Consider the following 56,511-nt stretch of genomic DNA (forward strand, 5'->3'; position numbering starts at 1 on the left):
TGTCGAGGAGTTTGCCCTGGTATTCGGAGAGCAGGTCGAGCGAGAGGGGGCGCTTGCGGGTCATCTCCAGCTTCATCAGCTTGAAATTGAGTTCGCGCACCTTCTTCATCCGCTCCTCGCTCTCCTCCATCTCCAGGATCAGCCGCCGCAGCGAGGCCACCTCGTTGGTCAACTCCACCTCCGGAGGCACGCATCCGGCGTTTTTGAGGACCTTGTAGGCCATGCGCAACTCTTCAGGGACGGCCGAGAGGTCCTCCTGCACCAGCGGCTTTCCGCGCCCGGCGAGGTTGTCGAACTCTCCGCGCTCGATTGCTTCCTGGATCCTTCTCTCTGCTATGATCGCGAAAATTTCCATTCGGCGATTGTGGCAGAACCACCCGCAGATAGTCAACTTTCCTGTCGCCCGGCAAGAGCGTCAGGCGCACGATCACTCGGCCTTGTGCTAAACTCCTTGCCTTGTGTCCACCCCGGGAGCCGGCTTCACAATTCTCATATTAAAACCGGGCCGGCTCGCTTACAATTAAGCAGGTAATTTCACTTCGTTCCCCGGCGTGTTACAACCTGCGGCTCACCGCCGCAGCGCAGTCGTCTTTGAGGATACGATGCAGCATCGGCACCTGAAGGTCAGGCTGGTGAAAAGCGAATGGCTGCGCTACCTGCTGATCGGGACGGGGGTGCTCTCGCTTGCCGCCGGGGGGGTGGGCCTGTTCCTCCCCCTGGTTCCGACGATCCCCTTCCTGCTGGTCGCCGTGATCTGCTTCTCCCGCAGTTCCGAGCGTTTCCATACCTGGCTGGTTGAACACAGGCACTTCGGACCGATGTTGAAGGAGTACCTTGCCCACGGCTCGATCCCGCTCCGCGTCAAGTGCCTGGTGATCGGTGCCATCTGGGTTTCCTTCCCGGTGACCGCTTTCGTCTTTGTGGCAGCGGCGTGGCTGCGGATCCTGCTCCTCTTCATAGCGGCTTGCATCACCGTCTATCTCCTTATGCTGCCGACCGCGCCTCGTCGGGCAAAGGACCCCGAGTCGGGGGAGGGCGAGCCGTGAACTGGGCAGGTTATCGCGTTTTCAGTCGATCCTGAACTGCCGCACCCTTGCCTGGAGCTGTTCCGCGTTCTGGCTCAATAACGCAGCCGCGTCCGCAGAGTCGTGGGCGGCCCGGTTTGTCTGCTGCACCACGAAAGTGATCTGCTGCATGTTCCCGGAGATCTCGTGGGTGGTCGCGGTCTGCTGTTCGGCTGCGGTGGCCACCTGGTTGATCTGCATGGTCACCTCTGCGATGCACTCCATTATCTCGCGTAGCGCCTGCTGCGATTTCCCCGCCTCGACGGTTCCCTTCTCCACCTCGTCCACACCGGCCTCCATGGCATCGACGGCGCTTCGGGTCTCCTGCTGGATCAGCCTGATCATGCCGTCGATCTCCTTGGTCGCCCTCGTGGTACGCTCGGCGAGAGCCCGCACCTCGTCGGCCACCACGGCGAAGCCGCGCCCCTGCTCGCCGGCCCGGGCGGCCTCTATGGCGGCGTTCAGCGCCAGCAGGTTGGTCTGGTCGGCTATGTCCTCGATGGTCCCGAGGATGGCGCCGATCTGTTCGGAGCGTGTCCCCAGCCCACCCACGGTCTGTGCCGACTCCCGGACCCGTGCGGCGATCGAGTGCATGGCGCCGATGGCACCGTCGACGACAGCGGCACCGGCCGACGCGGTGGAGTTGGCATGGCGGGCCAGGTCGGCGGCGCCGGCGCAGTTGAGGGCGATGTCGGACGAGGTGGCAGCCATCTCTTCGCCGGCGGTGGCCACGGATCCCACTTGGCCTGAGACCTGGTCCGCGCCGGCCGCCATCTGCAGTGCCGTTTCGCTGAAACGACCCGACGCCTGGGAGACCTCCTCGGCCGAGTTCCTCACCTGCGCCACCACGTCCTTCAGGTGTTCCGCCATCCTGTTCATGTCCGAAGCCAGCAGCCCCAGTTCGTCGCTCCCCTCGTGTTCGATACGGGTCTTCAGCTCACCCTGAGCGATCAGGTTCACGCCGCGCGCCAGTTGTCCGATGGTCCGCTGTACCGACCTCACCAGTACCAGCATCACCCCTCCTCCCACCACGAAAACGAGCAGTGCAATCAGCAGGCAGTTCACCAGCAGGCCGCGCAGCACACCGTCGATATGACTCATGGAGATGTCGGCGCCGATCACGTAAAGCGTGCCGTCAGCAGAGCGCACCGGCAAAAAGATGGAGCGGAAGGTCCCCCACTTGTCGGAATACTGGTCGTAGTGCAGCTTGTGATCCTGAAATGCGTCCTTGAGCCCCTGGCTGGCGTCCTCGTAAGGATCGAAGAGCTTGCTCTGTTTCCCTGTCTCCTTTTCCTCTTTGGTGTAGCTGGAAGAAGAGAAGACGATCTTTCCGTCCTTTTGCACCATGGTGTAGATGTAGTTGAACCCCGATGCCTTGGCCCAGGCGGTGAGACGGTCGCTAAGGGCATCGAATTCGGCCCGGTTCGGGGGGGCAGTCGCCGCTTTGGCGTGGTAGGGATCAGCGGCAAGACGCACCCCCTCGGCGCAGGTGCGCAGCTCGCGGTCTACGTCGCCCAGGATCTCTTTCTTCTCGCTGTAATAGGTGTGGAGTGTGAAGGCCGCGGTGGTGAAGAGGTTGAGGACCAGCATGGCCCCGAAGAACCTGGTGGACAGTTTTGCCGTTGTGAAGCCTTTCATCGTCTGCTCCTATGTTGCCGGGTATGCTGCGTCTGCACCTTATCGGTGCTGGAACGGCAATCTTTAGAAGCGCGACAGCGGGGAAGGGCAGGAAACGGTGAGACGAGAGGGGGAGCGGGGGGGGGGCGGAATGGGGACCGTTTCCGGTCCCCATCGGACTTATTTCTTGTGCTTCATCGCAACCTTGATCTTCTTGATGTCCTTGCGCATCAAGTCCACGTCGCGCTCGACGTTGAGTACCTTGAGGCGCAGGTCGGTGATCTGCATGGCGAGCTTCTCGTTGCTGGGCACTTCTTTGGCGGCTTCAGCCGCCGGTGCGGGGCTCGCGGGGAGGGGGACCGGCTCGGTCGAGGCAACCATGACCGGTGCGGCCGAGGAGAGCGCCCATCCGCCCACGTAACCTGCGAGCTTGCCGTCATCAGAGGCGACCTTGACCCACCCGCCGGAGCAGCTCTGCGCCGTCACCTTGGCGTCCTTCTTGAGGACTGCTATCACCTTCGCCTTCTTGCTGGCGGTCTTGCGAAGACGGATCTCCGGGGCGGTCACCGTACAGTTGGTGCTCTCGGCTAATGCCGGAACCGCGAATGCTGCTACAGCCGCTGTTGCGAGGATGATGTTGCGGATCATTTTGCTCATGGTGTCTCCTTTTTATGAGTAATGCGACCAAGTGGTCGAGGTTGAGGCGTTAGAGAGAGGCGACGCGAGGCAGTCCCTCATAGTCTTTCAGACTCGGCGTAAAAAATAATACCGGTCAAATTAAAAATAATCAATAATTTTTTGATTCAATTTTTGGCGAGCGTTCTGACTGGCAGGAACCTGTCGTTGTGCGCGGTCATGCCCCGCGCCTCCTTGAGCCTGATCACATGGACTGTTTGCATGACCCTGTTGTACTGAGACAGGGTCACCCGTTCTCCTGACAGTTCGTCGAGCGCCATGTCTGCGATCTCGGGGTACCGTTCCATCGCGGCATGAAGCTGTGAGTACTGGTAGATGGAGATTTCACAACCGCCCTGTTGACTTGCCTTGCGGATACCGGGGTTCAATGCGAAAAGAGCTGTTATGGCGAGAAACAGCAGCACTACGAAGGGTGTCTTTTCCATGAATGACTGACTGCCCGTGGCATCGGGCTTCCTTATAGTTTTCGGTCAACAGTTTTTGTTATCGGCATCGGGTATTTTTACTGAAGAGAAAAATCACCCCAAAAGGAAGAGGCAGCACCTCTCGGTGCTGCCTCTATGCCTTTTCTATGCCGAGGGAAGTCGGCAGCTGCCTGTCATGTCACGTACGATCAGAACCTCTCGAAATCGGAATCGTCCTGATGCATCTCCAATGTCAGTCCGCCCGCAGCGGCCTTCTGCTTCAGGGGCGGCTGAGAGAGGGGAACCGACTGGGTCAGGGTTTTCTTGCGTGCCTGCTTGCCCTTCGGCTGGATGACCTCCTGGACCGGGCGCGCGGGTGGGAGTCGCCTGGCGCCGCGCTCAGTGTCCTCCACCTTGAAATAGGAGATGGAATCCTGCAGCTGCTCTGCCTGGCTGGAGAGCTCCTCGGCGGTGGAGGACATCTCCTCGGCGGCCGAGGCGTTTTGCTGGATGACCTGGTCCAGTTGCTGGATCGCCTTGTTGATCTGCTCGGCGCCGGTGTCCTGCTCGCGGCAGGCCGCCGAGATTTCCATGACCAGTTCCGCCGTCTTCTGGATGTCGGGAACCATCCGGGTCAGCATCTCGCCGGCTCGCTCGGCGATCTCGACGCTGCTGGAGGAGAGCTGCGAGATCTCGGCAGCCGCCTTCTGGCTCCGTTCGGCCAGTTTCCTCACTTCGCTCGCCACCACTGCGAATCCCTTGCCGTGCTCGCCGGCGCGTGCCGCCTCGATGGCGGCATTGAGGGCCAGCAGGTTGGTCTGGCGCGCGATCTCCTCGATGATGGAGATCTTGCCGGCGATTTCCTTCATGGCACCTACGGTGTGCATGACCGCCTCGCCCCCCTCCTTGGCATCCTTGGCGGATTTTGCCGCTATCTTCTCGGTCTGCAGCGCGTTGTCGGCGTTCTGCCTGATGTTGGAGGTCATCTCCTCCATTGAGGAGGAGACCTCTTCCGCGGAGGCGGCCTGTTCGCTCGCACCCTGGGACATCTGTTCCGAGCTCGAGGAGAGTTCCTGGCTCCCCGAGGCCACGTTGTCGGCAGCGCCCTTCACGTCGGTCACCACCTCGTTCAACTTCTCCATCATGGCCCTCAGGGCGATCAATAACTCGTCTTCGGGAGAACGTTCCTGCAGCTTCAGGGTCAGATCCCCTGCTGCGATCTGCTTGGCGACCTCGGCGATGTTGCGGTTGGCCTTGGCCGTGCTGTTGACCGCCTCGGCGATAGTGTCGAAGGTGTGCTTCACCTCGGCAGTGTCGCTGTCGGCCGCCTCCGTCCGCAGCGCAATCGTTACGTCCCCCAGGGCGAGCCTCCCAAGCCCTTCCACCAGTTTCCTGGTCTCGCGGTCCTGGTAGTCCGCGATCTTCTTCGCCTGGCGGGCCGCCGTCTTCACGGAGGTAAGGTCGGTGACCACCTCGAAGGCGCCGATCACCTTGCCATCCTTGTCCTTGATGGGGACGCCGGTGTAGCTGATGTCAAGGTCGAGCCCGGCCGAAGGATGGGCGTCGGTCTCCCGGGTCGCTTCCAGTCCGGTGCCGATGGCCTGGGCGCAGGCGCAGTTGGCGGTCTTGCAGTCGCTGGTCTTGAAGTGGTCGTAACACTTGGATCCGATCACCTGGGCCTGGCTTTTGCCCCCCACCTTCGCCCCCAGCTGGTTCATGTACAGCACGTTGTAATCGTTGTCGATGATCATCGCAGGGGCGGGCATGTTGTCCATGAACCCCACCATGGTGGCCAGGGTGTCGTTGACCCCCTGGACTATGTTGCGGTAGGCACCCTGATGCTTGCGAGTGTCGGCGCGCGCGGTGAGCCTTCCCTCCGTTGCAGCCTGGGCCAGGCTGGCGGCGTCGGCATCCAGGGTCTTGATCACCTCGACGCAGCCGTTCACCGCGGCGGCGAGGGAATCGAAGATCTCCTTGGCCGCACCGGTGTCGGCGTCCCCCTCGGCCGTGCTGATGGAGAAGTCCACTTCCCCCTTGGCCAACTTGTCCAGGCCGTGCACCAGCTTCCTGGTTTCCTGCTCCTGATAGTCGCCGATCTTCCTGGCCAGGCGGGCGGCCTGCTTGACCGCGGTCTGGTCGGTCACCACCTCGAAGGCGCCGATGACCTTTCCCGACTCGTCACGTATGGGGAGCCCGGTGTAGGCGATGTCCAGATCAAGTCCAACAGCCGGGTGCGCATCGGTCTCGGAGCTTGCGCTCGCACCGGTTTGCATCGCCCTGCCGCAGGCGCAGTTGGTGCTCCCGCAGTCGCTGGTCTTGAAGTGGTCGAAGCACTTGGTGCCGACCACCTGTGCCTGGGTCTTGCCGCCCACCTTGGCACCGATCTCGTTCATGTACAAGACGCTGAAGTCGCGGTCGATGATCATGGCCGGTGCCGGCATGGTGTCCAAAAGCCCCACCAGGCGTGCCATGGTGGCGTTCACCCCTTCGATGATCCTGCGGTATTCTCCCTGGTGCCGGCTGGCGTCGGCGCGCTCGGTGAGTCTCCCCTCCATGGCGGCCCTTGCCAGCATGTTGGCGTCGGCGGCCATGGCCTGTACCGCGGCGATGGTGACGTTGAGGTTCACGGCCAGTACGTCCTTCTCCGACTTTGGCTGCAACTGGACCGACAGGTCTCCCGTCGCCACTTTCTGGGCAGCCCGGGCGGCTTCGGCGATGTTGTCGACCATCTTGCCGAAGGCTTCAGCCAGGTTGCCGGCCTCGTCCTGCGAGTCGCTCTCGATGACCACATCCACGTTCCCCAGCGCCAACTCGTCGGCCACCTTGATCAGCTTGTTGATGTTCCTGCTGATCCGGGACGCGACCATGTAGCCAAGAAGAAGAACGGCCACCGCAATCGCCAGCGTGAGGGCGGCTATCTTCCAGCGCATCTCTGATATCACCTGGCGCAGGTCGTCCATGTAGAGACCGGTACTGACGACCCACCCCCAAGGCTTGTACAGTTTGACGTAGGAAAGCTTTTCGACGGGGACTGTCGAGCCGGGCTTGGGCCAGCGGTACTGCACGATGCCTCCCCCGTTGTTCCTGGCAACGTTAGCCATCTCGGAAAAGAGCAGCTTCCCGGTCGGGTCCTTGGCGGCACTCTGGTCCTTGCCGTCCAGCTCGGGTTTGATAGGGTGCATGAGCATGACCGCGTTCAGGTCGATGATCCAGAAGTATTCGTTGCCCGCGTAGCGCATTTGCTTGATCCGCTCCCTGGCGCGCTTCTTCGCCTCGTCCAGGGAAAATTCCCCCTTCTGGGCCCTCTGGTCGTATTCCGCGATCAACTCGACCGGCAGGTCGACCACCGCCTTAAGCGTATCCTCTCTTTCCTCGAGGATCTTCGTTTCCAGGGCGGGGAGCAGGTAGAAGAAGTTGACCGCCGCTATGATTACGACGGTGGCCAGTGAGATGCTCAGTACTTTTGCCGAGATGCTCCAGTCTTTGAACCTTTTGATGCTCATTCCATTCTCCCTTTACAGCCTGTTGCCTGTGGTTGGCGCGCTGCAGATTCAGATGAGGCCCACTGGTGAGCCACGAGGTTGTCAGGGAGATTTATCGGTAACCTGTGCGGGAAAATAAATGGGAAATTGGAGCGTGCATTCTGCGAAAAAGAAGGGGCGGCGCTGGCGCAGCAAGATCCCGGTGCGGGAAATGCGACCGGGGGGGAGAGGGGGAGCCGCGGCGGCTATGCCGCCGCGGAGTCCTGAAGCTGGTCTACCTGCCGGGAATGGTTATGCAGAGGCACTGCGCTTCGGCGAAGGTGGTATCGCCGCGGAAGATGCGGCCATGGACCATGATCTTCCTCCCTTCCACGGAGACGACCCGGCTTTCCACGGTCACCACCTTCTTGAGCGGCAGCATGTTGCGGAAACTCACGTTGAGGTTGCCGACCACGATCGGGTAACCGGCCGCCCATGCTGCGAGCCCCAGTGCCTCGTCCATGATGGCCGCCACGGCACCGCCGTGGGCGTGCCCCGGAGGTCCCTCCGCCTCGGGGCCGAGCCAGAAGCGGGCATGCAGATGCTTTTCCGCGTCGCGGTAGTAGCGGGCCCGGAAACGGTCGCCCCTGGAGTCGCCGGAGACGAATCGAAGCGAGTCTCCCACCAGGGCCGGTGCGTCGAACGGCACCCAGTCCGCTGCGCCGCTCAGGTCTATCTCGGTCTGCTCACAAGCTTTCAGTACGGTTGAATTGGGCACTCTGTTTCTCCTTGCTGGGTTTACGTGCACGTAAAGCAGGAGCTACCTTAGCAGACTTTTTTCCGGAAATAAAGAGCGGGGTTGATCCTGTATACAAAAAAACCGACCAGGGACAACACCGTTGTTGAATCGCCAGGTTGCCTTCCCGATACCGGTCATTTTGCAAACTGAAATCAGTTGACAGTTAGCTCCACAAAGCGTAAACAACTCACACCAACGTTACGTCCAGTGCCGGAGTTGCTATGAACGACGAAGTGACAACCGGAGGTCTCCAGGCCGAGGTAGCCAGGCTGCAGGCCGAAAACGCCGCTTTGCGCCGGATACTGAAGGAGCATCAGGAGGCCCTGGAGGAGCAGGACCAAGGCGGGCGCTGCTTCCGTTGCCTTTACAACGACACGCCCGTGATGCTGCATTCCATCGACCGCAACGGCCTGCTGCTCGGGGTGAGCAACTACTGGACGGAGGTGCTCGGTTATTCCCGCGAGGAGGTGCTCGGGCGCCGCTCCAGCGACTTCCTGACGCCGGAGTCGCGGCGCTACGCCATGGAGACGGTGTTGCCGGAGTTTTTCCGCACCGGCTTTTGCCGCAACATCGACTACCAGTTGGTCAAGAAAAACGGCGAGGTCATCGACGTCCTGTTGAGCGCCGCCGCCGAACGGGACGCAGAGGGGGACATCGTCCGGTCTTTGGCCGTCATGGTCGATGTCACCGAGTGGAAGGCGGCCGAGAAGGCGCTCAAGGAGAGCGAGGCCCGCTACCGGATGATCGTGGAGACCTCGCAGGAGTCCATCGTCGCCGCCGACCGCACCGGCCGCCTCGTCTACCTGAACCGGCAGTTCGCCGAGATGCTGGGATGCGAGGTGCCCGAGCTGCTGGGGCACCCCTTCCTTGAGTTCGTGGACGACGCGCTGCACGACGAGACCGCCGCCCGGCAGCGCAGCCGCGAGAACGGCGTCTCCGAGCACTACGAAACCATCCTGGTGCGCAAGGACGGCACCAGGGTCTGGGTCAGCGTGTCAGCCAAGCCCATCCGCGACGAAAGCGGCGCCTTCGCGGGCTCCTTCGCCATGATCTCCGACGTCACCCGCAGGAAGCTGGCCGCGGAGGAGATCGAGGTGCTCCATACCCATCTCTCCGCGCGGGCGCTCGAACTGGAGACCGCCAACGAGGAGCTCGAGGCTTTCAACTACACCGTCTCCCACGACTTGCGGCGACCCCTTACCGCCATCTACGGCTTCGCCCAGGTGATCCTCGAGCTTTACGGGCCGAACCTCGTGCCGCCGTGCCGTGATTACGTGCAGGAAATCATCAACGGCAGCATCAAGATGAACCACCTCATCGACACCCTGCTCAACTTCTCGCGCCGCTACAGCGTTCCCCTGAACCGCGAGCAGGTGGACGTGAGCGAACTGGCCGGGGAGATCCTTGCCGAGTTGAGGCTCTCCGACCCTCAGCGCCGCGCGGAGTGCGTGGTCCAGCCGGGGGTGCAGGCCGATGCCGACCCCCAACTGCTGCGGGTGGTGCTGGACAACCTCCTGGGCAACGCCTGGAAGTACTCGGCCAAGAAGGAGGAGACCCGGTTGGAGTTCGGCACGGTGCCGCACCAGGGGAAGGAGGCCTTCTTCGTGCGGGACAACGGCGCCGGGTTCGACATGGGCCGCGCCTCGGTCCTGTTCAAGCCGTTCCAGCGCCTGCACGACTCGGACGATTTCAAGGGGACCGGCATCGGCCTGGCGAGCGTGCAGCGCATCATCCAGCGCCACGGCGGCCATATCTGGGCCGAGGCCGAGCCCGGCAGAGGCGCCACTTTTTTCTTCACACTCGGCTAGCCGCCGGCAAACCCAGGGAGGAAGGATGCTGACCAGGCAGGAATCGCAACAGAGGATCTCGAGGCTGCAAGAGGCGCTGCGGGGAAAAGGTATCGACGGCGCCCTGTTCATCCACCCGATCGACGTCTACTATTTTTCCGGCACCCGGCAGAACTCGACCCTCTGGGTTCCCGCCGAGGGTGAGCCGCGCCTTTGGGTGCGCAAGAGCTTCGCCAGGGGGATACAGGAAAGCTGCATCGAAGACACCCGTCCCTTCCCCTCCAGCAAGGAGTTTCCGGCGCAGTTCGAGGAGGGGGTGCGCAGCGTCGGCTTCACCTTCGACGTGGCGCCGGTGCAGCAGTACAACTATTACCTGAAGCTCCTTCCCGGCCGCGACTTCGTCGACGTCTCCGCCATCAACCGGGAGATCAGGTCGGTGAAGTCGCCGTGGGAACTAGAGCAGATCCGCCACTGCGGCGGGCAGTTGGCCGGCGTGTTCCGCGAGGTGCCCGGGTTTTTGAAGCCCGGGATGCGGGAGGTTGACCTCGCGGCCGAGTTCGAGTACCGGCTGAGAAAGGCCGGGGGAGAGGGGTACGTGCGCATGCGCGCCTTCAACCAGGAGCTCTTCCAGGGGCTGGCAGTCTCCTCGGCCAGCGCCGGCGCCACCGGCTTCTTCGACGGTGCGGTCACCGGGCAGGGGATGTCCAGCGCCTCGCCGCACGGGGCCTCCGCCGCCCTCATCCCGGTCAACGCCCCGATCCTCATCGACTACACCGGCGTCTTCAACGGCTACATCATCGACATGACCAGGTTCTTCGTGATCGGCAAGCTCGCGCCCGAACTCGAGTATGCCTTCCGGACGGCGCTGGCCATCCAGGGGTACCTGGCGGAGCATCTCAAACCGGGGGCGATCTGCGAGGAGCTCTTCCTCAAGGCCGCCGAGATGGCCCAGGCGGCGGGGCTTGCCGAGCATTTCATGGGTGCTCCCGGCGAGAACGCGCGTTTCGTCGGCCACGGCGTGGGACTCGAGCTGGACGAGTTCCCCGTTCTGGCACAGGGGTTCAACGTGGCGCTGCAGGCAGGTCAGACCTTGGCCATCGAGCCCAAGTTCGTCTTCCCGGGCAAGGGAGTCATCGGCATAGAAAACACCTTCGCGGTAACCGACGAGGGGGGTGTCAGGCTGAGCGACCTCCCCGACGACCTCGTCTACCTCTAAGGACGGGGACACCCTTCCTCGCCGGGGGAGTGCCCCCAAATTCTCCACAGTGCCGCAGCGAGCGTTTCGCTTCGGTCCGAACAACCCATCGCGGAAAGGTAGTACCGATGCAACTGAACACCATGGAAGATTTCCAGCGGGACATCTCGTACCGCCTGCTGAAGCAACCCGACGGCACGGCGCTGCTCACCGCAACCATGAAGGACCGTTTCCACGACGTGCTCCTCGAGGTGCGGGTCGAGGTCGCCACCATGAAGATCATCTCGGCTGAGGCCGATTTCCGCATGTCGCCCACCCCCGACTGCCGCAACGTCTCCGCGAAGATGGCGGGGCTGAACGGCTTCGTCATCGGCCGCGGCCTGCAGCGCAAGGTTTCCGAGGTGCTCGGCGGCTCCGCCGGGTGCGGCAACATGCGCAACCTGCTCCTGGGCCTCCTCCCGCTGGCCCTGAACCTGGGCGCCGCCGCCGGGATCACCGACGAGGCGGAGATGCTGGACGCGATCCACGAGAAACTGGTCGGCTCCTGCGCCGGCTATGTAGCGCCGCCGCGCAAAAATTGGCAAGCGATGGGAGAGAGCATGAACATGCAATGGCACCACCTTCTCCTGGGCCCCGGCGATATCTCGGCCGGAAAGGCTACCGCGATCCAGGACGCCTTCACCGCGCTCTTCCGCTCGGCCGGCGGTCCCCGTACCATGGCCCTGTTCCGTAAAGACGCGCAGGACGGCGGGCTCGACCTCTACTTCACCCCCGAATCGACCCTGCACGCCTGGCGCCTCATCGAGGAGTGCAAAGCCACCCCCTGCGCGCCTCCCTCCCTGGCCGGGCTGGAACTCCTGGTCGGGCACAACGAGATCACCTACTACCTCACCACCTGAAAGGCGCTATACTGAGACGGTGATTTCACCGACTTACCAGGAGCGACCATGGACGGCGGCACGCTGGGCAAACTGCGCAACTGGGTCGGGCGCCTCTCGCCGGCGACCGTAGCCTGCATCTACATCCTGGCCAGCATCAGCTGGCTTTTGCTGGCCCACCTCATCTTCGGCCTGCTGCTCGCGGGCCATCCCCTACTCAAATACCTCGCCTCCGGCGGCCTCGAACTGCTGGGGGTCTTCACCATGGCGGCCATCATCTACCTCTTGACCGCGAAGATAGAGGCGCGGCACCGGGCGACCGAGCTCAGCATCAGGGAACAGGCGGTACGCGACGGGCTCACCGGTTTGTACAACCGCCAGGCGTTCGATGACTTCCTGGCGCAGTCCATCGTCTTCGCCAAGAGGCGGAGCGAAAGCGTGGCGCTCCTCTTCCTCGACCTGGACCGCTTCAAGCTGATCAACGACCGGCGCGGCCACTTCGTCGGCGACGCCCTGCTCGCCGAGACCGGGCGCCGCCTGACGCGCTGCGCCATGCGCGGGGAGGACATCGTGGCGCGGGTGGGAGGGGACGAGTTCGCCATGCTGCTGCACCATCCCGAGATGCCCGAGGGACCCGCGGTGATGGCCCGGCGCGTGCTGGACGCGCTCTCGGAGCCGGTGCAGGTGGAGGGGGAGACCCTGAGGACCAGCGCCAGCATCGGCATCGCCCTCTTTCCCTCCGACGCGGACGATCCCATGCAGCTTTTCAAGATGGCGGATTTGGCCCTCGGGCAGGCCAAGCAGCAGGGGCGTTCCACCTTCTGCCTGTACGGCGGCGAGTGGCGCGAGGAGCACGACCACAGGATCCAGCTCGAGCACGGTCTTCTGCGCGCCATCAACCGCGACGAGCTGTTCCTGGTCTACCAGCCCAAGCTCGATACCGCCACCATGCGCGTGGTCGGGGTCGAGGCGCTGGTGCGCTGGCGCCACCCTCACCTGGGGGAGCTGGGGCCGGGGAGTTTCGTGCCGCTGGCCGAGAAGGGGGGGCTCATCTGGCCCCTCACCGAGTGGGTGCTCAGGGAGGCGTGCCGGCAGGCGGCGCTCTGGTACCGCGACGAGGCGCTGGACCTGAACGTGGCGGTAAACATGTCCCCGACGGTCTTCGCGCACGAGGGACTGGAGCAGGCCATCGAGGCGGCGCTGCACGACAGCGGCCTCCCCCCGGACCGGCTCACCCTGGAGATCACCGAGCAGTCGCTGATGATCTACGAAAGCGAGGCGGTAGGGGTCCTGGAGCGGCTGCAGCGCATGGGCGTCAACGTCCAGATCGACGATTTCGGTACCGGCTACTCCTCGCTCTCCTCGCTCAAGCACTACCATTTCCAGGCACTGAAGATCGACAAGTCCTTCGTGAACGACGTGGTCACCTCCTCCGAGGACGCCGCCATCGCCACCACCATCATGTTCATGTCCAAGTGCCTGGACATGGAGGCGATCGCCGAAGGCGTCGAGAACGAGGCGCAGAAGGATTTCCTCACCTCGATCGACTGCCGTCTCATGCAGGGCTTCTACTTCGCCCGTCCCATGCTCCCCTCCGAGATGTCCCGCTTCATCTCCAGGCTCACGCCCGCCAAGCGCGAGCAGTAGAGCGTTTCCGGCCGCCTTGAAATGACCCGCCGCTCCGGTATAATGTGAAAGTTTTTTAACGATGATCATTAAAGGAGATTGCCATGGCAGACAGGCAGAAGACCATAGGCGTCCTGACCGGCGGCGGCGACGTGCCGGGGCTAAACCCCGCCCTGAAGACCCTGGTCGCGCGCGCCTCCGAAAGCGGGTACCGGGTGGTCGGCGTCCGGCGCGGCTGGGGAGGGCTTTTGGGCTACAACCGGGACGATCCGGAGAGCTGGGAGAAGGCCGTGATGCCGCTGGACCGCCACGCGGTACGCACCGTGGACCGCTCCGGGGGGACCTTCCTGCACACCAGCCGCACCAACCCGGGCAAGGTCGCAGCCGGCGACGTCCCCGTCTTCCTGCGCGGCGCCGACTGCGACCCAGCGGTCTCGGGGACTCACGACTTCACCCAGCACATCCTCGCCAACCTGGAGCACCTGGGCATCGACGTGCTGATACCGATCGGGGGAGACGACACCCTGAGCTACGCCGAACGCCTGAACCGCGAGGGGGTCCCCATCGTCGCCATCCCGAAGACCATGGACAACGACGTCTTCGGCACCGACTACTGCATCGGCTTCTCCACTGCGGTCACCAGGAGCGTCAACTTCATCCACAACCTGCGCACCAGCGCCGGGTCTCACGAGCGCATCGCGGTGGTGGAGCTCTTCGGCCGCAACTCCGGGGAGACCTCGCTCATCTCGGCCTACCTGGCCGGGGTGGACCGTGCGCTCATCTCCGAGGTCCCCTTCGACGTCGAGAAGCTCTCCCTGCTGCTGCAAGAAGACAAGAAGGGGAACCGCAGCAACTACGCCATGGTGACCGTATCGGAAGGGGCGTCCATGGTGGGGGGGCAGATCGTGGAGTACGGCCAGGAGGATGCCTACGGCCACAAGAAGCTTGGGGGGATCGGCGTGGTGGTGAGCGAGGCGGTGAAGCGGCTGACCGGCTCCCACATCATCTACCAGCAGCTCTCCTATCTCATGCGCAGCGGCGCACCCGACTCGCTGGACCTCATGGTCGCCTACAACTACGCCAACATGACCATGGACCTGATCAGCGAGGGGATGTCCGGGCGCATGGTGGCCATGCAGGGAGGGACCTACCGGCACATCCCGATCAGCACCATCATGCAGGGGGAGAAAAGGGTGGACGTGGCCGAGCTCTACGATTCCGTCGAATACCGTCCGAGGGTGCGGCACGTGCTGGGCAAGCCGATGTTCCTTTACTGAAGGCGGTGGCGCCATGATCGAGATCGACGGGAGCATGGGGGAGGGGGGAGGGCAGGTGCTGCGCAGCGCCTTGAGCCTCTCCTGCCTCACCGGGCAGGGGTTCCACATCTACAACATCAGGAAGAACCGGTCCAAGTCGGGGCTGATGCGGCAGCACCTGATGGCGGTGCAGGCCGCATCGCGCATCGCGGCGGCCAACGTGGTAGGGGACCGGCTCGGTTCGCCGGAGCTGAGCTTCCTTCCCGACAGCATCACCCCGGGAGAATACAGCTTCGATATCGGCACGGCCGGCTCGGCCACCCTGGTGCTCCAGACCGTGATCCCCCCCCTGCTTGCCGCCCGCAAGGCAAGCCGCGTCACGGTGACCGGCGGCACCCATGTCCCCTTCAGTCCTTCCTGGAACTACTTCGAGGAGATCTTCTGGCCCAGCATCGTCCGCCTGGGGGTGCGCGGCGAAACCGTCGCCCACTCCTTCGGCTTCTATCCCAAGGGGGGAGGGAGGATCGGCTGCCTCGTGGAGCCGGCCGAAGTCCTCGCCCCCTGCCTGGTCCGGGAAAGGGGAAGGCTCACACGGCTGCGCATCGTATCAGCCGTCGGCAACCTCCCCAGGCACATAGCCGAACGGCAGCTCCAGGCGGCCCTCGCCGGTCTCAAGGGGAGGTTGGAGCGCGGCTTGCCGATGGAGATGGAGACGCGGGAGGTGAGTATCCTCGGGCAGGGCACCTTCATATTCATCAAGGGGGAGTACGAGCATGCCGTGGCGGGTTTCACCGGCCTGGGGGAGAGGGGAAAGCCCGCCGAAGCGGTCGGCGCCGAGGCCGCGAGCGAGTTTCTTGAGCACCACGAAAGCGGCGAGCCGATCGACCCGCACCTCGCCGACCAGTTGGTGCTCTACCTCGTGCGCGGCACGGGAAGCTCGTTCTTTCGCACCTCGCGCGTCACCAGGCACCTGGCCACAAACCTGCTGGTGGCGGGGCGCTTCCTGAAGCTCTCCTGCCACCTGGAGGGAAGGGAAGGGGGGCCGGGGGGGGTGACGATCACCCCGCATCGTTGAAATAGAAAAGGCGGCCGCTAAGGCCGCCTTTCTTGTTGTCGGAAATCCCGAGCCGCTAGTACCTTTCGAAACCCGCCTGCAGCAGGCTCTCCTCGCTCCCGTCCAGGTTTATCTGGATGCCGGGGTAGCCCGCGGCCGGGCCACCGGCCCGGGTCAGCTTCTGGTGTCCGATCTTGTTGGCAGTGGGGGCCCCCTTCGCAGGCTGCCTCCGCTCGACGGCAGCCGCACCGACCTTGAAGAAGGCGATGGTCCCCTGCAGCTGCTCGGCCTGGGAGGCGAGCTCTTCGGCCGTGGACGCCATCTCCTCGGAAGCGCCGGCGTTTTGCTGGATCACCTGGTCCAGCTGCTGGATGGCGCGGTTGATCTGCTCCGCGCCGGTGTCCTGCTCCTTGCATGCCGCGGATATCTCCTGCACCAGCTCGGCCGTCCTGTGGATGTCGGGGACCAGCATCTGCAGCAGGTTCCCGGCGTGCTCCGCCACCTCCACGGAGGTCAGGGAAAGATCCCCGATCTCGCCGGCCGCCTTCTGGCTCCTCTCGGCGAGCTTTCTCACCTCCGAGGCGACCACGGCGAACCCTTTGCCGTGTTCCCCCGCCCGCGCCGCCTCGATGGCCGCGTTCAGGGCCAAAAGGTTGGTCTGGCGCGCGATCTCTTCGATGATCGAGGTCTTGGAGGCGATCTCCTTCATGGCCGCCACCGTCCTTGCGACCGCCTCGCCGCTTTCGCTGGCGTCGGTGGCGGATTTCACCGCGATCTTCTCGGTCTGCAGCGAGTTGTCCGCGTTTTGCCGGATGTTCGAGGTCATCTGCTCCATCGAGGAGCTGGCCTCCTCGGCCGAGGCCGCCTGTTCGCTCGCCCCCTGCGACATCTCCTCCGAGGTGGAGCTGAGCGCCTGGCTTCCTGATGTGACGTTGTCGGCTGCGTTCTTCACGTCGGTGACCACGCGGGTCAGGTTCTGCACCATGGTGGCGAGCGCCTGCATCAGTCCGTCGTTTTCCGAGCGCTGCTTCACCTCGAGGAGCAGGTTTCCTTCCGCGATCTCCCTGGCGAGTCTCGTGGCATCGTTGTTGGCATCGATCAGGAGGTTCAGGCTGTTGATGATGTCGTTGAAGTCGCCGTAGTAGGTGTCGGTTATCCTGTCCGGGATGTCACCCTTGGAGATGCGGGAGAGATAGCGCGAGGTGACGTCGATCGGCTGCACGAACGCCTCGATCAGCCGGTTCTGGCCGGTGAGGAGCTCGCCCCAGGCCCCCTGGAAGGCCGCGGCGTCGCCGCGCACGCTGAGCTTGCCCTCCCTGACAGCCTTGATCAGCTCGTTCATCTCCGCGCTCAACGTCCCGATGGTGGCGATCATGGTCGAGAGGTTCTTGCCCATCAGGTCGCGCTCCGACTTCGGGGTCACCTGGACCGAGAGGTCGCCGTGGGCGACCCGTTCGGCGGCGAGCGAGGCCTCCTTGATGTTGTCGGCCATGTTCTTGAAGGAGCGGGCCAGCATGGCGATCTCGTCGTTACCCTCGGTGTCGATCTCGACGTCGACGTCTCCGAGCGCGAGCTTGTCCGCGCAGCGGGAGAGGGCCCGTACCGGGCGGCTGATGCTGCGGGTGATGCAAAAGCCGATCAGCGCGCCGATGGCGATGGCCAGAAAAGCCAGGGAAACTGCGATGATGCGGGACCGGGAGGAGACCTGGGCGGCGCTCAGGTAGCGTTCCTCGATCCCCTGTTCCTGGTATTGAACCAGCTCGTTGAAGGCCGGAGCGATCAAGGCAAGCAGGGGCGCCGCCTCCTTCTCGAAGACGGCCGAGGCGTGCGCGCTGTTACCGGCGAGGGCGAGTTCGAGCACCTGGTTGTTGGCCTTGCGGGCGTTGTCCAGGGTCTGCTTCGCTTTGGCGATGAGTTCCTTCCCCTGCCCGGTGGTCTCCAGCTTTTCGAGCTTCTCCATGGACGCCTTGTACTGCTGGCGCGCCTGGTCGATCTTCTTGTTGTCCTCGCGACGTGCCGCCGCGTCGGTTTCCAGGAGCATGCTCTGGACGCTGGAAACGATAGCCGTGACGCTCTTGGCCGCATCGTTGGCCAGCTTGATCTTGGCGTACTCCTTCTTGACGATGGTTTCCAGGCCGGAATCCATTTTCAGCATGCCGACGACGCTTATGGCCCCGATGACAAGGAGCAGTAACAGGATCACACCGAAACCAACGCTTAGCCGTGCACCGATCTTCATGTCCTGAATCTTCATCTTTCCCCCCTGTGTCACTCTTCGTTTTCCGGACGGCGGCAACCGCCCGCAAGTGTTTTGCCTGGTAAAACTAGGCCTGCAGACTCTGGAAAAAGCGGCGTCGTTGTAAGGTACCATCATCCCCTATCGGCAATGCCTTCAACGACTTAAGTGTATACAAGAAAAAAAGTAGGGTATCTTGCGGTGGTGGGGGGCGGCGTTGTTATATTCCGGGAGGAGACTGTTCGGCTGGTAACGGCGGTGTCTCAAAGAAAAAGGGGGCGGCGCGCGGAGGTGAGCTTTTTGGACGGCGGGAGTGGCTGATCAACCGGCCGACCGCAGCAAGGCGGCCACCTGGTCGATCAGGGGGAGCTGGCCGGGGAGGATCTTTTCCCGGGCCTCGTCGATGCCGAACCAGCAGGCGCGATCGACCTCGGGGAACTCGGTCTGCCTGCCGGAGCGCGGCGGCCATTCCATGGTGAAGGTGTTGCTGACGAGGTGCGCGGGGTCGAAGTCGCCGCTAAAGGCCCATGCCCGCACCAGCTTTCCCCCGGGCTGCCTGATCCGGTCCAGCTCGATGAAGCTGCCGCTCGGCTCGTGCCCGGTTTCCTCGCGGAACTCCCGCCGGGCAGCCTGCAAGGGATCCTCCCCCTCCAGGTATTCCCCCTTGGGAATCGACCATGCCCCCAGGTCCTTCCGGGCCCAAAACGGCCCCCCCGGGTGCACCAGGAGGAGCTCCGGCGCGCCGTTTCTCACGCGGTACATGATCAGCCCGGCGCTCCGCCTCGGCATCGGGCTAAAGCGCCTGGCCGCGCGGCAGCTGCCACCCCTTCATGATGGCGGTGCAGCGGATGGTGATGACGGTGAGTGCGGAGACGGTGAGGTTCACCTGGGAGGGGAGCGTGGTCTGGTGCAGGAAATAGAAGAGGGCGCCCCCGACCACGCAGGCCGAGGCGTAGATCTCGCGCTGCAGGATGAGCGGGATCTCGTTGCTCAAAAGGTCGCGCACCAGCCCGCCGCAGGTGGCGGTCATCACCCCCATGATGATGGCGCCCATGAGCCCCAGGTTGAACTGGAGCGCCTTGGAGGTCCCGATCACCAGGAAGGTCCCGAGACCCAGGGCGTCCAGAAGGAGCATGGCGCGGTTCATCCGCTCGAAGCTCCTGGGGGTGAGAAAGACCGCTATCGACGCGGCGACGGCCAGGTAGAGGTAGAGCTCGTTCTTGAAGCAAAAGGGGGGGGTGTCGTTCAAAAGTACGTCGCGGATGACGCCGCCGCCGGTGGCGGTGACGATGCCGAGCACGATGATCCCCAGGAGGTCCATGCCGCGGCGCACGCCCGCGAGCGCCCCCGAGGCGGCGAAAGCGACGGTGCCCAAAAGGTCGAGGGCGTAGATGATGGCTTGCTGGTCCATGAAAAGATCGATTCCTCTGCCGGCGGGATCGGGAGCGCCGGTCTACTCCTCGAATTCCTCGTGGTGCTCCCCCGGAGCCCGGTAATCCTCGACATCGTGCCAGAAACGCTGCTGCAGCTCCTTCAAGAGCGGTTCGAGGCTCTTTCTGTCCGAGGCGCTGATGGTGATGGCGCCGTACTTGCGGGTAAGCTGCCGCACCTTCATGAAGGCGAGGGGGTCCCCCTTCTTCAGGTCGGGGAGCAGGTCCATCTTGTTGAACACGAGGAGGGTCGGCTTCTGGGAGAGCTCCAGTTCCGCCAGGATGGCGTTCACCTGGCTGATCTGTTCCTCGACGCGCGGGTTGCTGCAGTCGACCAGGTGGACCAGGAGGTCGGCATCCTTGAGCTCCTCCAGGGTGGCCTTGAAGGCGCCCATCAGGGACTTCGGGAGGCTGCGGATGAAGCCGACCGTGTCGGTGATGATCACCTCCCGGTCCATCGGGAAGCGCAGCCGCCGGGACGACGTGTCCAGCGTGGCGAAGAGGAGGTCCTCGGTGAACACCTCGCTCTTGGTCATGGTGTTCAGGAGGGTGGACTTGCCGGCGTTGGTGTACCCCACGATGGAGATGATGGGGATCCCCGCCTTCACGCGCTTCTGGCGGCGCTGGTAGCGGCCGTTGGAGAGCTCCTTCAGCTCCCGCTCCAGGTGCGCGATCCGGTCGCGGATGCGGCGGCGGTCGATCTCCAGCTTGGTCTCGCCGGGGCCGCGCCCGCCGATTCCCCCCATGAGCCGCGACATCTGCACGCCGCGCCCGGAGAGCCGGGGCATCAGGTACTTTAACTGGGCCAGCTCCACCTGGACCTTGCCGTCCTGGGTGGTGGCGCGCCGGGCGAAGATGTCCAGGATCAGCTGGCTGCGGTCGATGACCTTCAGCTCGGTCAGCTCGGATATGGAGCGCACCTGGGCCGGGGAGAGCTCCTGGTCGAAGACGAGCATGGTGGCCCCGTACTGCAGCGCCTTGATCACCACCTCCCGGATCTTTCCCTCCCCCAACAGGTAGCGCGGGTTGAACTCCTTGGGGCGCTGGATCACGGTGTCGAGCACGCCGACCCCGGCGGTGCGGGCCAGCTCCTTCAGCTCCTCGATGGAATCGACCGCCTCCTCCATGGGACGCTGGGTCACCGAGATCAGGATGCCGCGCTCCTGGCCGCTGGCGACCACCTTCCCTTCCTTGAGGCCGCGCTCCATGGTCTGTTCCAGGGTTTCCACGAACCCCTTGAAGTCGAGGTCGTATTTCTGGAAGGGGACCGAGGGCTCCACGTGGTAGGGGAGGGGACCGCCGTCGGGCGGGATGAGCGCCGCGGTCTGGATCGAGAAGCGGTCCGGGTTCTGGGTGAGCTGCAGGGCGGCGATGAGGTCCAGGCGCAAAAGCGAGAGGTCGGTCAGGTCGTCGTCCGAGAGGACCTCTCCCTTCAGGTGGGTGTGCACCAGGCGCACGCCGCGCAAAAGCCTCTTCCCGAGCGGGTACTCCTCCAGGGGGGGGATCATGATGCCGCGCTCATCCCCCACCACCACGTAGGCGATCTCGCCGATGCGGCTCACCAGGACGCCGAGCTGGCGCCTGATCTCCAGCGAGATGTCAGCCAGTTCCCGGGCCAGTTCCAGGGAAACCACCTCACCCGGTTTCACCCGGCGGCGGTGCAGCCTCTCAAGCCTCTTTACCTGGCTCGGTTTCAGTCCTGTCAGGTTACCGTGCAGTCCTTTGATGGCGCGCCTCCGCTACAGCCCGATGATGTTGTAGCCGCAGTCTACGAAGTGGATCTCGCCCGTCACGCCGCTTGCGAGCGGGCTGGCGAGGTAGAGGGCGGCGTTGCCGACCTCCTCCTGCGAGATGTTGCGCCGCAGCGGCGCCTTCTCGGCCACGTGCCCGGCGATCTGGCCGAAGCCCCCGATGCCGGCGGAAGCAAGGGTCCTAAGCGGACCCGCCGAGATGGCGTTCACCCTGGTACCTTCCGGTCCCATCGCCTCGGCCAGGTAGCGCACGCTTGCCTCCAGCGCCGCCTTGGCGACGCCCATGACGTTGTAGTTTGGGAACACCTTCTGGGCCCCGTAGTAGGTCATGGCGATCACGCTGCCGTCGCGCCCCTGCATGAGCGGTGCCGCCTCCCGCGCCATGGCGATCAGGGAATAGGCGCTGATGTCGAGCGCCGTGGCGAACCCCTCGCGGGTGGTGTTCAGGAAGGAGCCCTTGAGCTCATCCTTGTTGGCGAAGGCGACCGAGTGCACCAGGATGTCCAGCCCCCCCCACGCCTCGCGCACCTGGTCGAACAGGCGCGCGATCTCCTCGTCGCTTCTCACGTCGCAGGGGAGCACCAGTTTGGAGCCGATGCTCTCCGCAAGCGGCATCACCCTCTTGGCGACCGCCTCGCCCGCGTAGGCGAGGGCCACCTCGGCCCCCTCGCGGTGGAATGCCTCGGCGGTGGCCCAGGCGATACTTTTATCGTTAGCTACACCGAAAATAAGTGCTTTTTTCCCTTCCAGTAAACCCATGAACTCTCCTTGCTGTCGACTGCGGCAGATTAAGCTTCTCTAGTCTGCCGCTTGACACATAGCGGCACATGATAATGAAAAAAGCCGGTGTTGGCAAGGGATATGACAGGTTTTTAAGGAAGTTCGAAGGGGGAGACACCCTCCCCCGGTGAGGGGGAGGATCGGTGAAGAAGGGAGTCGTCGTCCGGGGCGAGAGCTACAGCGGCGGGTCGAGCGGGCGCTGCTCCTCGACGTTGCGATAATCCTGCAGGATTCGCTCGATGTTCTTCAGGCGCTGGTCCATCTCCTCCAGCATCGCAGCGGAGCGGTCCACCCGTCCCTTGATGTTGAAGATCACGAAGGGGAGGATGAACCAGATCACCACCAGGAAGAAGCCGATGATGCTCATCATCATCATGAACCCGCCGAAGATTTCCATAACGCCCCCGTCTAGGAAGGTCTGGTGCTGCATTGCGACTGCTCCAAGGCTCTCGCCAACTGGTCGGGACAGGAGGTGTCACCCTGGCAGGCGATCCCCTTGAGGCGTTTGATGGCCTCGGTCACCTCCATGCCGCGCACCAGGGCGGCGACCGCCTGGGTGTTCCCGGCACAACCGTCCACGAACCTGGTGGCGACGATGACGCCGTCCTCGATCTCTATCTCGATCCGGGAGGCGCAGCTCCCGGATGTGTTGTAGCTCACCTTCATCTTGTTGCCTCTCCTTTTGCAGCTCGTAAAGTATATGCGCCCAGACCCCCCGCGCCAGCGTCCGGTTCACGCATGACGGCGGCGCCGCGAAATCTTTCGCACCGGGCCATATACCCTGAAGTCGAGGGAAAAGTCAATCTGAGAGAAGCGCCTGAGCCATGGTGAGCCGCTCCGGCCCCGGGAAGGACTGCAGGTACAGCGCGTTGACCGTGGCCAGCATCATGTTCAGCCGCTCCAGGTCCATGACGGCGCTGCCGGGGATGCTGGGGAGCCCCTGGAAGTTTTCGGGGCAGAAGTCGACCGACCTTTCCCCCTCGCGCAAGAGCAGAAGCGGAAGGCCGTGGGTGCGGCAGATGATCGGCCGGGCCTGGTAGAGCAGGCAGAGCCCGTCATGGAGCAGCGGGCAGGGGGAGCCTTCCCGTGTCTCCCGGGCCTTGGCGCGGACCAGTTCGGCCTGCTCGGCAGGGAGCTCTCGCAGCGCTTTCCTGAGCGCGGCGGCTTCCACGGCGAAGATGGAGAGATGGCGGCAGCAGGCGTCGCAGCCTGCGCGGCAGGTGATGTATGCGCTGAAGGTTTCCGAGGTGCGCCGGCAGATCTCGTCGACGCGGGAGAGCAGGGCGAGGTAGTTTTCCAATCCGGTCATGCTTGCTCGGGGCCGCGCAGGGTCTTGCTGAACTCTTCCATGAGCTGCTTGTTCAGGTAGAAATATGGTTTCTCGATGGTGCCGCTGAAGCCGAAGCTCTGGTAGTTCATCATGACCGGGTCGTCGGTGCGGCCGCTGGACACGTACCCCCTGGCGCCGGGATCTATCTCGAGCAGACGCTGCATCGCCTCCTGCCCTCCCATCCCCCCGGGGATGTTCAAATCCAGGATCACGGCGGCAAAGGCGTCGCCCGCTTGGTGCCGCTCGCGGTAGATCTCCACGGCCTGGGCGCCGTCGTTGGCGAACTCGACCTCGAAACCGTAGCGCTTCAAGGTTTCCCCCGCTACGAACCGGACCATCTCGTCGTCGTCCATGACCAGTACTTTGGCCGGCCGCTGGTTCTCATTTCCCATAACAAGTTACCCTAGTTACACGGTTGTTAAGCTGCTTTGGACGTGCTATTAATCTATAGCCGGTATGTCCGTGCCTGGCAAGTGACTTTTTTACTAGCGAAATCAAATCTGTTCAAGGAGAACTGCAATGGCCAAGGTGAAGTCGCCGGTCACGGCTGCCGTCCGGGTACTGCGGCAGGCGGGGGTTGCCTTCGGCGAGCACCCCTACCAATACGAGGAGAAGGGGGGGACCGCCGTGTCGGCGCGCGAGCTTGGCGTCGACGAGCACAGCGTGATCAAGACCCTCGTCATGGAGGACGAGACCAAGGCGCCGCTCGTGGTGCTGATGCACGGCGACCTCCAGGTATCCACCAAGGAACTGGCGCGCGCCATCGGCGTCAAGAGCGTCGCCCCCTGCACCCCCGACACCGCCAACCGCCACTCCGGCTACATGGTGGGGGGGACCTCCCCCTTCGGCACCAGGAAGCCGATGCCGGTCTACATCGAAGAGAGCATCCTCGACCTGCCGCTCGTCTACATAAACGGCGGCAGCCGCGGCTTCCTGGTCTCCCTCCCTCCCTCCGAGCTGCAGCGGGTGCTGAAGCCGGTCCCGGTCAAGGTGGGGATCTAGGCGTGGCCGCCGGTCTCGCGGCACTCTTTAGGGAAGCGGCCGAGTCGGTGGCCGGCGCACAGGCGCTCGTTGTTACCGCGGGCGCCGGCATGGGGGTTGATTCCGGCCTCCCCGACTTTCGCGGCGACACCGGTTTTTGGAGCGCCTATCCCCTGTACCGCCGCCTCGGCATCAGCTTCGTCGACGCCGCCAACCCGGAACACTTCGAACGCGACCCCGCCTTCGGCTGGGGCTTTTACGGCCACCGCACCAACCTCTACCGCGCCACGGTCCCCCACGCCGGCTTTGCGCTCCTGCTTGACTGGGCCGCCCGCTTCGGCCTGGAGCTGTTCGTCGCCACCTCCAACGTGGACGGCCAGTTCCAGAAAGCCGGTTTCGCCGGGGACGCCGTCCTGGAGTTCCACGGCTCCATCCATCACCTGCAGTGCACCGGTCCCTGCTGCAACCGGATCTGGGACAACCGCGAACAGTTCCGGATCGACGAGGATACCATGCGCGCCGACCACGTGCCCCTTTGTCCCCGCTGCGGCAGGGCGGCGCGTCCCAACATCCTCATGTTCGGGGACTACGCCTGGATCGAGGAGCGCACCGCGCGGCAGCAGGAGCGCTTCCGGCAGTTCCTTTCCCGCCAATCCGGCAGGCGCGTCGTGGTCGTCGAGCTGGGGGCCGGGACCGCCATCCCCACCGTGCGAGCCGCCAGCGAGCGGATCGGCTCCCTCTCCGGCGCCCGGGTGATCCGCATCAACCCGCGCGAGCCGCAGGTCCGCGCACCGCACCTCTCCCTTCCCTGCGGGGCACTCGAGGGGCTAACCGGGATCGACGCGTTGTTGCGGCGGGATTAGCCGGGGGGGGGCGAATGATTATTCGCCCCTACAGTGGCTGACGATTGCGGGGTTTTGTTGGGGCGAATAACTATTCGCCCCAACAAACGGGGTCGTCCTTCGAATTTTCCCTCTCCCATGTCCGATTTTCCTGATGCATTCCCCTCTTTTCCGTATACGCCCGCCATAAAAAACCCTTGCGTTTTAAATTCTTAGTTGCTAGTATGCACATTTTTTAGGCAGATAAGGAAGTTATCACATATGCAAAACACCGTGGCCATCGGCTCTCTTACCTTGAAGAATCGGGTATTTCTGGCCCCTATGGCCGGCATCACCAACCTCCCCATGCGCATCATCGCTCGCGAGGGGGGAGCCTCCCTCACCTTTACCGAGATGGTCAGCGTCAACGGCCTGACCAGGGAGGGGCGCAAGAGTTTCGATCTGCTGAAGACCACCCCCGAGGATCGCCCGATCGGCATGCAGCTTTTCGGCGACGAGCCGGAGATGCTGGCCGAGGCGGCGCGGCTGGTCGAGGGGTACGGAGAACTGATCGACATCAACATGGGGTGCCCGGTGAAGAAGGTGGTCGGCACCGGCGCCGGCAGCGCCCTCATGAAGGACCCGGTCAAGGTGGGGCGGATCGTCCGTTGCGTGCGCAAGGCGACGGCACTCCCCTTCACGGTGAAGATCAGGACCGGATGGGTCTGCGGCGACGACACCTTCCTCGAGGTGGGGCGGATCGCACAGGAAGAGGGGTGCGACGCCATCACCCTGCATCCCAGGAGCCGGGCCCAGATGTTCGAGGGGAAGGCGAACTGGGCGAAGATAGGGGAATTGAAGAGTGCCCTGAAGATCCCGGTGATCGGCAGCGGCGACCTCTTCAGCGCGGACGACGTGGTCCGCATGATCCAGGAAACCGGTTGCGATGCGGTGATGGTAGCCCGCGGCGCGATGGGGAATCCCTGGCTGTTCCGGGAGGCGCTCGCCCTTATGGCCGGCGAGGTACCGGTGCCGCCGACGGTGGCGGAACGACTTGCGGTTGCCCGCAGGCATTTCGAGCTCTTCACCGAGTTCGAGGGGGGCAGGGTGGCCCTGATGGAGATGCGCAAGCATCTTGCCTGGTATTCCAAGGGGCTTCCGGGAGCCGCGCAGTTCCGTGCCGCGGTGAACCGGATCGAGCATGCTGCCGAGCTTGTCGGGGCGATGGAGGAGTTCTTTGATGGCTGACCGGTTGGAGAACTATTACGCGAATGTGGTCGACAGCGTGGGCGACGGTGTCATCGTCCTTGACAACACCGGCGCCGTGACGCTCGTGAACCCTGCTGCCGAGGAGCTGGCCGGCGTCTCCAGGCGCCAGGCGCTGGGGCATCTCTTCAGCGAGATCTTCAAGGACGACGCCGCCCTCAACGAGCTGGTGGCCAAGACCGTCAGCACCGGGATGTCCGTCTCCGACCACGAGAACATCGTGCTCAAAAGGGGAGGGCGGATCACCCCGGTGGGTACCAGCACCTCGCCGCTTTTGAGCTCCAACGGCGAGCGTATCGGCACCATCGTGCTCCTGCGCGACCTCACCAACGTGCGCGAGCTCGAGAGCGCCGTGCGCCAGGCGGACCGTCTCTCCTCGCTGGGCGCGCTCGCCGCGGGGCTCGCCCACGAGATCAAGAACCCGCTGGGGGGGATCAAGGGGGCGGCCCAGCTCCTGGAGATGGAGTTCCCGGACAACGAAGACCTGAGGGAGTACGTGCGGGTCATGCTGAAGGAGGTGCAGCGGGTCAACCTGATCGTCGAGGAGCTGCTCGGCCTCGCCTCCCCCGGGCGTCTTAAGCTCGGCAAGGTGAACCTGCACCGGGTCCTCTCCGACATCGTCCTGTTGCAGAAAAACGCCTGCGAGGGGAAGGAGCTCTACCTGCAGCAGTACTTCGACCCGAGCATCCCCCCGATACTGGCTGACGAGGCCCTCTTGACCCAGCTGTTCCTGAACCTGATCAAGAACGCCATGGAGGCCGTGGGGACCGGCGGCGTGGTCAAGGTGACCAGCCGGGTCCTGGCCGACTACGCCCTGACCCAGAAGGGGGAGCGGCGGGCGCGCATGGTTGCCATCGACATCTCCGACAACGGTCCCGGCATCCCTTCCGACGTCCTGGAGAACATGTTCACCCCGTTTTTCACCACCAAGTCCCAGGGGACGGGGCTCGGTCTGGCCATCTGCCAGAAGATCGTGTCCGAACACCGCGGCATGATCAGGGTCGATTCCGGTCCCTCCCGCGGCACCGTCTTCACCGTCATGCTGCCGCTGGTACAATAACGGCCGTTCCACGTTCTATGTTCCAGGTTCTACGTCAGAAGCAATGAGGCTTCTGCGAGTTCACGGGATCTTGCATACGAGCACAAACGGCAAAGATAAGTCTAACGTCCTATGCTCTACCTAAGTTTGAAGCAGCGCCGCTTCAGGTTTCAACTTAGAACGTAGAACGTAGAACATAGAACGGTTTCTAGGAGTTTATATGTCGATCAACAACATACTGGTCGCGGATGACGAAGAGAGCATGCGCTGGGTCCTTTCCAAGGCCCTCAAGAAGAAAGGGTTCAACGTCGAGCTGGCCAAGGACGGCAACGAGGCGCTCAAGCTGATCAAGGAGAACGTCTACGACCTGGCGCTCCTCGACATCAAGATGCCGGGAGTCACCGGGCTCGAGCTGCTGGACCGGGTCAAGGAGGAGCGCGCCGACCTGATGGTGGTCATCATGACCGCCGAGGCGAGCATGAAGAACGCGGTCGAGGCGATGAAGCGCGGCGCCTACGACTACCTCACCAAGCCCTTCGACCTCGGCGTCATCGACGCGGTGGTGGAGAAGGTGAGCCGGGCGCGCGAGATGACCTCCCAGGTGTCGCTGCTGAAGGAGGAGCTGGCCGACCGCTACCAGCTCGAGAAGACCATCATCGGCAACTCCCCCGCCATGCGCGAGATCTACAAGACCATCGGCAAGGTGGCCCCTTCCGACGTCACCGTCCTGGTGCAGGGGGAGTCGGGTACCGGCAAGGAGCTTATCGCCCGCGCCATCCACTACAACTCGAAAAGGCTCGGCAAGCCCTTCATCCCGCTCAACTGCGCCGCCATCCCCAAGGAACTCCTGGAGAGCGAGCTGTTCGGTTTCGAGAAGGGGGCCTTCACCGGCGCCACCGAGAGGAAGCTTGGGAAGTTCGAGCAGGCCAACGGCGGCACCATCTTCCTCGACGAGATCGGGGACATGCCCATCGACCTGCAGGCCAAGATCCTCAGGGTGCTGCAGGAACGCGAGATCACGAGGACCGGCGGCAACCAGAGCATCCCCGTCGACGTCAGGGTGGTGGCCGCGACCAACCAGGACCTGGAGGAGAGCGTCCGCAACAAGCAGTTCCGAGAGGACCTCTATTACCGCCTGAACGTGATCCCGATCCAGCTGGTGCCGCTGCGCGACCGCAAGGAGGATATCCCGCTGCTGGTGCAGTACTTCCTCGGCAAGATCTGCGCAGAGCTGGAGGTGCCGCTCAAGCGCACTTCCGCCGACGCGGTGAAGCTCCTCAGCAACTACAACTGGCCCGGCAACATCCGCGAGCTGGAGAACACCATCAAGAGGGCGGTCATCCTTTCACCCGACCCGCTCCTGGTCGCCTCCGACTTCCCCGGTCTCAGGAGCCGCCAGGGGGAAGGGAAGGGGGAGGAACTGTCGCTTGAGGGGATCGTCGATCTGAAGCTGCGCGGCTGCTTCTCCAACATGGAGAAGATGGAGAGCGGTGACGTGCATGCCATGGTGCTGGAGCAGGTCGAGCGGCCGCTGATCCGCTTCGTGCTGGAGAAGACCCGCGGCAACCAGGTGCGCGCCGCGGACATCCTTGGCATAAACCGCAACACCCTGAGGAAGAAGATCACCGAGCTGGGGATCGAACTGCGCAAGGAGTAACAGGCAGGCTGAGGCTGAGTCAAAGATACAGAAGAACCGTTCCTATTCTTCCCCTTAGTCTTAATCTTTATCTTAATCTGCTTCTAGGAGGCTCCCATGACGACCCTGATGGACAGGTTTTTTCTGGAAAGAGAGAGTGCGCAACTGGTGGTGGTCGACGTGCAGGACAAGCTCTGCCGCGCCATGGACGAGAAGGTGCTGGGGAAACTGACCGGGAACATCTCGATCCTCCTCGACGCGGCGGCCGAGCTGGGCATCCCCGCCCTCGCCACCGAGCAGTACGTCAAGGGGCTCGGGGAGACTGTCCCCTCCCTGAAGGGGAAGCTCTGCACGCCGAGCCTGGAGAAGATGACCTTCAGCTGCTGCGGCGGCGAGGGCTTTCTGGAGACGCTGGAGAAAAACGGCAGGCGTCAGGTGATCCTGACCGGGATGGAGACCCACGTCTGCGTGCTGCAGACCGCGCTGGAGCTGTTGTCGCGCGGCTACGTGGTGCACCTGGTGGTCGATGCGGTGATGAGCCGGAAGAAGCACAACTGGGAGATCGCGCTGCAGACCATGACCCAGGCCGGTGCGGTGATGACTTCCACCGAGTCGGTCCTGTTCCAGTTGCTGCGCGTCGCCGGTACCGAGGAGTTCAAGAAGCTTTCTAAACTCGTGAGGTAGGGGGCAGGGTACTGACGTAGTGGTCGATCCGCTCGCGGTCGGTCTCGGAGATCCCGATGAACTGGACGCCCAAGCCTTCCGGGAGCGTGCTCTTTCTGCGGGCCTTGCTGGTGTTGAGCCAGGCGATTCGCGCTTTGGTCTGGATGACGGTGCTCACCGGTTCGGGCAGCACGAAGAGCAGTTCCAGCTGGGTGCCTTGTTCGAGGTCGACGTCGGTGGCGAGGTAGAGGCCGTTTTGGCTGAGGTTGATGCAAAAGCCTGAGAGGGTGAGGCCGAAAGCACGGAACTTCACGTTGAAGCGGCAGCTCCCCCTTCTGTCGCGCCGGTCCACGGCGGGCAGGTGCTTGCGGGCTGCCTCCAGGAAAATAAGGCGATCCAATGGTTTGAAGAGGATATCGTCGCAGCCCGCCTCAAGGCAGAGCTGGCGATCGGCCTCCTTCCCTTCAGAAGCGGTGAGTATCACCGCGGTGGAGAGTCGGGGGTCTTTTTTTATGGCGCGGCAGCAGTCGGCGCCGTCCATCACCGGCATGTGCAGGTCCATGATCACCAGGTCCGGGTGCTGTTCCCGGCAGATGCACAGTGCCTCCTCGCCGTTTCTGGCGGTAAAGACGTCGACCGCGGAGAGTGAGAGGAAGTCCTTCTCGAGTTCCAGGAACATGCTCACGTCATCGACCAGCAGGACCTTGTGTGCCACGTGTACTCCTACTTCGGTACCAACAAGCGTTTAGGATGAGGGGGAAAGTGGAACAAATCTGCCACGAAGCGCCGCACGAGCCCTCACGTCTTCCCCTTTGCAAAGGGGAGACAGAGGGGATTTGCCTGTAAAAAAAGGGGGCGAAATACGCCCCCCGATTGCCTGCCGATTACCCTTTCGCCAGCGTCTTCGCGATCACGTCGTGGTTGAGCCAGAAGACCGGCGCCTGCGGCTGCCAGGAACTGTTGAACATGAGGCTCCCTACCCCCTGGAACACGGCGCGGGAGAGCACGGCGCAGACGATCTCCTTCTGATCCGCGTTCATGCTGATCAGCTCGGCGGAGGTGTTCAGCATGTACTCCTGCTGCTCCGGCTTGTTGTGCTGCGGCCAGCTCTCGAAGTCGCGGGTGCTGGTCACAAGCTCCGAGGTGAGGTAGGTGTTGGCGATCTGCAGCAGATCGTCGATGGTCACCCCTTCGCGCAAAAGGGCCTGGCACTCCTTGAGCACCGACTCCACCCCTTCCGCGCGCAGCGCGGCCATCAGGGGGTACAGGGAGTTCTCGACGCCGAGGAAGAGGGCGCTCGAGTTGGTGAGGATCTCGGGGCAGTTGTAGACGGTCGCCTTGATCCCCTTTTCCCACGCCTCGATGGCGATGTCTTCCAGGCGGATCTTGGCCCACCCCTGCAGGTACGGTGTGTAGGACTGCCAGGTGACGACGCCGTCGATGAGCACGGCGGTGCCGTGGTAGCCGTAGGCCGCGTAGCTGGTCTGGTGCTTCTCCCTGAGACCGGCGGTGGCGTCGATGAGGTAACGGAAGGTGTCCGCGGTCACCTCGTTGAAGCTTGCCTCGCACAGTTTCCCCATGTCGGAGTTCCAGAACGCCTCCGAGGAGAGGAAACGGTCCCCCTGTCCCTTGAAGAGCTTGTTCAGGATCGGCATGAAGACGCGGGCGCGCGGGATGCCGCCGGCCATGGTGTGGACCACGAGCAGGTTGCTCCCGGCCGGGATCATCTTTTCCAGTTCTGCCACGACGGCAGTGAGGTTCTTGCAAAAGCGCTCGGTGCCGCGCTTCTTGGAGTACTCGATCTCCGCCGGGTCGAGCTTGATCGAGCCCCAGTCGTCCGGCTTGACCCCCTTGAAACGGTCCACCGGAGAGACGCCGTCCTGGCCGGGCTCCATGTCGAAACCGGCCTCCAGCGGGATGTTGATGATCTTCCCCCCGAGGCCCGCCTCGGCGGTGGCGAGCTCTTCCTCGTTGAGCGGACGGAGCGTGCCGTCCGCATCGCGCCTCCCGACGGTGGCGCCGATGACGGTCATCCCCTTCGCCCTGGCCTCGTCCACGATGCCGTTGGCGTAGCCGCGGCCGAACAGCTCGCCGCAGAGAAACAGCACGTCCCCTTCCTTATATCCGGCGCACGCCGGCACTTCCGTCATTGCATGGTATCTGCTCATCTAGGTTCCTTTCTATGTTGGTGTGCTTCTCCCCCCGCAGGTGGAGAAGGGGAGGGGGATAGGTAGCCGTTCTCCCTCCCTGACCCTCCCCCTTCGGGGAGGGAACGAAACAGCCTAGTATTCTTCCCTGCTGCTCAGGTTCTCGAAGCGGGTGAACTCGCCGCGGAAGGCGAGGTCGACGGTGCCGATGGGGCCGCTTCTGTGCTTGCCGATGATGACCTCGGCCTTCCCCTTGAGGTCCTCGTTCTCCTTGTCGTACACCTCGCCGCGGTAGACGAACATGATGATGTCGGCGTCCTGCTCGATTGCCCCCGATTCCCTCAGGTCGCTCATCATCGGGCGCTTGTCGGTTCTCTGCTCGAGGCTTCGGTTCAGCTGCGACAGGGCGATCACCGGTATGGAGAGTTCCTTGGCCAGCGCCTTCAGCGAGCGCGAGATCTCGGAGATCTCCTGCTGGCGCGATTCGCTGTTGGCGCCGCCGCGCATGAGCTGCAGGTAGTCGATGACGATGATGCCGATGTCGTGTTCGGCCTTGAGCCGCCTCGCCTTGGAGCGGAGCTCCATCACCGTGATCGACGGGGTGTCGTCGATGAAGATCTTGGAGTTGTGCAAAAGCCCGGCGCCCTTGATCAGCTTGGGCCAGTCGTTTTCCTGCAGGTGGCCCGAGCGCAGGCGGGTGAGGTCGACCCGGGAGGCGGAGCACAAAAGCCTCTCCACCAGCTGCTCCTTGGGCATCTCCAGGGAGAAGATGGCGGCCGGGAACTTCTTCTCCGAGTCCACGGACGCGTACTGGGCCACGTTCAGGGCGAAGGTGGTCTTCCCCATCGCCGGACGTCCCGCGATGATGACCAGGTCGCCGGCATGAAAGCCCGCGGTCAGCTTGTCGAGGTCGGTATACCCGGTGGGGACGCCGGTCACCAGCTCCTTCTTCTCGTAGAGGAGCTCGATGTTCTTGATGGTGTCCTTGAGGATGTCGCTGACCTTGTAGTAGGAGGGGCGGAGCTTGTTCTCAGAGATCTCGAAGATCACCTTCTGCGCCGAGTCGAGGAGCTCCTCGACCTCCACCTTGTCCTCGAAACCGTTGCTGACGATGTCGGTGGCGGCGGAGATGAGCTTCCTGGTGATGTACTTCTCCTTCACGATCTTGCAGTAGTAGGAGATGTTCGCCGCCATAGGGACGAAGTCGACCAGGGTGGCCAGGTAGGCGCCGCCTCCCACCTCTTCCAGCTCACCCTTCTTGCGCAGGATGGTGGTCATGGTGATCAGGTCGCAGGGCTCGCCGCGCTCGTTCAGCTCGATCATGGCGCGCATGATCTTGCGGTGGCTCTCCCGGTACATCTCCTCCGGGGTAAGGACCTCGAGCACCCGGTTGATCGCCTCGTTGTCCACCAGGATCCCTCCCAGGATGGACATCTCGGCTTCGATGCTCTGCGGCGGCAGTTTTCTCATCTCCGCTTGGTTCATACAGTTCCTCAAAAACAACTAAGCTGCGCCATGGTGCAGCGGCGCATGCGGGTTTGACTGAAACGCCGAATTCTACCCGTAACCGGCGCTGTGGTCAACAAAATTGACTGGTTGGAATGACGATCGTGGCCCGTGCGCTGCAGTTCCGGCCGGTTGCAGCCGTCACACGCAGCACTCCTTCAGGAAGGCGAGCGACTTCAGTTCCCGGTCCAGGTGGAGGTCGATGGCGGGGTTCAAGAGGAGGTCCGCCTCGTGCAGGAGCGCGTCCGGAAAGAGCACGGCGCCGAAGCGCCCCGTCTGCATGGCGCGCGCCAGCAGGGACGCGGTCTCCTCTGAGACGCCGCGCACCTGCAACTCGGGCTGGTAGCCCAGTATCTTCAGGAGGTTCACCGCGAAGAACCGGCGGTCGGAGGGTGAGGCGGGGGCGTCGTTCAGGCGTTCCAGGTAGCAGTACAAAAGGCGGAACAGGCGCGGGCTCGGTTCTTCCTCGGGGGTGAGCCGCTCCACCAGTTCGCAGGCATAGGCGGCGCAGCCGATCTTGGCGAGGTCGGCGCGGATGCCGGGGAAGATGCCGACGATGTCTGCGCCGGAGATGGTTGGGAGGCCGTGGCCCAGGTGCAACTGGACCTTCAGGTGCGCGAAGGGGTCGAGGGCGCCGGCGAAGCGTTTCTTGCTCCGCTTGGCGCCGCGCGCCACCCCCTGCAGTTTACCCTGTTCCAGCGTGAACAGGGTGACGATGCGGTCCGCCTCCCCGAAGTCGGTGAGGCGCAGCACTATCCCTTCGGCCTCGGCGTTTTTCATGGAGGGAAAGTACCATTGCGGCAGGTGGCGAGTCAACAAAGATGCGGGGGGCGGGATGCACGACCTGTAAGGGCGAATGATCATTCGCCCAGCCCTGGAGCCCCGTGTTGTCATCGGCCCGTGCGAGGGTGGCGAAGGATTATTCGCCCCTACAGTGTAGGCCATGGCGGTTTTGGGCAGCCCACGCCTCACTAGCCCCGCATGTTCAGCCTGTGCATCAAAATCCCCAGATACCGGTTCAGCGGGTGGCTTCGGGGAAGGGACTTGATGGGGGGAGTCCCCCTGGTGCCGCACTTGGCGAGCTCGGTGTAGAACTCCTGTCCCCCGCCCATCTGTACCCCCTTGCGCAGGGTCTCCAGTCCCTTTCCCTTCTCGCCGGTCAGGATCAGTATCCGCCCCAGGTTCAACCGGACGCGCAGGTTGTCCGGGGCGGCCCGCAACGCCTGCTCGGCCAGCTTGAGGGCTTCGTGGCAGTCGCCGCCGCTCTTGGCCTGGCTGAAGGCGAGATCGGAGGCGGTTTCCGGGGCATCTTCCAGGGCCTGGGCCTGTCCGAAGCAGCAGCGGGCCAGGAAGTAGAGCTGGCGGTTCAACGCCTCGACCCCCTTTTGCCGCAGTTCGAACACGTCGCTCCCCGGCTGGATCTGGTCCACCTTCTCCATCACCAGGTAGGTCGTGGGGGGGAAGCCCTCCAGGAACTCCTCCCGGTGCAGCTCGATGAAGGAGCAGGGGGGCTGCGGGAAGTGCACGTCCCCCTCGTAGCGGCCGTGCACCACGGTGAGGTAGATCCTCTGGCACAAGGGGAGCGCCTCGCGGAACACCCCCTCGCCGCCGCAGATGAACAGCTCCTCGTCCCCCTCGGCGGCCGCGATCCCTTCCTGGAGGGTGCGGGCCACGATGACCCCCTCGGTCCTCCCCATGCTCTTGCTGAGCACGATGTTCTTGCGCCCGTCCAGCGGGTGACCTATCGACTCGAAGGTCTTTCTCCCCATCAGCACCGCATGTCCCATGGTGAGGCTTCGGAAACGAGCCAGGTCGGCGGGGATGTCCCAGGGAAGCTTCCCGTGCGCGCCTATCACCCTGTTGTCAGACATGGCAGCAATGATGGAAATGATCATAAGGCCTCCGCGGTCACTTTTGATTGCAAAACACTAGCGCAGCGTCACCACCGTCACGCCGTCGCCCCCTTCGAAGCGCTCCCCGGTCCGGAACTCCGCCACCAGCGGATGGCCGGCCAGGTAGCCCCGCACCCCCTTCATCAGGGCGCCGGTCCCCTTGCCGTGCACGACGCGCACCTCGGAGATCTGCTCCAGCGAGGCGTGGTTCAGGAAGGGCTCCAGCTCGCCGATCGCTTCCTCCACCCGCAGCCCGAGGAGGTTGATGCTGGTTGCGGGCCCCTGCGGGGCGGAGTCGGCCTCCTGCTGCCGGGCGCGCTGCTTACGTACCTTCTTCGGCTCTTTCCCCTTGGGCTTTAACAGGGAGATGAGGGCGACGTCCAGTTCCATGCTCCCGGCGCGCACCCGGGCCCTTCCGGCGCGGTGGTCGACCGAGAGGATGGTGGCGTCGCAGTTGAGCGGCTTGACGAAGAGGATGTCCCCGGCGGCTACCTGTTCCGGAGCGACGTTCTCCTCCGGGTGCAACCCGTCCAGCGCGGCCTCGACCTCGCGTGCCGCCTGGTCCAGCTTCTCCTTGGCTTCGCGTGCCTTCTCGCGCTTGGCCTCGTCGATCAGCGCGGCCACGTCGCGGCGGGCCTTGGAGATGATCTGCTGTGCCTCCAGGAGTCCCTTCTCGCGGGCGTCCTGCACGAGCCTCGCCGCCTCGTCGCGCCGGTCCACCAGGTTCTGCTCGGCCCGGGTCAGCTTCTCCTCGCGCTCGGAGAGCGCCGTAAGGGTGCGGTCCAACTGCTCGCGCTTCTCCTTCAAATCGCGCAACAGGGCATGGAAGTCAGCCTCCATGGTGCCGATCATCCCCCGTGCGAAGCGCACCACCCGCTCCGGGAGCCCGTAACGGCTGGCGATCTCGAGTGCATGCGACTCGCCGGGTTCCCCCACGGCCAGCCGGTACAACGGCGCCAGCTTCTGCCGGTCGAAGGCCATGGCCGCGTTCACCATCCCCGCTTCGCGCTGCACGAAGCCGATGATCTCGGTGAGGTGCGTGGTGGCGACCACCAGCGCCCCCTTGTCCTGTAGCTCCTTCAACACGGCGCAGGCGATGGCCGCCCCCTGTCCCGGCTCGGTGCCGGTGCCGAGCTCATCCAGCAGCACCAGGGCGCCGCGGTCGGCCTGCTCGATGATGCTGGAGATCTTTGAGATGTGGGCCGAGAAGGTCGAGAGGCTCTCCTCGATGGACTGCTCGTCCCCTATGTCGACCAGGATGCTCTTGACCAGCGGCAGGATGGTGCCGGGGAGGGCGGGGACCGGCATGCCGCAAAGGGCCATGACGCTCAGGAGTCCCGCGTTCTTGATGGCGATGGTCTTCCCCCCCGTGTTGGGGCCGGTGACAACCATGACCCGGTTCTCCGAGGCCAGTTCCAGGTCCAGGGGGACCACATCCTTCCCCATCAGGGTGAGGATCGGGTGGCGCGCCGACTTGAGCAGTATGGTGGGGGTGTCGGCGATGACCGGGGTCTCGCTTTTTAGGCGGTCGCTCAAGATGGCGATGCAGTTCAGGATGTCGAGCTCGACCAGCGCCTCGAACTGCCGCAGGAGCTCCTCGGCGTCCTCCCTGATCCAGTCGCAGATCTGCCGGACGATGCGGATCTCCTCGGCCCGCTCGTCGGCCACCAGGTTCTCCAGTTCGTTGGCGAGGCCGATGATCTCGAGGGGCTCCATGAAGGCGGTCTCGCCGGAGTTGGAGACGTCGTGCACCACCCCCGGGACCATCCCTTTGGAGTCCATGCGCACCGGGATGACCCAGCGCCCCGACCTCTGGGTGATGAAGTCGTCCTGCAGGAAGATCGCGGTGTGCCGCTCGCGCACGATCTCCTCGAGCCGCTTCTTGATGCGGGAGGTGAGCCCCTTCTTCCGGCCGCGGATGTCCGCCAGAAGCCGGGAGGCCGTGTCCAGGATCTCCCCTTCCTCGTTCACCGTGTGTTCCAGCGGGTTCAAAAGGTCGGGGAAGCCGCTGATGCAGCCGGCCTCCGAGAGCAGCAGCGGGACGTCGGTGCGGTAGGCGAGCTGGGAGGCCACCGCGGCCATCACCCGCAGGGTGGGGATGAAGCGTTGCAGTGCGATCGGTGCGATGACCGCGCCGGCGGGACGGACCGCCTTCACCTGCGGGGTGATGTCCTCGAAGGGGGCGAGCTTCAGCGCTATGCCGAGCCTGGTCAGCTTCCGTATCTCGTCGACGAGTCCCAGGCGCAGTTCCATCTCCTGGCGGCTGTGAAGCGGGGCTATGGCGAGGGTACCGTAGTGGGATGCCTCGCAGTGGGCGAAGGTTGCGGCGGTTTCCAGGATCTTGTCGAATTCCAGCCGCTTCAGGGTGTCCTTGTCGATCATGTAGATAACTCCGGGTGAATAAACAGGTAAAGGCCAAGAGGGGAGGCTTTCAGCGAAACCCTCGACTCCTTGGCCCCGTTCCGATCAGGTTCGATTGTGCTACAAAAACCAGGCGACCGGGCTGAAGAGGCGCTCAAGGACGCGCACCGGCCATCCCCTTCTCTCGTGCTCGTGCAGCACGATGCACCGGGCCCCGGCAAAGTCGCTCTCCAGCATGTCGGCGACCTGGGCGCCGAAGTCGCGGCTGTCCACCACCACGTTCAGTTCGTAGTTCCTGTGGAAGCTCCTCAGGTCCATGTTGGCTGAGCCGACCATGGTCCAGTTGCCGTCGATGAGGAGCACCTTGGCGTGGAGCACCGCGCGGTCCATCTCGTGGATCTCGACGCCGTTTTTCAAAAGCTGGCCGTAGTAGGTCCGGCTCACCAGGCGCACCAGGGGGACGTCGCTCTTGTAGGGAAGCAGCAAGCGCACCCGCACCCCGCGCCCTGCCGCCCTGAGAAGCGACCTCACCACCCGCGGTCCCGGTATGAAGTAGGGGCTCGCGATGGTGACGCTTTCGGAGGCGCCGGCGATGGCTACCCTGAAGGCGCTCCTGATGAAGCTCCGCTTCAGGTGCGGTCCGCCGTTCACTACCATGACTTTCGCATCGCCGTCAAGTTCGGGAAGGGGGGGGGGGTCGGTACCTGCCGGCGGGACGCCGACCTCCCCGGTCCAGGTCTCCCGGAACAGGCGCAGCAACTCGACTCCCGCCTCTCCCTCGATCTTCAGTCCCACGTCGCGCCACTTGGTCTTTTTCTTCCCGAAGCCGGAGTAGACGTCGGCGATGTTCATGCCGCCGGTGAAGGTGCACCAGCCGTCGATGATGACGATTTTGCGGTGGTCGCGCTTGTCGAACCAGGCGATCCCCCGGCTGAAGGGGGGCGGGTTGAAGGGGGCGCAGTTGACGCCTCCCTTGGCGAGCCTCTTGAAGTAGGCGGCAGGGGTCTCGAAACAGCCGATGTAATCGTACAGCACGTAGACCCGGACCCCGCGCGAGGCCGCGGCGATCAGTGCGTCGGCCACCATGCGCCCGGTCTCGTCGTCGGCGATGGTGTAGAACTCCAGGCAGATGCTTTCCCGGGCCAGTGGGAGGGCCTCCAGGAGCGCGGTGAAGAATTCGGAGCCGTAGCGGTACAGCGTGGCGCGGTTGCCGAAAAACGAAACCGCCTCGGTGTTTCTCCGGAAGAAATCGAAGAACTTCGCGGTTTGAAACAGCAATTGCTTTCTTTTTCGCCGCACGCTGGACATAGGCCTGATCCAAAAGCGAAAAGCGCGGAAATAACGTCAACCGGTTACTTCCGCGCTTCGGGTGTTACGACTAAGGGGGGTACCCGTTAGACAGAGACAACTTCCTTGACGCCGGGGATCTTGTCCTTGATGGTCCGTTCGATCCCCATCTTGAGGGTCATGGTGGACATCGGGCAGTGGCCACAGGCCCCAACCAGTCGCACCTTGACAATGCCGTCGTCGGTTACTTCTACGAGTTCAACATCACCGCCGTCGGCCTGAAGCGCCGGCCTGATGCTTTCCAGAATTGCTTTTACTTCTTCGGTCATGTACTCCTCCAGTGAACTTTGGTTTGGAATGGTATGAGTCTATAGGATTTTTACAATAATTGCAAAGCCCGCCGACACCCCGCCGCGCGGGGTGCGGGTTCGCCTTTAATCCTTGCCGTGCACGCCGGGCGTGGTGAGAGGGTAGGGTGCCAGCACCTCTACGAGTTCCTCCTCGGTCAGTATGCCCCTCTCCAGGATGACGTCCCGGATGCTCCTGCCGCTCCTGGCCGATTCCTTGGCGACCTCGGCCGCCGCGGCATAGCCGATGCTCGGCGCGAGCACCGTGGCGAGCCCTACGGACTGCTCCAGGAAGGTGCGGCAGCGCTCCTCGTTGGCTGTGATACCGGTGACGCAGAGGGTGGTCAGCTGGTGCAGGCAGTTCTTCAGGATCTCCATGGAAAAGAGCAGGTTGAACGCGATCACCGGCATCATCACGTTCAGTTCCAGCTGCCCGGCCTGGGCTGCCAGCGCCACGGTCAGGTCGCACCCCATGACCTGGAAGCAGACCATGTTGGTCACCTCCGGGAGCACCGGGTTCACCTTGCCCGGCATGATCGACGAGCCGGGCTGCATGGCGGGGAGGTTGATTTCAGCGAGGCCGGTGCGCGGTCCCGAGGAGAGCAGGCGGAGGTCGTTGGCGATCTTGATCAGGTTCACCGCGGTTCCCTTGACGCTCGAAGAGAGGGCGACGAAGGGATCCATGTTCTGCATCCGCTCCACGAGACTCTCGCCGCGGGTCAGCTCCTGGCCGGTCTCTCTCGCAAGAGCCTCGACGATCAGGTCGATGAAGGCCTGCTCGGCGTTGAGCCCGGTCCCGACCGCGGTCCCCCCGATCCCCAGTTCCCTGAGTCCGGCGAAGGTGCGCTCGAGGCCTGAGCGGTTGTTGGCGATGGCGATGGACCAGGCGCTGAATTCCTGCCCCAGCCGGATCGGCACCGCGTCCTGCAGGTGGGTGCGCCCCGATTTGAGGATGTGGTCGAACTCGATCCCCTTGCGGGCGAAGGCGTCGGAGAGATCCCGCAGCTCGTTGTCGAGCTCCTGTGCCAGTTCCAGCGCCGCCAGCCGCATGGCGGTGGGGAAGACGTCGTTGGTGGACTGCGCCATGTTGACGTGATCGTTGGCGTTCACGCGGGCGTATTCGCCGAGTTTCCCCCCGAGGATCTCGTTGGCGCGGTTGGCCAGTACCTCGTTCACGTTCATGTTGTGGGAGGTGCCCGCGCCGGCCTGGAACGGGTCGACCACGAACTGGTCGGCAAACTGTCCAGCCAGCGCCTCGTCGGCGGCCTTTACGATGGCTTCGCCCAGATCCATTTGCAGCCTGTGCGTGGTCATGTTGGCGATGGCCGCGCATTTCTTGATCCTGACCGTGGCACGCACCAGGGCCAGGTGCGGCCTGAGCCCGGAGATGGGGAAGTTGTTCACTGCGCGCTGCGTCTGGGCGCCGTAGTAGGCGCCGTCAGGGACCTCGACGGGCCCCATGGTGTCTTTTTCCAAGCGGTGTGTCATGACTAGCTCCTCGTTCTCTTATGTTAAACCGGTCCGAGTCTCTGTCTCATTATTCCGCTATCAGTGTACCAGATCCGCCAGTGTCAGCAGCTCTTCCGTACTCTTCATCTCGAAGACGTGGCACCCAAGGGATTCGGGAACCGCCAGGTCGATGCGGTAGCGGTCACCGACGAAGAGTGTCTCCTGCGGACGGCAGGAGATCTTCGAGAGTATGTCCTCGACGATCCTGCGGTCGGGCTTCGGGATCCAGTAGTCCTCGATGGTGAACACCCGGTCCAGCAGGCCGTTCACGTCGATCTGCGTCATGATCCGTGCGGAAAGGTCGCGGTTGTTGTTGGTGTAGAGGTGGAGCCGGAAGCGGGTCGACAGAAGCTGCAGCAGTTCGCGGACACGGCGGTCCGGCTTTAGAAGCCTTTCGGGATGGCAGTCGGCGGCGAACCTTCTATGCAGCTCCTGCAGGGTCCCCCCGAGGGTCATGACGGCGTGGCTCAGCGTCCCCGCGGCGCCGTCCGCAGCGCGTGTTGCCTCAAGGAGGGCTTGCGCCTGCGCGGCAGAGACCCCCTTAAGGTCCGCCACGTAGAGGACGGCGCTTTGGTTGACCTCCTCTCCCAGCCGCTCCTCCTGGTACAGGGTCCCATCGAGGTCGAAAACGATCGCCTTTACCTGTTCGCGAAGGCCGGGGTGGCGGGTCACAGCCCCATCCCCCATTTCCTCATGCAGAGGAGCTGCGGGTTCTCTACCCCTTTGGCCTGGATCAGCACCTTGAAGGTGTCGCCCATCCCCCCCTCCGGGAGCATCAGCTTCTTGATGGCGAGCCGGTGTTTCAGGCTCTCCTGTTCGTCCTTCGCCTGCGCCACGAGCTTCATCAGCTCCTCGATCAGCCCCACGCCCATGAGGAAGCGGTACTGTTCGCCGTACCAGACCGCTGCCAGTCCACCATCGTTGCCCGCCTCGATCAGCGAGCTGAAGTTGATGTGCGTGGTGATGTCCTGCTCGCCGACCAGCTGGTACGGGTCCTCGTTGGTGCTGTGCTTGTGGTAGCAAAGCAGTGTGCCGTTGCGTCTTTGCGGGGTGTAGAGCTCTTCGGAGAGGTAGCCGTAATCGATGGTAAGGACGAATCCCCGCTCCAGTGTTGCGGCGGCGGAGGCGATCCAGGCGGGTGCGGCCAGGTTGATCTCCGCACGTTGGCCCGGCATGAGCCGCACGTCGAACTTGCGCAGGTAGGCTTCCAGTTCCGGGGTGGACGGGGCAAGGAGCCGCTCGCGGAAACCGTTGGCGTCCGCCGATACGAAGACCTCCCTGAGCCCATCATCCGTCATCTCGACGAGGTGTACCGGCATGGCGTCGAAGAGTTCGTTGGAGATGACGCAGCCGGTGAACTTGAGGGCGCCGCCGGCCAGTTCCTGCGGAGAGCTCCAGGCCAGGTGCCCGGCGTGCCGCTCGAGGCGCGCGGCCTGGGCCTGCTGGAGGGAGGGCTCCTTCTCTATCAGGCGGTAGGTGAGATGGGCGTAGCAGGCGGGATTCTCCTCGGCGATGGCGTCCAGGATGTCCTGGGCCAGTTGGCCGCCACCCGCGCCGGCTTCGGCGACGGTGAAGGAGTCCGGCGAGCCGAGGAGCTCCCAGAACCGGCCGATCTCGCGGGAGATCAGGCGGCCGAAGGCGCTGTGCACGTTCATGCTGGTGTAGAAATCCCCCTCGGCGCCCACCTTGCGCCCCGGGGAGGTGTAGTAGCCCAGGTCGGGTTCGTAGAGAGCGCTCTCCATGAAGGAGGCGAAGGTGATGTCACCGCGGGAGCGGATTCGTTTGAGTATGATTTCTGCCAGTTTCGTCGTTGCTGCTGCCTCTGCCATTAAAAGCCCTCCTGAATCTGAAGGTCTTTTTATATACGGAACGAAAATGGTTGTCAACGCGGCAGGGGGAGGGACGGTCAACGATCCGGCCAAGACCCGGGAGAGGCAAGCGGGGAGGGATGGTCGCAGCTGTTCGGGCGTGCATGATCTATAAAGGAAACGTCGTCGAGATAACTGCCTTAACGCGCTTCTGCGTGCAGCTTGAGGCCCAAGGCTGCAATGATTTTCAGGATCGTGTCGAAGCTGGGGACACGTTCTCCAGAGAGCGCCTTGTAAAGGCTTTCGCGTGAAAGACCGGCTTCACGTGCCACCTGCGACATACCCTTGGCACGCGCAATGTCACCAAGAGCCTTTGCTATGAACGCAGCATCACCATTGGCTTCTTCCAGGCAGGCTTCCAGGTATGCCGCCATTTCCTCGGGAGTTCTAAGGTGTTCTGCAACGTCATAGCGACTTGTGGTTGTTTTCGTCATTTTCAGCTCCTAAAGATTCAGCGCTAGGTGCAGCGCTCTTTTGATATCGCGGGACTGGCTGCTTTTATCACCGCCGGCAAGAAGAATGATGACCTGGTTGCCGCGTTTTGTGAAGTAAACCCGGTAGCCGGGGCCATAGTCTATCCGTAATTCAGATACACCATCACCGACTGTCTTGATGTCTCCTGCGTTACCGCAGGCCAGCCGCTCGATTCTGACGAGGACGCGCGCCTTGGCGTCGAGGTCGCGCAGGTTGTCGAGCCACTTCTTGAAGGTGTCCGTCTTCCGGATCTCTGGCATACCTTGACTGTATCCTTCGGGATACATATTGTCAATCCGTGGTCCCTCAAGACAGGCATTGCTCTCGTCTGGAGGAAAGAAACAGTTGCTGGGGGGCGGGAGGCTACTGACCGTTGTGGTAGAGGGACGCCGTCGCCTGGACCATTTCTGCCAGCTCGAAGCGCAGCGCTGCAGGTTTCAGGAGTTCGGCGTGGGCGCCGTAGGAGAGAAGCCAGGCGAGGATCTCCATCTTGCCGCCGGCGTGGAAGCTCAAAACAAGCGAGCCGTCCGGCTGCGCCTCGATCTTTTGGGAGGAGTGCCAGACGCGGTCCCTGATGGCATGCGCGATGGACGCGGAGAAACGGATCACCACGTCCATGGGGGGCTCCGCCACGATGCCGAAGGCCTCTCCCAGCGCCTGGCCGGGATGGAACCCTTCCGGTATCTCGAAGCGCTCCTTCAAGGGCTCCACGCCGCAGATGCGCTCGACGGCGAAGGTCCGCAGCGCCTCACGCTCTTGCGCGTAGCCCAGGAGATAGATGCCCCCCTTCTGGAAGAGCAGGGTGTAGGGATCGACCCGGTAGTCGACGGCTTCGGGGCGCCCGGGAGAGCGGTAGGAGATGACGACGGTGTGCTGGTAGAGAAGGGCGTTGCGGATCTGTTGCAGGTAGTCGGCGCAGCGCGAGTAGTCGCGTTTGCCCTGCAAAAGCGGCAGTGAGACCTCGGCAATGCGCTCCATGTGCGCGGCAAGGCGCGGCGGCAGCACCGAGTTCACCTTGCGAAAGACACTCTGCATCTCCTCCATGAAGGGGGTCCCCTTGAGGAGGTCGAGCTGGGAGCGCAGAAGGGAAAGGGTCATCAGCTCCTGCAGCGTGAAGCTGATGGGAGGGACGTCCTTGAAGCGGGTCAGGAAGCGGTACACCTTTTCGCCGTCCTGCCAGTCCGAGATGAGCGGGTAACCCGCCTCCTGGATGGCGACCAGGTCGCGGTGGATGGTGCGCTTGTTGACACCGGTCTCCTCGGCGAGTTCGGCCACTGAGATGCCGTGACGCGCCTCGATGAGGCGAATCACGTCGTGGACCCTGCCCGCCTGGGAGTATTTGCGCGGGGGACGTCCCTTTCCGGTCACGGCTGCTCGGGCTGCTGCTCGCCGGTCGTGGCCTTGGGCTTGCGGCGACGGCGTTTGCGCTTGGCCGCGGCATCACCTGTGGCGGACTCACCTGCGGGCGCGCTTTCCACCGGAGCCGGTTTGGCTTCCTTCTGCTCGGCCTTCTCCTTGCCGGGGCCGGACTTGACGCCTCTGCCGCGAACTTCTCCGCGTCCTGGTTTCCCCCCGCGATCGCCGGGCTTGCCGCCCCTGCCGCCGGGCTTGTCGTCGGTGCGGCGGGGAGGCCTGGCCGTTCTCTTGTAGTCGTGGACGAACATGTCGTCCTCGGCCCATTCGGTCGGGATCTTCTGCTTGATGAAATCCTGGATCGCCTCGATGTAGAAGGCGCCGTCCTCGTCGGCCAGCGAGATCGCCATCCCCTCTGCGCCGGCGCGGGCGGTGCGGCCGATGCGGTGCACGTAGTCCTCGCAGTCCTGGGGCAGGTCGTAGTTGATGACGTGCGATACACCTTCGATGTGGATGCCGCGCGAGGCGACGTCGGTGGCGATCATGATGGGGAGCGCGCCCGCCTTGAAGTCGGAAAGGATCTTCATCCGCTTTCTCTGCTCCACGTCGCCCGAGATCACCTTGCAGGGGAAGTCGTTGGCGTTCAGGCGGTCCTGCAGGTATTCCGCCTCCCGCTTGGTGTTGACGAAGATCATGGTGCGTTCCATGCCCATCTTGCGCAGCAGGCCGAGCAGCAGGGGGAACTTCTCTTTTCTGGAGGCGTGGTAGAGTACCTGCTCGACGCGCTCCGCGGTCATCTGCTCGGGCGTCACCGAGACCTTTTCCGGCATGTTCATGAACTCGTAGGCGAGCTCCATGACGCGCGTGTTCAGGGTGGCCGAGAAGAGGAGGTTCTGGCGTTTCTCGTAGGTCGGCAGGCGCCGGAGGATAAAGCGGAGGTCGGCTATGAAGCCCATGTCGAACATGCGGTCGGCTTCGTCTATGACCAGGGCCTCGACGTCCTTCAGCGAGTAGACCTTCTGCTTCAGGTAGTCGATCAGGCGTCCCGGCGTGCCGATCACGATGTCTGCGCCGGCTTTGAGCGCGTCGCGCTGTTTCATGTAGTCCACGCCGCCGTAGATGGCCTGGATGTTGAAGCCGGTGTACTTGCCGAGTGACTGGGCGTCCTTCTCGATCTGGACGACCAGTTCCCGGGTCGGTGCCAGGATCAGTGCGCGGGGATGGTGCTCGGCGCCGGTTTTCTGTTGGCTCAAAAGCCTCGTGAAGATGGAGATAAGAAAAGTGGCGGTCTTGCCGGTTCCGGTCTGGGCCTGGCCCGCGACGTCCTTGCCGGTGAGGGCAAGCGGCAGCGCCTTTTCCTGTATCGGTGTGCAGTCGGTGAAGCCGGTTTCGTCGATGCCTTTCTGGACCAGTTCCGGCAGCTGCAGCTCTGAAAATTTCATGTTTGTGTTTTCCTTTTTTGCCTTATTTCAACCGGATACAATTAGCATGTTGTGACTAAAATGGCAATGACAGAAAGGAGAGCAGGGGTAGTATGAAATAAATAGCATTTAACGCAAAGACGCCAAGCCGCTGTGGCGCAAAGACAAAAGCGTGGCTGTTCCCCCGTCTTCCCCCTGATCTCCTTCCGTAGGGTCTTCTCTCCTGGTGTGGGTTAAATACAGATTATTTAACGCAAAGCCGCAAAGTCGCGAAGAAACATATGAGCTGTGTCTGTCCTTTCCCTGCATCGCCTTTCTTGGCGTCTTGGTGCCTTGGCGTCTTTGCGTTAGGGGTTGTGTTGGGCGTGTGTTGTTGCCTTCTTAGCGCCTTTGCGCTTTGCGTTACCCAACGGGTTTTTCTTTCGTCTTCCTTCTTTAGCCCCTTCGCGTCTTTGCGTGTGCCTGATGCCTTTGCGGCTTTGCGGCTTTGCGTGCCGCGGTTTTTTGTGTTATGTTCCCCGCGACAAAAAACGCAAGAGGTACAGATGACGCAATCCTTCATCCACATCGAATCCCCCAACTACCTTAGACTTCAAGACCTTCCCACCCCTCCCGACTGGCAGGGCATTTTCGGCAACGACAACAGGCTCGCCCTGGAGATCGGCTGCGGCGTGGGTGACTTCATGCTGAAGACCGCGCTGGACCAGCCGGAGACCAACTTCATCGCCATAGACTTCTACAACAAGGGGTGCGACAAGACCTGCCGCCGCATAGACCGCCACGGCGTCGGCAACGTGCGCGTGGTCCGTGACGAGGCGCGCGCCTTCGTCACCGAGCGCATCCCCAAGGGGAGCCTCTCCGCGATCTACATCAACTGCCCCGACCCGTGGCCCAAGAAACGGCATCGCAAAAGGCGTCTGGTGAACAAGGAGTTCATCGAATTCCTCCTCGATTACATGGTCCCCGGTGCCGATTTCTTCTTCGCCACCGATTTCGACGACTACGGCATCGACGTCGCCAACGCCCTCCCCGGGGTGACCGCGCTGGAGAACCAGTTCCTCCCGGACCTGTACCGCCACGAGTTCCCCGGCTACCACCTCTCCAAGTACATGCGCAAGTTCATGGCCGAAGGGAAGCAGATCTACTTCATGCACTACAAGGTGAAGTAGGGAGGCGGACAAGACGAGAAGAGGGGGACCCTGACTTTAGGGCCCCCCTCTTTTGCGTCTGACCCTGCGCAGCCTACTCCCCGAACATCCGCATCAGGTGCCCCTTGAGGGTCGCCTCGAAATCCGCCTCCCGGTCGCCGCGGTAGACCAGCGAAGAGCCGATCTCGGCGGCGAGTATCGCGAAGAGGTACTTCTGCGGGAGGTTCCTGATGCGCTTCGCGTACTTGGGTTCCTCCCTGAGCATCTTGGGCAGGTGCGAGAGGATCGCCTTCTTGTAGATCGGCTGAAGGCAGAGTTGCGGCCTTTTCTGGAAGAAGCGGTAGATGGTCGCGTAGTGCTCGTTGATCTCGCCGCTTAGGGCGTCGGAGATCTCGGTGCAAAGAAGCCCAGGCTGCTCGCGGCGCCGCTTCAGGATCAGCCGCGCCTCGTCCGCCGCGCGCTGCTCCAGTATCTCCAGGACGTCCTGGACGTAGCGCTCCTTGTGCGCCATGAACTCCGGCTCGGTGAGCAGCAGGTTGGCGATGATCTCGTAGGAGGAGGAGATGACGCCGCACTTGTTGGCCGAGGCGTCGCGCATGATGATGACCCCCTTCTTCTGCAGCTGCACGCGCGCCTCGGGGGTGATGAAGGAGTTGGCTCCCTCCACGATGGCGCTCGCGGAAGGGGTGCCGTTGGGCAGCAGGTAGCTCTGCCAGTTGTCCTTGTCGATGCTTTCCGGACGCCCCCCCGCCGGGATGAAGAGGTCGGTCTTCACGGTGAAGGGGAGGCTCGCGTAGACCCTGGAAAACTCGTCGGTGGAGATCCATTCCTCCCTCAGCCCCTCCGCGCTCCTGGTCACCTTCCGGTACAGTTCGCGCAGCCCGTCGCGCCGGCTGCCACTGCGGTAGAGCAGGAAACCACCCGGGTGCAGCGCCTGCGGGTCGAAGGCCTCGAGATCCTGCTGCAGCACGATGCGCCCGAGCTCCTTGCGATCCGCCCCCTCGGGGTCGCACAGCGCCGCGGTCCCGTCCAGGATCAGCTTGATCGCCACGTGGGGGGCGCGCTCCAAAAGGATGCGCATGGCGTTGCCCGCCACGTCTCCGTTGGGTCCGCCGGTGAACTTGACGCTGAAGGGATCGCGGTAGATGTCGATCCCCAACTCGGCCATGGTGATCTCGGCGAACTTCACCACCCCCGTTGAGGTGACGCCGTATTCCTTGTGGTTGATCCCCACCTCCTTGCTGGACATGATGCCGATGCCAAGGATGTAGCCGCGCCGCTTGGAGATCCGGGCGATGTTCTCGATCATGGAATCGTGCATGTTCTCGTCAGGTCCCAGTTCGATCGGCTCGTCCTCGCGGTAGTAATCAACCACCGCAGGCGACCTCGCCACCCCGTGGTCGGTGACGAAGATGTCCAAAAAGGCGTTGGTGACGCCGTGCTGCAGCTTGTACAGCCGCCAGTTCTCCATCTGGCGCTCGCCGCCCCGCTGCAGGTCGGAGGAGTCCAGGATCAGCACGAGCTTTGAGCCCCCTTCGTAGATGTCCTTGTTCTTCAGGTGCTGGGTGTGCGCCAGAACGAAGTTCTCCCTGAAGATGGTGTTCGAGTTGGTGATGAAGTCGTCCATGTTGCGGGCGATGACGGTGCGCCAGCCGCCGCGCGCGATGTCGGAGAAGCCGATGTGGTAGCCGAACCCGAAGCGGCTGAAGAAGAAGGTGACCCGGAAGGGAAGGGCCTGCGGCAGGTCGGCGGTGAAGGCCGGTCCGAGCTCGGTGAGGTAGGTGGGGTCGAGCCGGAAGGCGAAGGCCTGTTTCTCGAGCACGAAGAAATTCGTCTTCAGGGTATGGGTGATGAAGATGAGGCAGCAGCGGTAGATGGCCCGGCGCACCTCGTCCAGGTAGCGGTGACCGGTGTTGTAGTCGTTCACCGCCTGCACCGTTTCTGCCAGGATCGAGCCGTAGAGCGGATGGCTCTCGGTTATGGCCGGGTCGAAGCGCGCCTTGAACAGCTTCACGAGCTGCAGCGACATCTCGGGGTGCGCGTGAAAGGCGTTTTGCACGTCGTCCGGGCCGAAGCGGTCCGGCTGGTTGTGGGCGAGGTTCGTGTGGCAGAAGGCGATGAACGCGTTCACGAGGGACGCTTCCTCTCCGGTCATCACGTTGTTGGTGACGAACTCGCGGTAGGTGTGACTCTTGGTCGACACGATCTGGGTGTTGTAGAGCTCCTGCTGCAGCCTGCGGAACAGCTCCGAGCCCGGTTCCAGCACCTCGCCCGAGCGTCGGTTCACCAGGAAGGTCCCCAGGAAATAGGGGTGGACCCCGTTGGAGATGGTGAGGCAGTAGGCGCGGTTCACGCCGAGGTCGAGCCGGTTGAACACCTCCATGAGCTGCAGGAGGAACTCCTTCTGGGGCGGGTTGGCGACCGCGAAATGGACCCGCGATGTCTTCACGTCCGGGGTCGGCTCCACGTGCAGGTACAAGCCGCCGCTGCGGCTCGACTTCTGCAGCAGCTGCAGCACCTGGGCCACGCGCAGCGGCGAGGCCACCTTCACGTAGCTTTCGTTGTTGAGCCAGAGGATCTTGAGCAGTCGGTCGAACTCTTTCAGGTCGAACTCAGGGTAGGTGCTGCGCAGTTCCGCGGCGGTCCTGCGCATCAGCCCCTGCGGGAGTTGCACCTCTCTCCAGGCCTGGATGTCTTCGTTGCTCTTGCGGTCGAACTCGAAGCGCTGAATCTCCAGGGCCTGGCTCATCTCCGGCATGGGGGCGTCGGAGTGGGTGATCATGGCATAGGAGATCTCCCGGTCCTGGAAGTGCCGCAGCGAGTCGTACAGGGATCCCGGCTCGTTCACCCTGGCCAGGATGAGGCTCTTGTCGCGGTCGGCCAGGATCAGGCGCCTGTTGGTCTTGAGGGAACGAAGCTCGCGCTCCAGAAGCATCAGTGCTTCCGGCTCGTCCTGCATCGACGTGAAGAAGTAAGGATTGATCTGCTCTCTCAGCCATTTGCGGTTTTCGGAAAGCTCACTGGCGGCGCTTCTTCTGACACTGGCCTTGCTGGTCATGCTTCATTCCCCTTTAGCTTCGATATAACTGCTTCGAAACCAGTATATCAGCGACGACGGCATTTGCTAAATCGATCTTGCTTCTGGTTGAAAAAAAGTTTGTTCTGGGTAAACGTGGCATTCGCTGTCACCGTTGGTGAAGATTCTCGCTTCCGAGGTAACTTGGGCAGCGGTCGCGGGAATCTGTCAGGATCGGCGTGCAGGAACTCGGCAAAATCAGGAAGGGAAGACGATTTGGCTGCCGTGACAAAACCAGTTGAAACGGGGTCCCCGACTGAGTATGATGCCGTGATCGATAAAACGTTCGGGATGGAGGAGCGGTGCAGAGATATCTAACCGCCGAGGTACCTGGTACCGGCGGCACTATAAAGAACACCCCCGAGGACTTCATCGTCGAGGAGATTCCGGCGTACCTCCCCAGCGGGCAGGGGGAGCATTGCTACGTCGCCATCGAGAAGCGCGGCATCGCCACCCTCGAAGCGGTGCGCCGTCTCGCCAAGGCGCTGGGGGTGCAGGAGCGCGACATCGGCTACGCAGGCATGAAGGACGCAGTGGGCATCACCCGCCAGAGCGTCTCCATCCCCCGCGTTGCGCCGGAGAAGGTGCGCGCGCTCGAAGTTCCGGGGATCAAGGTGCTCTCCGCCGTGTTGCACGGCAACAAGCTGAGGCTTGGTCACCTGAAGGGCAACCGCTTCGAGATCAGGGTTCGCGATGTTGCAGCCGGGGCGCTGGCGCAGGCCGAGACCGTGCTTGCCGTCCTGACGACTCGCGGCGTACCCAACCGGTTCGGCGTGCAGCGCTACGGCGTGCAGGGGAACAGCCACGCCATCGGTGCCGCCATGCTGCGTCGCGACTTCAAGGCCGCGGTCGATACCCTGATAGGTGACCCCGCGCAGGTGACCGACGAACGCTGGCGTCAGGCCATCGAGGCTTACCGGCAGGGAGATTTAGCGGAAAGCCTCCACCTGTTTCCCGGCCACTTCCGGACCGAGCGCGAGCTGCTCGGACGGTTGCAGCAGCGTCCCGACGCGTACGAGAAGGCTTTCCACGCGGTGCAGCCGCGTATGAAAAGGCTGTACCTCTCCGCATTCCAGTCCTCGTTGTTTGACATGGTGCTGGAACAGAGGCTGGAGCGACTCGATCGGATCGAAGAGGGCGACATCGCCTTCAAGCATGACAACGGCGCCTGTTTCCTGGTGCAGGATGCCGCCGCCGAGGCGCCGCGGGTCGAGACCTTCGAGATTTCGGCGACCGGCCCCATATTCGGTTGCACCATGATGGAAGCCAAGGGTGCACAAGGTGAGCTGGAAGCCGGGATCCTGGCAGCCGAGGGGCTGACACCGGAGAGCTTCAACCTTTCCGGTGGGCTGCGCATGGAAGGTGAGCGCCGCCCTCTGCGCGTACCGCTTTCGGCCGCATCGGTGCGGCAGGATGGGGGGGATCTGCTTTTCGATTTCTCCCTGCCGCGCGGAGCCTACGCCACCTGCGTTCTGGGCGAAGTGATGAAAGATCAATAAATCGCGTCCCTTTGTGGGGTGTAAGGAGCAAATCGTGGAAAAACTGCAACTGCTGGCGCCCGCCAAGGTGAATTACCGGTTGGACGTACTGGGGAAGAGGGCGGACGGCTACCATGAGCTGCGCATGGTCATGCAGCGGGTCGGCCTTTGCGACGAGATCAGCATCGCCCTGAGCGAGACTCCGGGCATCCGCGTCACCTGCGGCAAGAAGGGGGTGCCCGACGGGCCGGGCAACATCGCCTGGCGTGCGGCCGAGGCACTCTTGAAGCTTTCCGGAAAAGAGATAGGCATCGACATCGCCATCGACAAGCGGATCCCGGTGGCGGCCGGCCTGGGTGGGGGAAGCAGCGACGCCGCGACCGTGCTCATGGGGGTGAACCAGCTTTTGGGATTGGGGCTTTCCGACGAGCGGCTCATGGAGATAGGTGTGAAGCTCGGGGCCGACGTACCCTTTTTCATCTTCAAGAAGACCGCGCTGGCAGAAGGGATCGGGGACAAGCTCACCGCCATGGAGTCGATGCCGAGACTGTGGGTGGTCCTGGTCAATCCCGGGATCCATGTCTCTACCGCCTGGGTCTACCAAAATTTAATATTGACAGCGAAAGGGGCTGCCACTATAATTCGCGGTTCGTACGGCAGCGCGGCAGAAGTTGCCGAGCTCTTGTCCAACGATCTCGAGCCGGTTACCTGCGGAAAGCATCCGCTTCTGAACGAGTTGAAGGACATGCTGCTGGCAGCCGGAGCAAGCGGTTCCTTGATGTCCGGAAGCGGCGCCACCGTCTTCGGTATATTCGAGGACGAGGCAGTAGCCCGCAAGGCCGCAGCGGAGATAGCGGCGGAGCGAGGCTGGTTCGCGGAAGCTGTGCAGACGCTGTAGGAAAAAAACAAATCATTGGGGCGTCGCCAAGCGGTAAGGCAACGGGTTTTGATCCCGTCATTCCCAGGTTCGATCCCTGGCGCCCCAGCCAAAAATAACGGGCATTTACCTTTTTAGGTAAGTGCCCGTTTCTACTTTGGTGACCTTTTTCGTGACCGTTTTGGGTACGCATTCAGATGCTGCATCAGGAGGGGAAACGCCCCCAGCCAGAAGCTCCTGAAGAAACTTATTGTGCTTATTTCTTGCTGCAACACCTTGCTCTTCCAGGCTGACCCTTTTCTTCCCGGCCCCGCCACGCCCCCCAACCCCATTTGCCCCGTATCAGCCTCTGCTTCTCCTCCATCCTCAATGAGCGCCAAATCAGGAACCTCTGTAAGGTAACGAATTAGAAATGTTTACATTAGAACAAAGTCACGATATATTGGCGTTCCCGCTCAAGCTTCTCGTGGAGGCGTTGTTGCAAATCTTCCATCTGAAACACATCTGGTGAGATTTTGCAGGGCGTTGATACCATTTTGACTCAAATTCGCGCTTCTCAAACGCAGGAAGCCTCAGAGGTGTCTGCAGCCTTTGGCTTCTTTTTGCTGATGTACATATAGCGGTCGATTAAGCATGGATTGAACAGGAGGAGTAGTATGAGACAGGGAGAACCTGCCAGCGAACACACGATCCTTCTCGTCGATGACGAGGCCCAAATCCGGTCGATGCTTCATGACCTCCTGGTTTGCCACGGTTATAAAGTGATACAGGCCGCTGATGGCTTAGATGCACTTGAAAAATTCAAGCTCAACGTACAAGAAATAAAGCTCGTCGTAACAGACATTGTTATGCCTCGACTGGACGGTTTGTCGAGCATCAAGATAATGAGGACCATCACTCCATCCGTCAAAGTTCTTCTTATGAGCGGATATGCTTCAGATCAACCAGCGCCCGATGGAGTTAGTCTCATCCCAAAACCCTTCACCCCTGCGGACTTTCTTCAAGCCATTCGCTCGAGCCTTGGTGACTAGCAACAAAGCGCCAATCTCTACATCCGGCCTCCGCTCAGTTCCGTGATTCGCCCGCTCCTCCTGCGCTCCTGTTCCGCAGCTCTCCAGAAAATCTCGGCAGGCGGATGCTCCCGCGTCTACAGAGCGGTGCGACCAGCTCGCAACTGTCAACCTTCGGCGTGTTGACAAGCGGTGATACCTGCCACATCTCCAACAGGTCGGACCACCCAGGCCATCGATGTCATCAATCACCGAGTCTTGGAATTACTGGAGCAAGGAACGGTTCCACCTGCTTAGATCCCGGTGCCCCAAGCCAATTTTCGTCTAACAGCCCGCACGTCCCTTCTGTTCTACCTTTCTCGCCAACATCAGGCGACCGGTCGGATTTTTTCATCCATATCAGCGCCTCATAAAGTTGCCCATGCCCTTTTCCTTCCCGGGAGTAGTTACCAATAACCGTTCATCAGCGAGTCGGGTCAAAGTAGAGTAACCATGATGTCTCTTGACTCGAATCGAGTCCCGATCTGATGTAGAATTACCCCCAACCAGACGCTCAGACCATGACCAGGCGATAAAGCGTCGCCCGGTAGTCAAGCGCCGCCTGTAAGACACATGGAGATTCTTATAATGCCGCGACCTCAAGGCGAATCTCACAAATCGAACAGAATTGGTTGGCTTCGAGCCGCCGTGCTTGGTGCTAATGACGGAACAATTTCGATCGCAAGCCTTGTCGTCGGCGTTGCTGCCTCTGGAGCACCACAAAATAGTATTCTGCTTACCGGTGTAGCCGGTCTGGTAGCTGGAGCTATGTCAATGGCGGCCGGCGAGTATGTCTCGGTTCAATCGCAGGCTGATACTGAAGGCGCAGACATTAAAAGAGAAAAGAGCGAGCTACAGACTCAACCAGAGAGCGAACTCGCGGAGTTGACGTCAATTTATGTGAGCCGAGGTCTCGATCAACCGTTAGCACGCCTGGTAGCAGAAAAGCTGACGTCCCGCGATGCACTTTTGGCACACGCTCGTGACGAACTAGGCATCACCGAGACCCTACGGGCTCGGCCGGTTCAAGCTGCTCTCGCGTCTGCCATTTCTTTCGCGGTGGGTGCCATTGTTCCGATAGTAGCTCTGTTGCTCGCTCCTACAGCCTGGGTTACCGAGGTTTTATCTGCGACCGCGCTGGTTACTTTAGCCATACTGGGGGCAACCGCAGCATACGCCGGTGGCGCGCCTATTGTGAAGGGTGCAATTCGTGTCGCTTTCTGGGGGGCGTTAGCAATGGGACTAACCGCTGGCGTCGGTAAGCTCTTCGGCACGGTTGTCTGAGTAATATGGCCCAACCATGCCATAGGTTGCTTCGATGACTGTGCCTCTAAAGCCGTACCACCTCTATGGCTACACTGGTATCAGAGGCTTAGTTTCGAAATTTTCGCAAGCCCCTGACTGATGTTCTTCCGCCCTGCGCCTTCTGTCGCCAATCTCAGGCGGGTGGCACCGATAAATGCATCCCCCGTTGTTGCGGTATGTTCAGATTTGATCGATTCCTGCCACACCGTTTCGCCGGTGGCGACCCGCTTCAGCGTCCAACCAGCCTCCATCTTCACGGTAAAGGACAACCCGAAAACCGGTTGCTCCATTGAGAAAATCATCACCGAGAGAAGGTAGTCACCCTCCTTGCCTTCAACGGTCCGTGAAAAAGTACCTGACTTGGTTATGGCGGCCAGCAGCGCCTTCTTGAACTCCTCGTTCGATATCCGTGTCCTCCCCAACTCGTCGAGTTCCTTGCCCCCTCCCACGTCAACGCCCACCGTTTTCTGGTTCTTCGCTCCTGTTTCAAAGGTGGTCGGGGTCATCCCTTCGTGCGTTGCCGTGGTGCAACAACCGGCAACCATGAGCGCGGAGACACAGAGAAAGAGAATCAGTAGCTTCGATATGAGTGTGGCGTCTTCGGGACTTCCATCTCTCTGGCGCATGGCGTCCTCCTTATTTAGCCGGCTTCGCGTTAAAGATGTTGGTCAGTACTTCATCAACCATATCCGCAGGAGGTTTTCTGGTCAGGGAGGCGTGGAGGGAATTGCCGGTGGCTAAGGGGAAGTCGGTCTTAGGATCCCGGAAGATGATGGTAAGCTCAAGCATGTACATCGTGATATCCCACATCCACTTATCGGCGTAGGTAACCACGGCGTCGCTTTGGTATGGTGGCTTCAACTCTGGACCGGTGGTTGCGCCGAATCCCCGCTTTTCCAAATTTTCCTTGATGAGTTGGTAGGTGTTCCTTTTGTCGTCGGGCGCCTGTACGACATAGAAGGTCTTGAGTTTGCCCAAATCTACGCCGGCAGTCAGTGTCCCTGTGGCACGGTTTGCACAGCCAGCCGTGACAGTCAGCGATACACCTAAAAGCAGGAAATAGCCGAGTTTTTTTAACATGGGGCAGTTCCTCCTTGATTGGGATCACTACTGATGCGTACTCAAGATTTTCTTTATACCCGCCATCTGAGATGTCAATTGAGAGGTGGATTATAAACGATTAAATCTGGGAGCAAGGGTGACCCTGCTGAATGGTTTTTACGACGCCACAAGGATCTCGAGCAGGTCCTCTTGCATAATGAAAAGGGATCGGCCTTCTGGCCAATCCCTCGGGCGATACGTCTATTTCTCTCATGATCGTGTGGATGATGTAGAGATGCCGTCGCCGGCGTCTAGACCGGCTGGACGTAGCAGCTGTAGCAGGTCCTGTAGCAGTAACAGCTGTAGCAGTAGCAACTGTAGCAGTAGCAACTGTAGCAGCTATAACAGGTCCCGGTCAGCTGTCCTGCGGCGCCCTCTGCTTGGGCTCCTTCTCCTGCACTCTGCAGGAAGGACTTCGATCCCTGCTGTTGCGGGGGCTGCTGGCTGCCCATCATCGGGTTCTGCACGGCGGTGGGGTTGATGACGTTTATCACCACCCCCTGGGGGCTGCCGCTGCTCTGAGGACCCATCATCTGCTGCCC

General features: G+C 62.6%; 52 protein-coding genes and 1 tRNA gene (2 of these 53 cut by a window edge). 19 read left to right on the forward strand and 34 right to left on the reverse strand.

Annotation, left to right across the window (positions count from 1 at the left end; genetic code table 11):
• A protein-coding gene (locus KP003_RS06005; RefSeq protein ID WP_216498621.1) for a DnaJ family domain-containing protein crosses the window boundary here: on the reverse strand, positions 1-355 show its 5' portion. It extends 14 nt beyond the left edge of the window; the window shows 355 of its 369 coding nt (coding positions 1-355); its start codon is at positions 353-355; its stop codon lies beyond the left edge, outside the window.
• A 247-nt stretch (positions 356-602) separates the two neighbouring features.
• Here KP003_RS06005 and KP003_RS06010 point away from each other — a divergent pair, with 247 nt between their 5' ends.
• Positions 603-1,046 (forward strand): YbaN family protein, encoded by a 444-nt coding sequence (locus KP003_RS06010; RefSeq protein ID WP_216498622.1) that lies wholly within the window; start codon positions 603-605, stop codon positions 1,044-1,046.
• Between the two features lie 21 nt (positions 1,047-1,067).
• Here KP003_RS06010 and KP003_RS06015 read toward each other — a convergent pair whose 3' ends face one another.
• The 5 genes from KP003_RS06015 to KP003_RS06035 all read right to left on the reverse strand — a co-directional run bounded on the left by KP003_RS06015 (position 1,068) and on the right by KP003_RS06035 (position 8,020).
• Complete coding sequence (locus tag KP003_RS06015) at positions 1,068-2,702, reverse strand: methyl-accepting chemotaxis protein (RefSeq protein ID WP_236026851.1); 1,635 nt, start codon at positions 2,700-2,702, stop codon at positions 1,068-1,070.
• Positions 2,703-2,861: 159 nt separating this feature from the next.
• Positions 2,862-3,338: an SH3 domain-containing protein gene (locus KP003_RS06020; protein WP_216498623.1), complete on the reverse strand. Its 477-nt coding sequence runs from the start codon at positions 3,336-3,338 to the stop codon at positions 2,862-2,864.
• A gap of 146 nt (positions 3,339-3,484) precedes the next feature.
• Positions 3,485-3,802: a hypothetical protein gene (locus KP003_RS06025; protein WP_216498624.1), complete on the reverse strand. Its 318-nt coding sequence runs from the start codon at positions 3,800-3,802 to the stop codon at positions 3,485-3,487.
• Positions 3,803-3,990: 188 nt separating this feature from the next.
• On the reverse strand, positions 3,991-7,284 hold the full coding sequence (locus KP003_RS06030; protein WP_216498625.1) for a cache domain-containing protein: 3,294 nt from the start codon (positions 7,282-7,284) through the stop codon (positions 3,991-3,993).
• A gap of 253 nt (positions 7,285-7,537) precedes the next feature.
• Positions 7,538-8,020, reverse strand: coding sequence for a PaaI family thioesterase (locus KP003_RS06035; RefSeq protein ID WP_216498626.1), 483 nt, complete (start codon positions 8,018-8,020; stop codon positions 7,538-7,540).
• A 242-nt stretch (positions 8,021-8,262) separates the two neighbouring features.
• Here KP003_RS06035 and KP003_RS06040 point away from each other — a divergent pair, with 242 nt between their 5' ends.
• The 6 genes from KP003_RS06040 (at position 8,263) to rtcA (ending at position 15,858) form a co-directional block, all read left to right on the forward strand.
• Positions 8,263-9,849: a PAS domain S-box protein gene (locus KP003_RS06040; RefSeq protein WP_217300484.1), complete on the forward strand. Its 1,587-nt coding sequence runs from the start codon at positions 8,263-8,265 to the stop codon at positions 9,847-9,849.
• Positions 9,850-9,874: 25 nt separating this feature from the next.
• Positions 9,875-11,044, forward strand: a complete 1,170-nt coding sequence (locus KP003_RS06045) for a M24 family metallopeptidase (protein WP_217300485.1) — start codon at positions 9,875-9,877, stop codon at positions 11,042-11,044.
• Between the two features lie 107 nt (positions 11,045-11,151).
• Positions 11,152-11,922, forward strand: a complete 771-nt coding sequence (locus KP003_RS21280) for a DUF2889 domain-containing protein (RefSeq protein WP_236026852.1) — start codon at positions 11,152-11,154, stop codon at positions 11,920-11,922.
• Positions 11,923-11,970: 48 nt separating this feature from the next.
• Complete coding sequence (locus tag KP003_RS06060) at positions 11,971-13,548, forward strand: putative bifunctional diguanylate cyclase/phosphodiesterase (RefSeq protein WP_216498629.1); 1,578 nt, start codon at positions 11,971-11,973, stop codon at positions 13,546-13,548.
• An 83-nt stretch (positions 13,549-13,631) separates the two neighbouring features.
• Positions 13,632-14,804 (forward strand): 6-phosphofructokinase, encoded by a 1,173-nt coding sequence (locus tag KP003_RS06065; protein ID WP_216498630.1) that lies wholly within the window; start codon positions 13,632-13,634, stop codon positions 14,802-14,804.
• Between the two features lie 13 nt (positions 14,805-14,817).
• Positions 14,818-15,858, forward strand: a complete 1,041-nt coding sequence (gene rtcA, locus KP003_RS06070; RefSeq protein WP_216498631.1) for an RNA 3'-terminal phosphate cyclase — start codon at positions 14,818-14,820, stop codon at positions 15,856-15,858.
• A gap of 55 nt (positions 15,859-15,913) precedes the next feature.
• On the opposite strand, the gene KP003_RS06075 is transcribed toward rtcA, so the two are convergent.
• From KP003_RS06075 to KP003_RS06115, 9 genes are all read right to left on the reverse strand, one after another.
• Positions 15,914-18,091, reverse strand: coding sequence for a methyl-accepting chemotaxis protein (locus KP003_RS06075; protein WP_217300486.1), 2,178 nt, complete (start codon positions 18,089-18,091; stop codon positions 15,914-15,916).
• A gap of 303 nt (positions 18,092-18,394) precedes the next feature.
• On the reverse strand, positions 18,395-18,862 hold the full coding sequence (locus KP003_RS06080) for an NUDIX hydrolase (protein WP_216498633.1): 468 nt from the start codon (positions 18,860-18,862) through the stop codon (positions 18,395-18,397).
• Positions 18,863-18,866: 4 nt separating this feature from the next.
• Positions 18,867-19,484 carry a trimeric intracellular cation channel family protein gene (locus KP003_RS06085; protein WP_216498634.1) on the reverse strand — a complete coding sequence of 206 codons (618 nt, stop codon included), beginning with the start codon at positions 19,482-19,484 and terminating at the stop codon, positions 18,867-18,869.
• Positions 19,485-19,526: 42 nt separating this feature from the next.
• On the reverse strand, positions 19,527-21,200 hold the full coding sequence (hflX, locus tag KP003_RS06090; RefSeq protein ID WP_216498764.1) for a GTPase HflX: 1,674 nt from the start codon (positions 21,198-21,200) through the stop codon (positions 19,527-19,529).
• 42 nt (positions 21,201-21,242) lie between these two features.
• On the reverse strand, positions 21,243-22,013 hold the full coding sequence (locus KP003_RS06095; RefSeq protein WP_216498635.1) for an enoyl-ACP reductase FabI: 771 nt from the start codon (positions 22,011-22,013) through the stop codon (positions 21,243-21,245).
• Positions 22,014-22,209: 196 nt separating this feature from the next.
• Complete coding sequence (locus tag KP003_RS06100) at positions 22,210-22,431, reverse strand: hypothetical protein (protein WP_216498636.1); 222 nt, start codon at positions 22,429-22,431, stop codon at positions 22,210-22,212.
• An 11-nt stretch (positions 22,432-22,442) separates the two neighbouring features.
• Positions 22,443-22,700: a TIGR03905 family TSCPD domain-containing protein gene (locus KP003_RS06105; protein WP_216498637.1), complete on the reverse strand. Its 258-nt coding sequence runs from the start codon at positions 22,698-22,700 to the stop codon at positions 22,443-22,445.
• A gap of 133 nt (positions 22,701-22,833) precedes the next feature.
• Positions 22,834-23,343, reverse strand: a complete 510-nt coding sequence (locus KP003_RS06110; RefSeq protein WP_216498638.1) for a YkgJ family cysteine cluster protein — start codon at positions 23,341-23,343, stop codon at positions 22,834-22,836.
• Positions 23,340-23,756: a response regulator gene (locus KP003_RS06115; protein ID WP_216498639.1), complete on the reverse strand. Its 417-nt coding sequence runs from the start codon at positions 23,754-23,756 to the stop codon at positions 23,340-23,342. The genes KP003_RS06110 and KP003_RS06115 overlap by 4 nt, the downstream gene beginning before the upstream one ends.
• 127 nt (positions 23,757-23,883) lie before the next feature.
• Between KP003_RS06115 and ybaK the strand changes: the two genes are divergently transcribed.
• The 6 genes from ybaK to KP003_RS06145 all read left to right on the forward strand — a co-directional run bounded on the left by ybaK (position 23,884) and on the right by KP003_RS06145 (position 29,791).
• Positions 23,884-24,366 (forward strand): Cys-tRNA(Pro) deacylase, encoded by a 483-nt coding sequence (gene ybaK / locus KP003_RS06120; protein WP_216498640.1) that lies wholly within the window; start codon positions 23,884-23,886, stop codon positions 24,364-24,366.
• Between the two features lie 2 nt (positions 24,367-24,368).
• Positions 24,369-25,208, forward strand: coding sequence for an SIR2 family NAD-dependent protein deacylase (locus KP003_RS06125; protein WP_239027620.1), 840 nt, complete (start codon positions 24,369-24,371; stop codon positions 25,206-25,208).
• Positions 25,209-25,448: 240 nt separating this feature from the next.
• The gene (gene dusB / locus KP003_RS06130) at positions 25,449-26,414 is read left to right on the forward strand and encodes a tRNA dihydrouridine synthase DusB (RefSeq protein ID WP_216498641.1); all 966 of its coding nucleotides are present in this window, start codon (positions 25,449-25,451) and stop codon (positions 26,412-26,414) included.
• Positions 26,407-27,492, forward strand: a complete 1,086-nt coding sequence (locus KP003_RS06135) for a two-component system sensor histidine kinase NtrB (RefSeq protein ID WP_216498642.1) — start codon at positions 26,407-26,409, stop codon at positions 27,490-27,492. The genes dusB and KP003_RS06135 overlap by 8 nt, the downstream gene beginning before the upstream one ends.
• A gap of 199 nt (positions 27,493-27,691) precedes the next feature.
• Entirely contained in the window at positions 27,692-29,128 is a 1,437-nt protein-coding gene (locus KP003_RS06140) for a sigma-54-dependent transcriptional regulator (RefSeq protein ID WP_216498643.1), read from the forward strand.
• A gap of 96 nt (positions 29,129-29,224) precedes the next feature.
• The gene (locus KP003_RS06145; RefSeq protein WP_216498644.1) at positions 29,225-29,791 is read left to right on the forward strand and encodes a hydrolase; all 567 of its coding nucleotides are present in this window, start codon (positions 29,225-29,227) and stop codon (positions 29,789-29,791) included.
• On the opposite strand, the gene KP003_RS06150 is transcribed toward KP003_RS06145, so the two are convergent.
• The 15 genes from KP003_RS06150 to KP003_RS06220 form a co-directional block, all read right to left on the reverse strand.
• The gene (locus tag KP003_RS06150; RefSeq protein WP_216498645.1) at positions 29,775-30,485 is read right to left on the reverse strand and encodes a response regulator; all 711 of its coding nucleotides are present in this window, start codon (positions 30,483-30,485) and stop codon (positions 29,775-29,777) included. The two genes, KP003_RS06145 and KP003_RS06150, sit on opposite strands and share 17 nt — an antisense overlap.
• Before the next feature lie 169 nt (positions 30,486-30,654).
• The gene (locus KP003_RS06155; RefSeq protein ID WP_216498646.1) at positions 30,655-31,938 is read right to left on the reverse strand and encodes an enoyl ACP reductase FabMG family protein; all 1,284 of its coding nucleotides are present in this window, start codon (positions 31,936-31,938) and stop codon (positions 30,655-30,657) included.
• A gap of 114 nt (positions 31,939-32,052) precedes the next feature.
• The gene (gene dnaB, locus KP003_RS06160; protein ID WP_216498647.1) at positions 32,053-33,402 is read right to left on the reverse strand and encodes a replicative DNA helicase; all 1,350 of its coding nucleotides are present in this window, start codon (positions 33,400-33,402) and stop codon (positions 32,053-32,055) included.
• Positions 33,403-33,564: 162 nt separating this feature from the next.
• Positions 33,565-34,203, reverse strand: coding sequence for a DNA repair protein RecO (gene recO, locus KP003_RS06165; RefSeq protein WP_216498648.1), 639 nt, complete (start codon positions 34,201-34,203; stop codon positions 33,565-33,567).
• Between the two features lie 191 nt (positions 34,204-34,394).
• Complete coding sequence (locus KP003_RS06170) at positions 34,395-35,318, reverse strand: dihydrofolate reductase (protein ID WP_216498649.1); 924 nt, start codon at positions 35,316-35,318, stop codon at positions 34,395-34,397.
• 33 nt (positions 35,319-35,351) lie between these two features.
• The gene (locus KP003_RS06175; protein ID WP_216498650.1) at positions 35,352-37,697 is read right to left on the reverse strand and encodes an endonuclease MutS2; all 2,346 of its coding nucleotides are present in this window, start codon (positions 37,695-37,697) and stop codon (positions 35,352-35,354) included.
• A gap of 99 nt (positions 37,698-37,796) precedes the next feature.
• Positions 37,797-38,984 carry a phospholipase D-like domain-containing protein gene (locus KP003_RS06180; RefSeq protein ID WP_216791137.1) on the reverse strand — a complete coding sequence of 396 codons (1,188 nt, stop codon included), beginning with the start codon at positions 38,982-38,984 and terminating at the stop codon, positions 37,797-37,799.
• Positions 38,985-39,070: 86 nt separating this feature from the next.
• Positions 39,071-39,292, reverse strand: a complete 222-nt coding sequence (locus tag KP003_RS06185) for a NifU family protein (RefSeq protein ID WP_216498652.1) — start codon at positions 39,290-39,292, stop codon at positions 39,071-39,073.
• Between the two features lie 105 nt (positions 39,293-39,397).
• Positions 39,398-40,798: an aspartate ammonia-lyase gene (locus tag KP003_RS06190; RefSeq protein ID WP_216498653.1), complete on the reverse strand. Its 1,401-nt coding sequence runs from the start codon at positions 40,796-40,798 to the stop codon at positions 39,398-39,400.
• 60 nt (positions 40,799-40,858) lie between these two features.
• Positions 40,859-41,491, reverse strand: coding sequence for an HAD family hydrolase (locus KP003_RS06195; protein ID WP_239027621.1), 633 nt, complete (start codon positions 41,489-41,491; stop codon positions 40,859-40,861).
• Positions 41,488-42,648, reverse strand: coding sequence for a class I SAM-dependent methyltransferase (locus KP003_RS06200; RefSeq protein WP_216791139.1), 1,161 nt, complete (start codon positions 42,646-42,648; stop codon positions 41,488-41,490). Before KP003_RS06200 ends, KP003_RS06195 begins: the two co-directional genes overlap by 4 nt.
• A 179-nt stretch (positions 42,649-42,827) precedes the next feature.
• Positions 42,828-43,121, reverse strand: a complete 294-nt coding sequence (locus tag KP003_RS06205) for an addiction module antidote protein (protein WP_216498656.1) — start codon at positions 43,119-43,121, stop codon at positions 42,828-42,830.
• A gap of 9 nt (positions 43,122-43,130) precedes the next feature.
• Complete coding sequence (locus KP003_RS06210) at positions 43,131-43,421, reverse strand: type II toxin-antitoxin system RelE/ParE family toxin (protein ID WP_216791141.1); 291 nt, start codon at positions 43,419-43,421, stop codon at positions 43,131-43,133.
• Positions 43,422-43,524: 103 nt separating this feature from the next.
• Positions 43,525-44,529, reverse strand: a complete 1,005-nt coding sequence (locus KP003_RS06215; protein ID WP_216498658.1) for a helix-turn-helix transcriptional regulator — start codon at positions 44,527-44,529, stop codon at positions 43,525-43,527.
• Positions 44,526-45,956: a DEAD/DEAH box helicase gene (locus tag KP003_RS06220; protein WP_216498659.1), complete on the reverse strand. Its 1,431-nt coding sequence runs from the start codon at positions 45,954-45,956 to the stop codon at positions 44,526-44,528. The genes KP003_RS06215 and KP003_RS06220 overlap by 4 nt, the downstream gene beginning before the upstream one ends.
• A gap of 524 nt (positions 45,957-46,480) precedes the next feature.
• On the opposite strand from KP003_RS06220, the gene trmB reads away from it, so the two are divergent.
• The gene (trmB, locus tag KP003_RS06225) at positions 46,481-47,104 is read left to right on the forward strand and encodes a tRNA (guanosine(46)-N7)-methyltransferase TrmB (RefSeq protein WP_216498660.1); all 624 of its coding nucleotides are present in this window, start codon (positions 46,481-46,483) and stop codon (positions 47,102-47,104) included.
• Between the two features lie 73 nt (positions 47,105-47,177).
• On the opposite strand, the gene KP003_RS06230 is transcribed toward trmB, so the two are convergent.
• Positions 47,178-50,141, reverse strand: a complete 2,964-nt coding sequence (locus KP003_RS06230; RefSeq protein ID WP_216498661.1) for an NAD-glutamate dehydrogenase domain-containing protein — start codon at positions 50,139-50,141, stop codon at positions 47,178-47,180.
• A gap of 320 nt (positions 50,142-50,461) precedes the next feature.
• On the opposite strand from KP003_RS06230, the gene truD reads away from it, so the two are divergent.
• The 5 genes from truD (at position 50,462) to KP003_RS06255 (ending at position 54,847) form a co-directional block, all read left to right on the forward strand.
• Positions 50,462-51,658: a tRNA pseudouridine(13) synthase TruD gene (gene truD, locus KP003_RS06235; RefSeq protein WP_216498662.1), complete on the forward strand. Its 1,197-nt coding sequence runs from the start codon at positions 50,462-50,464 to the stop codon at positions 51,656-51,658.
• Positions 51,659-51,692: 34 nt separating this feature from the next.
• On the forward strand, positions 51,693-52,535 hold the full coding sequence (gene ispE, locus KP003_RS06240) for a 4-(cytidine 5'-diphospho)-2-C-methyl-D-erythritol kinase (protein ID WP_216498663.1): 843 nt from the start codon (positions 51,693-51,695) through the stop codon (positions 52,533-52,535).
• A gap of 16 nt (positions 52,536-52,551) precedes the next feature.
• Positions 52,552-52,626 (forward strand) — tRNA-Gln (locus tag KP003_RS06245).
• Between the two features lie 544 nt (positions 52,627-53,170).
• The gene (locus KP003_RS06250; protein ID WP_216498664.1) at positions 53,171-53,545 is read left to right on the forward strand and encodes a response regulator; all 375 of its coding nucleotides are present in this window, start codon (positions 53,171-53,173) and stop codon (positions 53,543-53,545) included.
• Between the two features lie 591 nt (positions 53,546-54,136).
• Positions 54,137-54,847 (forward strand): VIT1/CCC1 transporter family protein, encoded by a 711-nt coding sequence (locus tag KP003_RS06255; RefSeq protein WP_236026853.1) that lies wholly within the window; start codon positions 54,137-54,139, stop codon positions 54,845-54,847.
• An 80-nt stretch (positions 54,848-54,927) separates the two neighbouring features.
• On the opposite strand, the gene KP003_RS06260 is transcribed toward KP003_RS06255, so the two are convergent.
• The 3 genes from KP003_RS06260 to KP003_RS06270 all read right to left on the reverse strand — a co-directional run.
• A complete protein-coding gene (locus tag KP003_RS06260; protein WP_216498665.1) occupies positions 54,928-55,494 on the reverse strand; it encodes a hypothetical protein in 567 nt (188 codons plus the stop codon).
• 10 nt (positions 55,495-55,504) lie between these two features.
• Positions 55,505-55,948, reverse strand: a complete 444-nt coding sequence (locus KP003_RS06265) for a hypothetical protein (protein WP_216498666.1) — start codon at positions 55,946-55,948, stop codon at positions 55,505-55,507.
• A gap of 272 nt (positions 55,949-56,220) precedes the next feature.
• On the reverse strand, positions 56,221-56,511 hold the 3' portion of the coding sequence (locus KP003_RS06270; RefSeq protein ID WP_216498667.1) for a hypothetical protein. Its footprint extends 138 nt past the window's final position; the window shows 291 of its 429 coding nt (coding positions 139-429); its start codon lies off the right edge, out of view — the gene reads right to left on this strand; it ends in the stop codon at positions 56,221-56,223.

This window comes from Geomonas diazotrophica (genome assembly GCF_019063885.1).
Taxonomy (GTDB): domain Bacteria; phylum Desulfobacterota; class Desulfuromonadia; order Geobacterales; family Geobacteraceae; genus Geomonas; species Geomonas diazotrophica.

Coding starts and splice junctions, on each gene's coding strand:
- KP003_RS06255 (WP_236026853.1), top strand. CDS start 54,137: ATGGAGATTCTTATAATGCCGCGACCTCAAGGCGAATCTCACAAATCG.
- KP003_RS06030 (WP_216498625.1), bottom strand. CDS start 7,284: ATGAGCATCAAAAGGTTCAAAGACTGGAGCATCTCGGCAAAAGTACTG.
- KP003_RS06100 (WP_216498636.1), bottom strand. CDS start 22,431: ATGGAAATCTTCGGCGGGTTCATGATGATGATGAGCATCATCGGCTTC.
- trmB (WP_216498660.1), top strand. CDS start 46,481: ATGACGCAATCCTTCATCCACATCGAATCCCCCAACTACCTTAGACTT.
- KP003_RS06060 (WP_216498629.1), top strand. CDS start 11,971: ATGGACGGCGGCACGCTGGGCAAACTGCGCAACTGGGTCGGGCGCCTC.
- KP003_RS06265 (WP_216498666.1), bottom strand. CDS start 55,948: ATGTTAAAAAAACTCGGCTATTTCCTGCTTTTAGGTGTATCGCTGACT.
- KP003_RS06135 (WP_216498642.1), top strand. CDS start 26,407: ATGGCTGACCGGTTGGAGAACTATTACGCGAATGTGGTCGACAGCGTG.
- KP003_RS06175 (WP_216498650.1), bottom strand. CDS start 37,697: ATGATCGACAAGGACACCCTGAAGCGGCTGGAATTCGACAAGATCCTG.
- KP003_RS06020 (WP_216498623.1), bottom strand. CDS start 3,338: ATGAGCAAAATGATCCGCAACATCATCCTCGCAACAGCGGCTGTAGCA.
- ybaK (WP_216498640.1), top strand. CDS start 23,884: ATGGCCAAGGTGAAGTCGCCGGTCACGGCTGCCGTCCGGGTACTGCGG.
- KP003_RS06085 (WP_216498634.1), bottom strand. CDS start 19,484: ATGGACCAGCAAGCCATCATCTACGCCCTCGACCTTTTGGGCACCGTC.
- KP003_RS06025 (WP_216498624.1), bottom strand. CDS start 3,802: ATGGAAAAGACACCCTTCGTAGTGCTGCTGTTTCTCGCCATAACAGCT.
- KP003_RS06220 (WP_216498659.1), bottom strand. CDS start 45,956: ATGAAATTTTCAGAGCTGCAGCTGCCGGAACTGGTCCAGAAAGGCATC.
- KP003_RS06230 (WP_216498661.1), bottom strand. CDS start 50,141: ATGACCAGCAAGGCCAGTGTCAGAAGAAGCGCCGCCAGTGAGCTTTCC.
- KP003_RS06170 (WP_216498649.1), bottom strand. CDS start 35,318: ATGATCATTTCCATCATTGCTGCCATGTCTGACAACAGGGTGATAGGC.
- dnaB (WP_216498647.1), bottom strand. CDS start 33,402: ATGAACCAAGCGGAGATGAGAAAACTGCCGCCGCAGAGCATCGAAGCC.
- KP003_RS06250 (WP_216498664.1), top strand. CDS start 53,171: ATGAGACAGGGAGAACCTGCCAGCGAACACACGATCCTTCTCGTCGAT.
- KP003_RS06190 (WP_216498653.1), bottom strand. CDS start 40,798: ATGACACACCGCTTGGAAAAAGACACCATGGGGCCCGTCGAGGTCCCT.
- KP003_RS06180 (WP_216791137.1), bottom strand. CDS start 38,984: ATGTCCAGCGTGCGGCGAAAAAGAAAGCAATTGCTGTTTCAAACCGCG.
- KP003_RS06010 (WP_216498622.1), top strand. CDS start 603: ATGCAGCATCGGCACCTGAAGGTCAGGCTGGTGAAAAGCGAATGGCTG.
- KP003_RS06185 (WP_216498652.1), bottom strand. CDS start 39,292: ATGACCGAAGAAGTAAAAGCAATTCTGGAAAGCATCAGGCCGGCGCTT.
- KP003_RS06075 (WP_217300486.1), bottom strand. CDS start 18,091: ATGAAGATTCAGGACATGAAGATCGGTGCACGGCTAAGCGTTGGTTTC.
- KP003_RS06040 (WP_217300484.1), top strand. CDS start 8,263: ATGAACGACGAAGTGACAACCGGAGGTCTCCAGGCCGAGGTAGCCAGG.
- KP003_RS06045 (WP_217300485.1), top strand. CDS start 9,875: ATGCTGACCAGGCAGGAATCGCAACAGAGGATCTCGAGGCTGCAAGAG.
- KP003_RS06200 (WP_216791139.1), bottom strand. CDS start 42,648: ATGGCAGAGGCAGCAGCAACGACGAAACTGGCAGAAATCATACTCAAA.
- rtcA (WP_216498631.1), top strand. CDS start 14,818: ATGATCGAGATCGACGGGAGCATGGGGGAGGGGGGAGGGCAGGTGCTG.
- KP003_RS06210 (WP_216791141.1), bottom strand. CDS start 43,421: ATGCCAGAGATCCGGAAGACGGACACCTTCAAGAAGTGGCTCGACAAC.
- KP003_RS06260 (WP_216498665.1), bottom strand. CDS start 55,494: ATGCGCCAGAGAGATGGAAGTCCCGAAGACGCCACACTCATATCGAAG.
- KP003_RS06145 (WP_216498644.1), top strand. CDS start 29,225: ATGACGACCCTGATGGACAGGTTTTTTCTGGAAAGAGAGAGTGCGCAA.
- KP003_RS06095 (WP_216498635.1), bottom strand. CDS start 22,013: ATGGGTTTACTGGAAGGGAAAAAAGCACTTATTTTCGGTGTAGCTAAC.
- dusB (WP_216498641.1), top strand. CDS start 25,449: ATGCAAAACACCGTGGCCATCGGCTCTCTTACCTTGAAGAATCGGGTA.
- KP003_RS06110 (WP_216498638.1), bottom strand. CDS start 23,343: ATGACCGGATTGGAAAACTACCTCGCCCTGCTCTCCCGCGTCGACGAG.
- KP003_RS06065 (WP_216498630.1), top strand. CDS start 13,632: ATGGCAGACAGGCAGAAGACCATAGGCGTCCTGACCGGCGGCGGCGAC.
- recO (WP_216498648.1), bottom strand. CDS start 34,203: ATGAAAAACGCCGAGGCCGAAGGGATAGTGCTGCGCCTCACCGACTTC.
- KP003_RS06105 (WP_216498637.1), bottom strand. CDS start 22,700: ATGAAGGTGAGCTACAACACATCCGGGAGCTGCGCCTCCCGGATCGAG.
- KP003_RS06140 (WP_216498643.1), top strand. CDS start 27,692: ATGTCGATCAACAACATACTGGTCGCGGATGACGAAGAGAGCATGCGC.
- KP003_RS06080 (WP_216498633.1), bottom strand. CDS start 18,862: ATGCCGAGGCGGAGCGCCGGGCTGATCATGTACCGCGTGAGAAACGGC.
- KP003_RS06115 (WP_216498639.1), bottom strand. CDS start 23,756: ATGGGAAATGAGAACCAGCGGCCGGCCAAAGTACTGGTCATGGACGAC.
- KP003_RS06015 (WP_236026851.1), bottom strand. CDS start 2,702: ATGAAAGGCTTCACAACGGCAAAACTGTCCACCAGGTTCTTCGGGGCC.
- KP003_RS06155 (WP_216498646.1), bottom strand. CDS start 31,938: ATGAGCAGATACCATGCAATGACGGAAGTGCCGGCGTGCGCCGGATAT.
- KP003_RS21280 (WP_236026852.1), top strand. CDS start 11,152: ATGCAACTGAACACCATGGAAGATTTCCAGCGGGACATCTCGTACCGC.
- KP003_RS06205 (WP_216498656.1), bottom strand. CDS start 43,121: ATGACGAAAACAACCACAAGTCGCTATGACGTTGCAGAACACCTTAGA.